A 57671-nucleotide genomic window follows, 5' to 3' on the forward strand; every position below is an offset into this window, starting at 1 on the left:
GAGCCAGGATCAAACTCTCCATTGTAAAGTTTCTATCTCTACTCTCGTAGATTATTCCTATCGGCTCTTATTTATTCTTAACTTGAAAACTATCCAAAATAGCCCTCAATCGTTTCGTCTTACATCACTTCAATGAACTTTTTTGGACTTCTTATCAATCCAAAATGTAGTCTCTCGACTCTGTATTTTTAACCCGTTCCGTTGAACAGGATTGCAAAGGTAAGAAAGTTATTTGATCAGGCAATCTTTTTAAACCGAAAAAGTTTAAAATATTTTAAAACACCTTGCAACATTTATCCCGTCCCTATTACTTTACCCCCGTTTGGGATTGCAAAAGTGCAACTTATTTCCCACTTTACAAGAACTCAATCCAAAGTTTTTTAAACATTTTTATTACTACATTGAAAATCAATGAGAAAAATTGAGAAGAATTAAATCTTAAATCATAATGCTGAAAGACTCCCTCAATTTAGAATTCAGTCTACATTGCGAGATTCTCGGATTTAAGAAAAAAAATAGCTCGAATTACTCCGAGCTATTTACTATTTATCTTAAAATGGTCTGTTTCCTATCTGGGCCAACAGAGACCATTTTGATCGGAACACCAAGTTCATCCTCTAGTAAACTAACATAATTCCTCAATTCACTAGGGAAATCATCATAAGTCGTGACATGAGCCAATGATTGATTCCAACCCTTTATGGTTTTATATACAGGCTTTGCTTCTTGATCATTTAATTCATAAGAAAGTCTGTCTACAAATGAACCATCAGGTAATTGATAATGGGTACATACTTTGATATTATCAAATATATTTAATACATCTGCTTTCATCATGAATAGTTGGGTAACCCCATTGATCATAATTGAATATTTCAAAGCTGGTAAATCAATCCAACCACATCTTCTTGGCCTCCCTGTGGTAGAACCGAATTCATTTCCTTCTTTTCTCATGTCCTCCCCATCTTGGTCAAATAACTCTGTAGGGAATGGCCCACTACCAACCCTAGTACAATAGGCTTTGAAAATACCATAAACTTCCCCTATTCTTGCTGGTGCAACTCCCAAGCCAGTACAGGCTCCAGCTGTCATCGTACTACTGCTCGTCACAAATGGATAACTCCCGAAGTCAATATCTAATAAGGAGCCCTGAGCTCCTTCTGCTAAAACTTTTTGTCCTTTCGACAAATGTTCATTCACTTGATACTCGCTATCTATTAAATTAAGAGTTTTGAAAAATTCAATGGACTCAAAGAACACTTTTTCAAGTTCCGGAAGTTCATCAAGTGGGAAGTCATAAAATGACAGAATCGTCTTATGTTTTTCAACTAAGGCATTATATTTCGCTCCAAAGTCTTCTGCCAAGATATCTCCAACTCTTAAGGCAACCCTCCCTATCTTATCTTGATATGTTGGCCCAATTCCCTTTAAAGTTGAGCCAATCTTTTTATCACCTTTGGATTTCTCATAAGCTGCATCAAGTAGCTTATGTGTAGGGATAATAATTGTTGCTTTTTTTGAAATGTATAGATTTTCATTGAAGTTAATATTGAATTTCCCAAGCCCTTGAATTTCCTTTCTTAAAACGACAGGATCTAAAACAACACCATTACCAATGATATTTACAAGTTTGGACCTGAAAATTCCTGAGGGAATCTGATGTAAAACATGCTTTATTCCATCAAACTCCAAAGTATGACCTGCATTAGGCCCACCTTGAAACCTGGCTACTACATCGTATTGGGGAGCTAGCACATCGACTACTTTTCCTTTTCCTTCATCGCCCCACTGTAGGCCCAAAAGCACATCCATTTTCATTTGATTATATTTTGACTGATCGGTTAGTATTCTTTTTGAGGCGTGAAGTTTGGAATAAGGTTAAATAATTGCAAGTAAAAGAATGTATTTATTATAAATAAGAGGCTACGCGGTCAGAAAATAAAAAAGTAAATTAGCTAAACCTGAAGAAGGCTCAAGAATCACTGACTCTGCAAAACATACTATTCTTTAATTAAAAGGAAATTCAATTAATAGATCGTATTGAAGACTTAAGGAGAATCGAGGCTGCTAAGATATTTCTTTCTTCGCGTCTTCAATTGAATCAAAAACTGTAAATATGTTATTCAACTTAGTTATAATCAAAAGCTTTTTGACATGCTCGGAAGGAGATGTCAAGTAAACTTCACCGCCAGAGTTTCTCATTTTAGTAAGCATGGTTATCAAAACACCAATACCACTAGATGAAATATACCTCACTTCCTTGAGGTCTATGACGAAGCTTTTGATTTTATCATTGACTGCATTGGTGACGATCTCGACTAGCTTTGGTCCAACATCATCTCCTATCAGATCTCCCTGAATATGTAAATACTGAATATTTCCAGCCTTTTCCAATTGATAGTTCAATTTCATATCATCTCCCTATTTTCGCATTTTTCCTTTGTACAATTACCATATAAAATCAAAGAGTGATGAAGAACTTTAAAATTCAATATTTCTCCCACTGTGTTTTGAATATTTTGAATTCTTGGATCACAAAACTCTAAAACTTGATTACAGTCTACGCAAATCAGGTGATCATGTTGCTTGTAACCATAGGACTTCTCATATTGTGCTAAGTTTTTACCAAACTGATGTTTGGTAACTAAATCACATTCCACTAAAAGGTCTAAGGTATTATAAACAGTGGCTCTGCTGACACGGTAGTTTTTATTTTTCATACTGATATATAGAGACTCCACATCAAAGTGGCCACCACGCCCATAAATCTCTTCCAAGATTGCATAACGCTCTGGGGTTTTTCTTAATTTCTTATTCTCTAGATATGCAGTGAATATTTTTTTTACCTCTTCAAAAAGGGTTTCATTCAAGGCCATTTCTTTTGTTTTTGTTTCAAATATAACTGTTCTTATTTAGAAATAATTCAAATAATTAAATAGCATAGCAATTGCTCTAGGCACGAGAAGTTATTTGTCTTTACTTTATAATTTCCATTGAGATAACTTTCCCTAATAGTCAAATCTTGTGATTTTTATTACCCCATCAACTTTTCCTAAATTCCCCATTAACTTTTCTAGGTGCTGGGTACTATGAACATATAACTTGATAGTGCCCTCAAATATTCCTGCATCGGAATCTACTGTTATCGATCTCATGTTCACCTTTAATTCATTAGAGATCACTTTGGTGACATCATTGATCAACCCAACTCTATCTGTGCCTACGATCCTGAGACCTGCTAGAAATGCAATTTCTTGTTGACTAGTCCACTTCGCTTTGATTACTCTATTGCCATGATTTGATAGTAGTTCAAGTGCGTTAGGACAGGATGTCCTATGAATCTTGATCCCTTCATTCACAGTAACGAACCCAAAAACATCATCCCCTGGTATTGGGTTGCAACATTTTGCCAAAATATAATCCACCACGTCCATGTCTTCCCCTATCAAAAGCTGGTCATGGTCAGGTCCTTTAAGACTTTTAATTTGCTTGGTGAAAGAAGACTCGTCTTTGACGATATCTAGTGTGGACTTACTTTTTTGACGTTTATCATCCTTAAAGTCTTTGAAACTCTTGATAGAAGTAGACTCAATTATACCTTTGCCTACTTTATAATAGAACTCGTTAGCTGTCTTGGTTTCGAAATACGCACGTAGCTGCTCAACCGTTTCTGAGTTAAACTCCAACTTCATTTGCTTCAATTTTCGCTGAACGATTTCTTTACCATCAAGGATGGAGGACTTTTTTTCTTCCCTTAGCGCATCCTTTATTTTAGCTTTAGCTCTTGAAGTTACGACTACATTCAGCCAATCTTCAGTAGGCTTTTGCTTATTGGAAGTGAGTATTTCTACTTGATCACCATTTTTGAGTTTATGATTGATCGAGACGAGTTTTTGATTGACCTTGGCTCCAATGCACTTCGCTCCTACTTCAGTATGTATCTCAAAGGCAAAATCAAGCGCAGTTGAGCCAAAAGGCATTACTTTTAAGTCTCCCTTAGGAGTAAACACAAATACTTCATCGTGGAACAAATTCCCCCTGAAGTCATCCATAAACTCAATAGCAGAACCATCATTGGATTCTAAAAGCGTTCTGACTTGGGTAATCCAATCGTCTAATCCAGGGGATGCTTTATTTGTTGCAGCTTCTTTATCCTTATATTTCCAATGAGCCGCATACCCTCTTTCTGCAATATCATCCATGCGCTGCGTTCTGATCTGAACTTCCACCCATTGTCCAGTATTGCTCATCACGGTGGTATGAAGAGATTCATAGCCATTAGATCTTGGCGTACTGATCCAGTCTCTTAACCTATCGGGATTAGGTCTATAAAAATCAGTCACCACAGAATACACTTGCCAGCAATCGGCCTTTTCATTATCATAGTCGGAATCCATAATAATCCTTACTGCAAAGAGGTCATAAACTTCTTCAAAAGGAATATTCTGTTTTTTCATTTTATTATAAATGGAATAAACAGATTTTGGCCTACCCTTGATAGAAAAATTGAACCCTTGGGCCTTCAATTCCTCCTCGATTGGGGCAATAAAAGTTTTGATGAACTTATTTCTAGATAATCTGGTCTCGTTTATTTTTTCTATAATGAAATTATAGGTGTCCGTATCAGTATACTTCAAATACAAGTCTTCCAATTCCGATTTAATGGTGTATAATCCCAACCTATGGGCAAGTGGAGCATAGAGATACATCGTCTCAGAGGCAATTTTCAATTGCTTGTGGCGAGGCATGCTAGATAGTGTTCGCATGTTGTTAAGTCTATCTGCTATCTTAATCAAGATTACTCTTACATCATCGGAAAGTGTGAGCAGCATTTTTCTAAAATTCTCTGCTTGCTGAGATGACCCATAGTCAAAAACACCAGAGATTTTGGTCAGACCATCTATAATTTGCATTACTTTATGGCCAAATTCTCTTTCAATATCCTCCAACTCCCACTCTGTATCCTCTACTACATCATGTAGTAGTGCCGCTACTATACTAGTAGGGCCTAAGCCTATCTCTTCCACACACACTAAAGCTACCTCCAATGGGTGGTATATGTAAGGCTCTCCAGATTTTCTTCTCATTTCCTTATGCGCATCGTTAGAGACATTAAAAGCCTTCTTAATGATCTTTGCATCTCCAGCCTTTAGCAATGGCTTTGCCAGTCTAAGCAATTTTCTATATCGCTTCAGTATTTCCTTTCTTTCTTCTTCCAGATCAACTTGTATCATATATTCGAAGGTAAAAACAATTCCAAAATTAAAGCAACGAGGACTTCAATAATTTTTTTCTACTTTTTTTAATATTTTTTCAAACCAACTTTTGCAAGTTTCGATTTCGTTATTACCTTTGCGTCCACATTAGATAAGCGGATGTGGCGAAATTGGTAGACGCACTAGACTTAGGATCTAGCGCCGTAAGGCATGGGGGTTCGAGTCCCTCTATCCGCACGTTTTCAAACCCTCAATCACGGTTCCGATTTCGAGACAGCTTCGGCTCTTCGAAAGGAGAAAAGAGATTGGGGGTTTTTAGTTAAACACAAATCAAAATCAAAATACCTTGGAAATTACATTAGACAAGCATTCAGCAAATCAGGCTTCAGTTAAAATTAAGTTAAATGAAGCAGATTATCAACCAAAGGTTGATGCTAAAGTGAAAGATTACGCAAGGAAAGCCAATATCAAAGGCTTCAGACCCGGCAAGGCACCAATCGCAATGGTTAAGAAGCTTTACGGGACTTCTGTTTTGGTGGACGAGATCAATAGTATGCTCTCAACTTCCTTGAATGACTACTTGAAATCCCAAACTTTTAGAATCCTTGGAGATCCTCTTCCTGTGGTCGAAAACGCAGATCAAATTGATTGGGCTAATCAAAAGGATTTTGATTTTGAATACAAAATCGGATTTGTGGAAGACATTAAAGTAGATTTTGACAAATCTTTGAATGTGACAAGCTATACCCTTGAGGTGGATAAAGCCACAATTGATGATGCTGTTTCAAACTTAAGAAGACAATATGGGAAAATGACAAATCCCGAAGTAAGTCAAGAAGGTGATTTCCTTTACGGTGACATAAAAGCTTTGGATGGTTCTTTCGAGAAGACTTTTTCTCTACCTTTATCCAAAGTAGATGGAAGATCTTTGAAAAAATTCATTGGTTTATCTAAAGGTGACATTGTAGAATTTGATCCTTCTAAAGCAATCAAAGAAGACCTTGCCGAGGTAGTTGGTGTAGAAGAATCTGAAGTAGAAAAGTTATCCGGTAAATTTACTTTCTTGGTTCAAAACATCAATAGAACTGAAGACGCTGAATTGAATCAAGAGTTTTTTGATAAAGTTTTTGGCCCTGACCAAGTTGACTCAGAGGAGGCATTTATGGAAAAAGTAAATGCGATCATGTCAGAGAATTATAATAAAGAGGTGAGGGTGTTTAGCGATGAAAAAATCAAAGATACATTGATTGAAAAAGCGAATATCGACCTTCCAGAAGATTTCTTAAAAGAGTGGTTGTTCAGAGCCAATGAAGGCAAAGTAACTCAAGAGCAGGTAGATCAAGAATACCCAATCTATGCAAAACAACTATCTTGGACGATCATTTCTAACGAGATTGCTAAAAATAATGAAATCAAAGGAGAACATGAAGATGTAATTGAGAAAACCAAAGAGATGATCAGAGAGCAATTCGCTTCTTCTGGCATGGGAGCTCAATTAGAATCTAGCATGGATATGTTTGTAGATAATTACCTTCAAGGCAATGAAGGACAAAATTATATGCAAATGCTTACTTCTGTACAAAACGAGAAAGTTCTCTCATTTGTCAAAGAAAAAATAGATATCACTGAGGAAGTTATCTCCATAGATAAGTTCAAGGAACTTTTGGAAAACTAATTCAGATTCAAAATCGTTTAGAAAAAGTCCTTCATTAAGTAAGGGCTTTTTTTATTTTTGTAAACGACTAAACAAAACAAATATGTTTAATAAAGACGAATTCAGAAAATACGCAGTTCACAATCATGGCATCAGCGGAAATGCCTTTGACCAATATGACACATTTATTAATGGAATGACTAGATCTGTCATTGAGGAAAGGCCTACAAATTTTCGAGAAATTGATGTTTTCTCAAGATTGATTATGGATAGAATCATCTTTTTGGGAACTCAAGTGGATGACTTTATAGCTAATATCATCACAGCTCAGTTACTTTTCTTGGAATCTACTGATCCTAAAAAAGATGTATTGCTATATATTAACAGCCCTGGAGGTTCTGTTACGGCAGGCCTAGGAATTTATGATACCATGCAATACATCAACCCAGATGTTGCTACCATATGTACTGGTATCGCTGCTTCAATGGGTGCTGTACTACTTGCTGGAGGAGCAAAAGACAAGAGATCTGCACTCCAACACTCTAGAGTAATGATTCATCAACCTTCTGGCGGGATGCAAGGTCAATCAAAAGACATGGAAATCTCATTGAAGCTAATCCTTTCGATGAAAAAAGAATTGTATGATATCCTTGCGCAACATTCAGGAAAAACGTACGAAGAAATCGAAAGGGATTCAGACCGAGATTATTGGATGAAAGCACCTGAAGCCAAAGAATATGGCTTAATTGATGAAGTATTGATTAGAAAAAGATAAAAATGGCTCAAACGACTTGCTCCTTTTGTGGTAGAAATAAAAAAGATGTAGATCTGATGGTTTCGGGTATTTCTGCCCATATCTGCAATTTCTGTATAGATCAAGCCTATCAGATCTTGGCTGAAGAGGAGAAAACAAAAAAGCCTTCGAAAAATCAGAAATTTCAACTCAAAAAGCCTAAGGAACTCAATGGGTATCTAGATCAATATGTAATCGGTCAGCAGGATGCCAAGAAGGTTCTAACTGTGGCTGTCTACAACCACTACAAAAGATTGCAGCAAAAAACTAATGACGATGAAATCAAGATTGAAAAATCAAATATCATCATGGTTGGGGAAACAGGAACAGGTAAAACCTATTTGGCTAAAACATTAGCTAAAACCTTAGAGGTCCCTTTTTGTATTGCAGATGCGACCGTTTTGACAGAAGCTGGATATGTAGGTGAGGATGTAGAAAGTATATTAACAAGACTTCTACAAGCAGCAGACTACAATGTGGAAGCTGCAGAAAGGGGTATCGTATATATAGACGAAATTGACAAGATTGCTAGAAAGTCTGATAATCCATCTATAACGAGAGATGTAAGTGGAGAAGGTGTACAACAAGCTTTGCTGAAGCTACTTGAAGGTACAGTAGTCAATGTACCACCTCAAGGCGGCAGGAAACATCCTGATCAAAAAATGATAGCTGTCAATACAGAAAATATACTCTTTGTATGTGGGGGAGCATTTGATGGTATTACTAGACATATAGCAAGACGCCTCAACACTCAACCATTGGGCTTTGCTAAAATGGAGGAAAAAGCCCATGCAGATAGGGAAAATTTGCTTCAATATGTAACTGCTCAAGATTTGAAATCCTTTGGGCTTATACCTGAATTGATTGGAAGACTCCCTGTCGTAACACACTTAGATCCCTTGGATAAAGATGCATTGAAAAGTATCTTGACAGAGCCTAAAAATGCCTTGACCAAACAGTATCAAAAACTAATGGATATGGAAGGGGTTGATTTGGTTTTTGAAGAAAGCGGAATAGATTACATTGTCGAGAAAGCTATGGAATATAACTTAGGTGCTCGAGGACTTCGCTCAATTTGCGAAGCTATAGTAACAGACGCCATGTACGAGTTACCTTCTAATGAAGCAATCAAGGAGCTAGTCATAGACGCAAAATATGCTCAAGAACAATTTGACAAATCAAAGTTCAAAAAACTTCAGGTAGCTTAAAATTAAAAAGGGGATGGCCAAAACCATCCCCTTTTTAATTTTATTTGGGTTTTATCATGTGATTAAAAATCAAGAATTAATTATTAAACTAGGTTAATAGCCTAACTTAAACTTTTTAAAATTAGAATGGCTGTTTCTTTGGATGCCTCTTGATTGCCAATCTTATCTTTGATTTCATCATATCCTTGTAGCATTTTTCCTCGATACACCGGATTGCTTAAGATTTTATTTAATTCATTGGCTAAACGATCCTTGTTGAAATCTTCTTGAATTAACTCTTTTACTATCTCTCTTTCTCCTATTAGGTTCACCAGTGAAATATACGGTACTCTTATCAGCCTTTTCGCAATAGCATAACTCAGCGTACTAGTCTTATAAACAACTACCTGCGGAACTCTAAATAACGCTGTCTCTAATGTCGCTGTCCCAGAAGTAACTATGGCTGCCGTCGAATAATGTAGTAGGTCATAGGTTTGATCAAAAATAACTTTTATACCCGTCTCTTCTGCTGATTGATAAAGTACTTTAGGCAAATTCTTTACCCCTGCTACTACAAATTGAGCATTGGGGAATTGACCAACCATATCTACCATAATACGCATCATATTCATCACCTCTTGTTTCCTACTGCCTGGAAGTAGTGCTATGATGGGTTGATAGCTTAATTCATTTTTTTGATAAAAAAACTCGTGGGGGCTAAACCCTTTTAACTCATCCAATAATGGATTCCCAACATAAGTGGCATTTACACCATATTCTTTGAAAAAATCAACTTCAAAAGGTAGAATACAATAGACCTGATCTACATATTTTTGAATTTTCAAAGCTCTTTTTTGATTCCATGCCCAAACTTTAGGAGGGATATAATAATGTACTCTAAACCCATTGAGTTTAGCAAACTTGGCAATTTTCATATTAAACCCACCAAAATCAACCAAAACAACCACATCTGGCTTCTCAGTTAGAATATCCTTTTTTACGATGGATAGATATTTAAGCACTTTTCTAAAGCCAAGAATCACTTCCAAAAAGCCCATCAATGCTATTTCCTGATAATGCACTTTAAGCTTTTGACCTGCTTTCTCAGAAAAATCACCTCCCATTCCCACAAACTCCGCTGAAGGGTCAATTTTTAAAAGAGCCTTGACGAGATTAGAAGCATGAAGGTCACCTGACCGTTCTCCAGAGATGATGTAGTATTTCATTTGAATGAAGTAAAAGAGATAGCTAATCAAATAAAAAGGAAAAGGTTGCTTTCATCAACCTTTAACAATATTAGTCTAAGAATACTACTCTCCAAAATATTCCACAAAGTTTCTCGGAGTTTCATAAAGTGTAAGCTTATAAAGACTCCCATGTGACACAATTCTGTCTACCTCAGGTTTTAGAATTTTCCAAAATTCTAGGACAAGATTTTCACAACTTGCCATTTTACCAATCATAAATTCCACATCAAGATTAAGATTTTTATGATCAACTTTGTCAATGATCAATTTCCGAATCAGCGTGCTTAGTTCCTTGAGATCGACAACAAAACCTGTGTCAGGATCAGGCAAACCCCTTACCGTAACAATTAATTCAAAATTATGACCATGCCAATTTACATTTGCGCAGGGACCAAAAACTTCCACATTCTTTTCTTCCGACCAATTTGGATTCCATAATTTATGAGCAGCATTAAAATGCTCCTTTCTGCAAACGTGTATCATTACTTTCTGATTTGGCTTGCAAATTTATGGAAAAGATCTTGAAATAAGAATTAGATTAATTTTAGTGCTATAATTTGGCAATCAAAAATAAAATACCCTTCTGAAATGGTTTTTCAGAAGGGTATTTATAAATCTAATAAATTTATTACTTACTAGAGTTAAGTTTCATGAAAAAACTAACCAAATGATCCTCCCTCGATAAGTCATATTTATTTTCTTTAATAATTTGTTTGGCTAAAGCTTTATCTTGAGGCGACAATCCTTTTGTGATACTTGATGATTTAGCTCTAACAGAATTAACATCGCCAGAATCATCAATGATATAAAATGATTGTTCAAACACAAACATCCTACCAGGCGTAGGAGTATAACTATTTTTTGGTGGAGTCACCAAATCTGAATAAAACTTCCTAACTAAAGTATACTTCTGCCCTTCTGCTAGTACATTCACAAAATCCTTTGTTGTCAAACCTTTGATATTTTCAAATCCATTTTTGAAAGTAAGTCTAGACAACAATCCTTCTTCTCTTGCTAAGACAATTGCTGGCCTTTCTAAAACAAATGAAGTTAGATAGCTTTTATCAAGTAAGATTTTATTTCCTGCTTCATTAATTACCTCTAACTCATTGTCATGAATATTTAATCTCGCCGAAATCTTCTCCTTCATTGAACCGCCTTTCATCGTCAAATCTGCATTACTCCATTCATCATATAAATAAGGAGAACCATCTATGCCAGAATAAGCCGTTACTCTTAAAGGGACTCCATTTAAATCAATATTTGCTATCTGACCATAAGATAGATTTGCAAGAAAAATTCCAAATACTATTAATAACTTTTTCATTTTAATTTTTTATAATTTTTTTACGCAAGATATAATTATTTGTCTTAATTAATAACAAATAAAGACCTTTTGGGCCAATTAATTGAAGTTCTATCTCTAAATCTTGATCTGCTTTGTATATACCTTGATTTCTAATCAATTTTCCTGTAACATCTAAAACATCAATTTCAATTTCGCCGATGTATTCATTAGATATTGCAACATTAATCATACCATTAGTAGGGTTTGGTCCTACAAAAACCCCAAATCTACTTAAATCAGGTTCTTGCTGAACAATTGCTGTGATTATTACAGGGTCAGATATTCTATTACAATTACCTCCAAATATTGCTACCTGATAAGAACCATCACCTGTTGTCTGATATGATCTTGAGGTAGCTCCTTCAATAGGAGATCCGTTAAAATACCATTGATATCTTTCTCCAGGAGATTGTGAAGTCAAAAGATCACCATTGATTACAATGTTAGGCTTAGCAAGATTTGATGTAGCAACATTGACCACTTTCTGAATTTGAGTTTCAAATTCTCCCGAAGATATTATCAAGTCAACCTCAAATAATCCTGTATTTTCAAATTGAAAAAAAAGATTCTGCCCTGAACTTACTTGTTCACCATTAATTAACCATATATAATTATCAATTTCGCCCTCACTCAAATTTATAAATTCAGTAACTCCTCCTAAACATGCATAATCTACCCTGAAGTCAGCAAACAAAACATCCTCACATCTTAGTTGTATCCAATTATTAGAGTTTACTATTTGTGAATTTTCTCCCAAATTAATTATTGCATCACCTTGTAGGTCTACATTTATAACATCGACACCTTCCAAACAGTATTTTTTATATAAGTCATGAATTATAACTCCTCGATTTTCTGAACTAATAACACTTCTATTATTTCCAGAATTTGTTGATTCTATATTCTCTTGGACAAGAATTGAATTTCTATCCCCTAATTTTAAGTCACCACCATTTCTAAATTGAAGATAATTCACTGGTAACATTTCTGAATTTTGTATAAAAATTCCTCCAGACAGAATTAACCTATCAACAGGAGACTCACTTTGAAACATCAATATTCCAGATCCAGACATAATTACCTCACGTATTGGCCTTGTTGAACTATTAACAAATTCAGAACTTTCAACACCCGTAAAATTAAATCTAAGATTTGAACTGAAAAAAGCTTCAGAAGTAATTTCAACTTTCTTTTTAAAGTCTAATTCCTGAATAGCCCCAGCTAAAGACCCCGTATTATTTATACTTAGTTTATTAATTCTTAAATGAGTTGGTGTAACAGACAAACTAGAATTAATTGTCAATTCGTCAAGAGTAGTGGACTCCAATAAACTCCATAAACCTTGATCAATAATCAATTCTACGCCGTCGAACTCCGTATTGATCAAGGAAATAAGTTGTGTATTATTCGATTCAGTAGCAAAAGTTATTTTACCATTCTTAATTAAAGTGGCATTACCTGCTATTCTTAGACCATCTCTAACTTGGATATTATTTCCATTCAGATCAATTTCTACATTTGAATCACCAAAAACATTCAAACTCGAAATTTCCACTTGATTATTTAGAGCAACTAGGCTTACTTTTCCATCAAAAACAACTCTAGTACCACTTTCAGGCAACTTATTCGATGAACTCCCCTCTCTTGAGAAAGACCAATTGTTAACATCATCCCACTGTCCATTATCAGGGCCAATCCAATATAATGTTTCAGTGCTTCCTTGTAATGAACCCGCTGTCATTACCAAAGAAAAATTTTGTCCCCCATTAACTAGGTTACCTTTATGAGAGACACTAATGGTATATTTCCTCGCTTCAGGACTAGCAATAAAAACTTGTTCGATATTATCTCTAAAATTATCCTCTGTCTGTCTAGCAGGCCCTGTGGCACCTCTTGATGGATCCAAAGACCAAGGGAAAAATTCTTTTCCTTGATCATCAAAAATTCTAAGATCTAAATCATTTACTAATTTCAAATCTGTAGGATTTAAAGAAATTGGAGATACATTTCCACTAGGGTCAGTCCAAGCAATTGTAGCTCTAATTGGAGTCACTCCATCAGAAATAAATTCAAACTCATAGGTACTGCCATTACTGAGAACTTCTTCTCTAATAAGATTAGAACTCCCATCTTCATTAAGAATAATCTCAGCTGCTGCTTTGGCGTCTAATAAACCCCATCCGAAAACATAATCAGGGCCATCATGTTGACCAGCTTCTTTTGTAGTGTTCAAGATAAGGGCTTTAAGCGTTGCTGCTAACATAAAATCATTATTATTCCTTTCTTTATATAACTGTTGTAAAAGAACTAAGGAACCAGCAACATTAGGCGATGCCATTGATGTACCTGAAAGTGAACCATAACTATCAGTAGTCCCACCATTAGCAATCGTAGTACTAAAAACATTAACACCAACACCTACTAAGTCAGGCTTAATCCTACCATCATCCGTAGGCCCCCAAGAAGAAAAAGAACTCATGGCCACTGAAGTTGGTCCAGTGTAAGAAGAAACTGAATTTACAGCTCCTACTGTAATCACATTTTTAGCTACACCTTCTGGACCGATTGTATCCTCTGGACCATCCGGCGGTCTGGTTCCATCGCCTACATCATTCCTATCATTACCAGCAGCCCATACTATGGTATAGTAGGGTTTTGCAAATGCCAAGTCATCTAAGCCCTTACTTTTTGTGGAATAAAAGCCAAACCTATAATCTTCTTCTGGACTAACAGAAGGATTACCAGACCACACCCAAGCACCACTAGAATTTCTATACCAACCCGTAACTATTCCATAAGAATGATTTGAAACAATATGACCATTGTTTTTTTCTACAGGATCATAAGCATTGGCGTTCATTTTTGACAAATCAGAATCCCAATTGAAAGCCCAGCCTGTAGCTTCATATGCCATTCCTCTTGCTCCTGAATTTACGCCAGAAGCCAGAACTGTACCCGTCACATGGGTTGCATGATTGCTTAAATTCTCAGACGAACCATCTATTTGAGTTAAACGATTTCCAAATTCCACATGATCAGGCTTTGGTCTAGTTTGATCGTAAATACCCACAGTAATTCCATTGCCAGTAAGATTCAACCCTAAATCACCACCAGGCCTTAATGCAGTAGCTCCAACAGAATTGGCTGCTCCCACATTTTTAGTAGAATAATAAATTGGGAAATTAGATTCATCAAAATACTGGAGAGTTGCGGTTACATTATTTTCTAGTTCTAGAAAAATTGGAATATTTCTCTTTTGAGCTATTGATTTGATTTCTTCCTTAGGTAAAAGTAAATCTTTATAGGTTTTATTGAAATTTACAATAATGTCATACCTAGCTGTCTTTATATTTTCTTTGACATCCTTATTTGCATTTTCTTGTGAATATGAAATTTGAAAAATTGCCAATGAAAATATTAGTGTTATAATACTCTTAATCATAGGTTACTTTTTATTGTAAATAACTCATAATTTAAGCGTAAGTTCAAAAAAAAAGAGGGTAAAACCCTCTTTTTTATAAGAATTAATTATTTCAATTATTAATCTTCAACTAATGTCAACACGACTGTACCGCCATCACCCCAAGTATTACTCCAAGTAATGGTAATAGTATCGTCAGAGTTTACAACTCCTTCAATTGTAAAAGGATCTCCATAACGATCAACATTAGTAGAAGCACCATCTATAACGTCACAAGTATCAGAAAACCTTCCCACAGGTCTAGAATCACTATAGATACCTGGGTACATTCCAAATGACATATCATTTACTTGATATACACCTGTTGCTACTTGTGTTACAGTCACCTCATTTGCAGCATTAATTACAAAATTAGTGGCTGTCTGTGCTGCTCCACCAGAACCATCTCCAGTTTGTAATCTTTCCCAGAAAACGGTATATGTTCCAGCAAGATCCGATGGACAAATAACTCTAATTCTAAAATCAAGCGTTTTGTAATTTTCAGCTATGGTTGCGCCAGTAGCCGTAGTCATCGTCAACAACAAATCAGGCGTTTCAGAAGGATCAATATTTCCAGTCAAAACTCTGATTGGGAAATTAACAACATTCTGTCCAGCTGGAATCGTAATTGTGGAGGAAGGTAACTCGTAATGAACACCTTCTATCGCAGTAGAAGCAGGGTCTGCAGCTACTGTAATCGTGATCGGAGATGATTGCGCTGCAGCAACAAGGTTTACTTGAAATTCTGTTACATCAACTTGAGTTGAACTGGTTCTAACAAAGTTTCTTGTCACCCCATTGGGTAGATTAGCATTTTGCCACTCTACTTGTACACCATCCCATAAGATGGTAGTGCCAGGCTCATCGAAACATGCAGTTGTCGCAAACATGGTTAGCAAAACTGCCATTAGGCTATATAATTTATTCAATTTCATGATTTTCTTAATTTTAGTTATAACCTGGGTTATCTACCAACAATTCGTTCAACTGAAGTTGAGCAAGAGGGAGTGGAGCAAGAAGTCTATAGTCATTGTAAGGAAGATCTTCAAATCTACCGCCTTTAGTGATTGGCATACCATTTCTTTTCAGATCAAAGAATCTATGACCTTCTAATACCAATTCAATTCTTCTCTCGTCCATGATCTTGTTGAATAAAGCATTGCCAGAAAGATCAGCCGCCACAGGCCCCAGACCTCTACGACTTCTCAAAGCATTAATATCAGCTCTTGCTCCTGCGTTATCTCCAGTTTTCTGTCTAGCCTCAGCTCTTGTAAGATAAAGTTCAGAAGCTCTCATGATAGGAAGGTTTTCCAAGAAATCTCCTTTATGACCGAGCCACTTGGCACTTCTAAATACTACTTCTGGTGAACCAGTTCTAGTGGTCTGAATCCAAGTATTTCTTCTCACATCCCCCTCTTCATATTTATCTAATAAATCTTGAGTTGCAGTTAAAATAAACTGTGCAGAAGGGAAAACATTCGCTACCAAAGAACAAACAGAGTTATTCACACCGTCCACTCCTGACCAATCGACAGCTCTAATTTCAACTTCGAAAATAGACTCTGGATTAGGTGCTGTAGAAAATGCAGAAACATAATTCGCAGGAGTCAAAAGACCTGAACCATCATTTCCAAGACCGAATGTAGTCATCGCTTGAGAAGCCATAGCAGCTGCTTCAGCATTTTTACCACCATAAAGGTAAATTCTTGCCAGTAAGGCCTCGGCAGCACCCTTAGAAATTCTATACACTCCTGAAGATCCAACTGCAGCAGTTGGCAACAACGGAATGGCTGCTAATAAATCAGCCTCCATTTGTGCATATAATTCCGTATTGGTAACTCTAGCTCTAAAATCCGCATTAGAGAAACCTAAAGTAGGTGTTGTTCTGAGAATAGTAGTCAAGTTCCATCCATTCACTTCTCTACCGGGCTCGTAACCATATACCTTAGCGTGATTATGATAAAGGAGCGCTCTAATAGCTAAGGCCTCTCCTTTTACCCTATTTTTCAATGCTTGAGAACCTGGCAAATCAGGATCATCAATGGCATCTATGATAATATTAGTATCATTAATCGTAGAGAAATATCCTGTACCCCAGAGACCTATATGAGCTCTGTCTGCATTTTGTTCTTGACCAATATAACGTCCAGTATTTGCAATAATTCTCAAGTTATCTGCCATCACATCTGGCGCAACAATCAAAGTTTGACCGTAAACACCAAATCCTCTTAAACCACCATATGCTGAAAACAAAAGAGATTGATAACCTTCTGCATCTGCAAATGCTATTTGGGTAGTTAAACTTTGCCTTGGCTCAGTATCTAATAGGTCAGAACAAGAACTGCTAGCCACAGTTAAAGCACTACCTAAAGCCAAAATTTTAAATATATTTTTCATATCTGATTTCTAATTAGAAGTTAAGACTTACACCAGCAGTGAATTGCTTAGAGTTTGGAAAGGCTCCAAAAGTACTTCCAAGAGAGTTTGCCTCTGGATCTATACCATTATACTTTGTAAAAGTCAACATGTTGATTCCTTGAACAAACAAATTAGCTTGTCTCATACCAAGTTTTGAAGCCAAAGCGTTAGGCATTGCATAGTTCAGAGTCACCTGCTTCAATCTGATATAGCTACCATCACTTAGAAGTCTAGTAGAAGCTTGGTTCACATTAGATGTACCCGGCTCCTGACCCCCTTCAAAAGGCCTTGCTGTATTGGTGATATCACCTGGCTGTCTCCAATAATCATTCATTGCTCTTAACTGGTTGCCTGGACCAGTACCCATACTTGCTAGATTATATAAATCTTGGTTGAATGCTAGGTTACCAAACTGGTACTGGAAGAATACTTCCATAGAGAATGGGCCATAAGAGAAGTTGTTTGAAAGACCACCATAAGAGCTAGGTAGTGCACTACCTATGTATCTAACAGAACCAGTACCCGTAATGTAAGTATAGTTACCTGCTCCATCATCAAACATCTGACGACCATTGGCTGGATTAACACCAAGAAACTCGTTCATATAATAGAAAGAGATAGGCTTGCCTACTATCAAGTCATTCCCAATTCTATCCAAATTATCATACAAAGAGATCAACTCATTTTGCAAGAAAGTCACATTGAACGCTGTAGTCCATCTGAATTTACCAGCTACAATATTTGTAGTCTGCAAATCAAAATCTATACCTTGGTTTCTAACTTGTCCAGTATTTCTGGTAATAGAACCAAAACCTGAATCAGCAGGGAGGGGAGTACCAAAAAGAAGCTCATTTGAATTCTTTCTCCAGAAATCAACTGTACCAATGATTCTACCATTGAATAAAGTCCAATCAAGACCTATATTGTAGGTTTCAGCTTCTTCCCAAGTAAGGAGATCATTACCTAATTGAGATAGTGCCAAACCTCCTTGTCCAAGATATTGACCAGCATTTCCTACAAGCGTTCTAGAAGCAAAGTTAGGAATGCTTGAGTTACCGGTCACACCATAAGATGCTCTCATTCTCAAGTTATCCAACCATGTTACATCTTGAAGGAATGATTCAGATGACATTCTCCAACCTGCAGACACTGCACCGAAAGTACCCCATCTGTTTTGCTCACCAAATCTTGAGTGACCATCTCTTCTCAAAGTAAAGTCAGCAGTGTATCTATCGTCATATTCGTATTTAGCTTGACTGAATACACCTGACCTTTTGAATTCGGTGAAGTTACCACCAATGGCAAAAGGAACAGCTGCATTTTGTAAATATCTCAATGCTGGATTAGCAAAACCTCTACCTGTAGCAGTTTGAAGCTCAGATTGAGAACCCACATATTCAAATCCTAAGATACCAGATACAGTGTGAACATCGTTGAACTTCTTGTTGAAGTTGAAGTTATGGTTGGTATTGATGTTATTATTTCTTCTGTCTGTATATGAAGCAGATCCACCATAAGAAGAGAACGCTGGGATTGTAGCAGGTCTATGGTTTTCATCTCTGTTATCAGAAAAATCTATACCGAAATAAGAGGTAAAGCTCAACCATGGAGCAAATTGATAGTTCAACTGCAAATTAGAAACAGATTGAACAGTAGTACCTCTTCTCAACTCTTCGTTGACACCTTGTACAATGTTGTATCCAAAGAGGTGAGCTGATGGATATGGAGCAAATGATCCATCTTCATTGTAAATTGGAACATTTGGTCTCGCAGAAAATCCGGCAACAAAAGGGCCATTCACAAAATTACCTCTATCAATCGTACCATTGGTTCTTTGATAAGCCAAAGACAAATTAGCTGATACCGTCAATCTCTTATTAGGCCTGTGCGTTAAGTTCAATCTAGCAGTAGATCTTTGATAATCTGACATGATGATTTGAGCTTCTTGGTTAGTATGTGATCCAGATAAGAAAAACTGTGTTTTCTCATCACCACCAGAAACTGAAAGATCATAAATACCCAATTGACCAGTTCTATAAAGTGCTCCTAGCCAATCAGTAGATTGAAGATTTGGATCCTCTGGATTACCAAATATATTAGCAGCATTTGCAGGGTTCAATCCAGCATTGATGTAAGCCTCTCTTTTGATTGAGGCAAATTCTCTTGCATCCATTACATCATAAAGATTCAAAGGTTGAACTATACCTCTCTGTACTGAGAGCCTAACTTTAGTATCACCTTTAGCACCTCTTTTTGTAGTAATCAAAACTACTCCATTAGCCGCTTGAGCTCCGTAGATCGCAGCAGCAGCAGCATCCTTCAAAACCTCAATTGATTCAATGTCATTTGGGTTGATAGATGCTAAGGCATTTTGAGAACCTTGACCTGAAAGACCACCACTTGACACCTGAACTCCATCCACAATATATAGTGGATCATTACCAGCATTAATGGAACCGACACCTCGAATTCGAACCGTAAGTGTACCACCTGGTTGACCAGTAGTAGAAGTAACTTGAACACCAGCAATACGTCCTTGCATCGCTCTATCAAACGACTGCATTGGCAAATCTTGGAAGACTTCACCTTTCACAGAAGCAATCGCACCAGTAATTTCTCTTTTTGATTGATCACCATATGATGTTACTACGAATTCAGATAGTGATTGAACATCAGGTTCCATAGTTACATCAACTACTGATCTTCTTCCGATGTTAACTTCCTGCGCTCTCAATCCAATGAAAGTGAAGGTTAATACATTGTTTGATTCTGGTACATTAATAGAATACTTACCATCAAGATCAGTAGCTGTCCCGATAGTAGTTCCTTTGACCAGAACTGTAACACCTGGAACCGGTTGATTATCTTCACTAGAAATCACCGTCCCAGTTACAACACGACTTTGAGCAAATGCCGAAGCACCTACAAAAAGAAGCGCGAGTCCTAGAAGTAAAACTTTCCTCATATTTGTTTTTTTTGGTTTAACGATAGCTCAATTTTATTCATTAACTCGATATAATCCAACTATTATCAAAAAATTTAAAAGTGATCTCTGGTCAATTCACAAATATTGAAATAGGTTTTTGAATCAATTAAAGAATATAATTCTACTAGTGACCGCTAATAAAGAAACAAAACCAAAATAAGACTGATATATTTAATGTTAATCAAAATATAATTTTTTTTTAACCTTTATTAACGACTCATTTATACTAAAAACTAAATTGATAACTAGGTAATTTCTTTAGTTATTTACATAAAAATTTAAAAAAATAAACTTTAAAAATCAAAAACATATAAAATATAATTATTTTTATTTTTTTTATACTTTTTATATGTAGTTTTTGAATAAATAAAAATGAATCTTATATTTAAAATAATATGATTGAGCCCCAACAAAAGATTCATTTTGCGCAAAAAATTTCTCTACAATATTAAAATAGTTTAATTTATAAATAGACAACATTATGGCACTACAAAATTTAATAACACCATATTATTTGTCAAACATCACAATATACTCACCGTGATTCTTCTGTTTAAAGCTCGATTGCTCGCTGTGTCATTAGACACTAATGGAACCTGAGAACCTTTCCCCGAAATCTGTAACCTTTCATCAGAAATTTCATTTTCAACTAGATATTTCTTGACACTGGCAGCTCTTCTCAAACTCAGCTCTTGATTATAGGATTCGCTACCTACATTATCTGTATGGCCGACTATCATAATCTGAACATTAGGATTCTCTTGCAAAAATGAAATCAGTCGCTTTAGTGAAGTAGTAGAAGCAGGTTTTAGATCGGTCTTATCAAAATCAAAAAAGATATTCTCGAAAACAAACTCCTCCCCTGATGCCACTGGAATCAACTCCACATCTAAATTCTTCTGATTGGCCAAACTATCTCTATCTACATTGTAAATCTTTGGCAGAAAGCCCTTTTTCTCCACATAAAGCCCTGAAGCAGGTCGATTGGGATAAAGCATGGTAAAGTCCCCAGTTCTCCCATCGGACTTAAATTCATACATAGTGCTATCAGAAGCTAGATCAACAAGAGACAACTTAGCTTCCACAGGTTCACCTGTACTCTTATTAAATACGCGACCTTGGGTCACCATCAGTTTTTCTCCTAAATAAATTTCTTCAGGGAATTTGAACCTATAAATAAAAGAGCGCTCTTGCTTTCCTTCATTAAAAACGGTCTCAGTATAATATGCATAATCGCGCTGAGCTGTGATAAAAAGTGCCAACTGATCCTGATGATCATTGATCGGGTAGCCTAGATTCTCTGGTGTAGAAAATACGCCTTTCTCCACACGAGACATGAATAAATCTAATCCACCGAATCCAAGATGTCCTTCAGAAGCGAAGAAAAGAATCTCATTATTAAAGTAGATAAAAGGAGATACTTCATCCTTAGCTGTATTGATCTCTGATCCTAGATTCTTGGCTTCAGACCAAGACCCATCCGGCATTCTCAAAGTGTACCAGATATCTTTCCCCCCAAAGCCACCCCTTCTGTTGGAAGAGAAAAACAAAATACTACCATCTGCAGAAAGTGAAGGCTGAGAGTCCCAAACTCTTGAGTTGACATTCTTCCCCATATTCACTGGTCTTTGCCATACTTCATTGACTTTGTAAGAAATATACAAATCGCAATCCCCAAAGGAGTCTGGCATCTGACAAGAAGTAAAAATCAAAATTTTCCCATCAGCAGAAATGGTACATGTCCCTTCATTGTAAGCTGTATTGATACTATTAGCAATACTTTTTGGATCAGACCACAAACCTTCCTCTTCGTCAAAATAGGCCACAAAGATATCCTCATGCTCATTATTAGCCAATCCATCTCTTTTGGTAAAGAGAAGCTTCTTGCTATCAGCTGTGAGCACCGGGAAATACTGTAAGACAAATTGATTCAGGGGATCTTCTAGCTTTTCTTTCTTGATCACAAACGGATTTTCTAAGTGACTTCGGATAAAACTGATTTGATCCTTCATTTCCTTAAATGGACGTTGGTTTTGGAAGGTAGGATTGAGCAACAGTTCACTTTGGTCAAAAGCAGCTATAGCCTGGTCAAATTCTCCCAACTTTAAAAAACAATGGACCTTCAACCAAGCAAATTCCCCGAGAAGCTGATTAGGCGCCTTGATATTCCGCTTCAACCCCCTTTCGGCGATTTCAATAGCCTGGTCAGGAAAACCCTGTGTTAACAGTATCCTAGCCCATTTTAGATAGGATTCCAAAAAGTTCGCTTCCCTGTTGATTGAAGCCTTAAATTTGGCAATGGCATCATCATATTGCCGCTTTTGAATCAATTCATCTCCTTCTTCATGAAGTCTAATCGCTCTGTTATCTATAATGGTATAGGTCTGACCACTGACTGTCAAAAATGTCAAAACCAGCAAAATAGATAAAAGGGCCTGCTTCATAGATCTAAGGGATATCCATAAATTTATGGGTTTGTAGGGATATTTTCCAATTTGGGTGAAATTTTACGTAATCTATAATCTTTGAAGTGAAAGTAGCAGCCTTGCTCCATTCTGGCTGAAGTAGCAATTGACAGTCATTTTGAACCAAAGCAGCATGTTTTTCAGCAAAATCAAAATCTGACACATGATAAATGACCACTTTTAGTTCATTTGCATGCTCATAGATACTTGGATGTGGCGCTTTGAACTTCTTTGGAGAAAAACATACCCAATCGAAGTCTCCTGAAAATGGATGTGCTCCTGAGGTCTCCATGTGGGTAGAAAACCCTTCCGACTTCAATAAAGCAGTTAGTGGTCCAAGATTATACATCAAAGGTTCTCCTCCAGTGATCACTACTTTTCGTCCTGTGTATTGCTTTGCCTCTGCCACGATGTCCTCAATGGATAAAACAGGCCATTTAGCAGCCTCCCAAGAATCCTTGACATCACACCATACACAACCCACGTCACATCCTCCCAATCTAATGAAATATGCAGGATGACCAGAAAAAGTACCCTCTCCTTGTATCGTATAAAAAGCTTCCATGACAGGAAGCATTAGCCCTGCTGCTACTACGTCTCTTTTTTCCATGATAATTTTTGATAAAGCGGGTGATCGAACCGCTAAGTTTTATGTAAATCCGATTTTCGGATTGCAAAGGTATGATTAATTTGATGATAAGAAAAATGAACTCAAATATTGGCTCAAAGTACTTTCTCCATCACAACCCTGTATTCTTCAATCCTCCCTTTTTTAATCAAATCCACAATCATAAAACCTCTATTCAGTCCAAAATGAATCATCTTGGTCAGTTTATTTCTAGTTTTGAAGTACACTTTGAAGTATCCATGGTTCCTCGCCCACAGCTCCTGAGCATCTGCCAATTTTGTTGCCACTCCTTTTCTTCTATGTGACGCAACTACTCCACCCATCCAAGAATAAAATGCCTGAGGAGAATCCCTTTGATACCCTACTTTGAACCCAACAGGGTCTCCATCAACTTCTGCTATCAAAATTAAATATGGAACCGACTTCAATCGCTCTTCATAGATCTTTTCAGAATACGGTTGGTAAAATTCACTCACCTGTTGACTCAAAACCACCACTTCACCTATGGTACCCTGCCTAATTTTGATCATGTCCTTCATAAATTAAATCCCATCTATATTTACAACAAAAATATTTATTGCATTCAAGAGTCATTTCAGAGAAATTCACCTCTATGTAGACAGCAAGAGCAAGTATTAGTGTGACATTGCTATCGAGCTATTTTGAGAACCCTAAAACAGACTGCTTACCCACTTTATCCTTATTTTCCAAGTCAAGAAGTTCGGATTTTCTCCAGATACCGCCAGCATAACCTGTAAGTTGGCCATGTTTGCCAACTATACGATGACAAGGAAGCATAACCAAAATGGGATTAGCTCCAATCGCCGTACCTACTGCTCTAACGGCATTAGGCTTCCCAAGACCAAAAGCAATTTGCTCATAGGTTTTGGTCTGACCAAAAGGCACCTTATTGACTTCTAGCCAAACCTGACGCTGAAAATCAGTCCCGCCAAGCGCTACCGGCACATCAAAGGTTTTTTGCTTTCCCTGAAAATAAAGCCCTAATTGAATTCTCACATCCATCAGTACACCATCCAAAAAAGTGTCGGTGACTGGCTCTTCAGTAAACTTCAATGAAATCAAATATCCATCAAAAGCTTCTGCTTTTACATTGCCCAAGGGCGTCTCCATTACTGCAATCTCTCTCATCTCTTCTTTGTTTTAAGGTAAAAACACTCCACACTCAATGATCACTGTGTACGCGCACGCCAATAGAATAGTAACGAAAGTTAGGGATAATTGTCTTGGAATACCTGCTTTATTTTCCAGAGCTATGATAAATTCTTCCAAAAACCTTGATTTGAAACCCCAAAAATCACCTTATGAAGGTATTTTGTAAGTCTATATTCTAAAATAAGCCAATTAGTCTAAATAAAACATCCTCAATAAATCACCAATCTAAACCGCCACACTTCTCTCAAATCGGAGATAGCAACATAAAAAGGTTTGTATAGAGGATTGCTAGAACAAAGCAAAAGTCGCTCTTTTTCCTTGACCTGATTGTAAGCGATCTTGAATGTCACCCCATCCTGCTCTGTGACGATGACGTACTTGTCCCCATCCTTGATGCTAGTCCAGTCATCCACATACTCACAGACAATCCATGCACCATCTGGCAAGGGTAGCATGGAGTCTCCATCAATTTGAAAAACCCTATGCTTCTTATCCTCAGGCAAAAAAGGTAAAGAAAACCTCGGCAACTCTTCGATAAAGTCTGGATCTGAAAATCCCGCCAAATAGGAAGCCTTTGCTCGCTGAGACACTACCTCAATCAATTCTCTCCCCTTTACATCCACCGTGGTAGTCAATATCCTGAGATTGCGACCTTTTAGGTATTGGTCAGTCTCCAATGTCTGTCTGAGCTTATACTCCGACAGTGATGCTAGGTCTCTGCGCAACAACAAATCTACCGATACACCGAAATAATCAGAAATCATCAAAATAGCTTCTAATGGCGGATTGATGTTCAACTCGTAGCCCGCTAGCTTGGATCTACTGATCCCTACACTTTGTGCCATCGTCTCTTGCGTCAGCCCCTTTTGCTTACGGAGGAATTTGATATTAGAATGAATATACATGACAGATTATCAGATTTTTATAAATGAATCAAGCCCACTGTGTCACTACTTGTCAGATTAAATACTGAAGTCCTTACATTTTTTATGGATTCGTATTTCAAATCTAATCATTAAAGCCTAAATTATAAACAATAAAATGTCAAAATAATAAACAAAAAATTTATGTCCTCTCAAAGCCGACACATCCTACACATGGACTTAGATTCCTTTTTTGTCTCGGTAGAGCGACTCTACGACGACAGACTCAAAAATAAACCCATTCTCATTGGTGGATCGGGAGACCGAGGCGTAGTGGCAGCATGTAGCTATGAAGCAAGAAAATTTGGTGTACACTCGGCTATGCCTATGCGTACGGCTAGACAACTTTGCCCCGAAGCAATCTTGGTTCGGGGAGATTTTGAAAAATACAGTCAAAAGTCCCATGAAGTTACAGAAATCATTCGGGAAGATGTTCCTCTCTTCGAAAAGTCATCTATTGACGAGTTCTACATCGACTACACAGGAATGGATCGCTTCTTTGGCTGCTTCAAAATGGCTCAAGAGCTGCGCAAAAAAATCTCAAAAGAAACTGGACTGCCTATCTCTATGGGTCTTTCACAAAACAAGACTGTATCCAAAGTCGCGACCGGAGAAGCCAAACCCGATAACGAAAAGCAAATCCAAAAAGGGGAAGAGAAGCCATTTTTGGCTCCTCTGTCTGTACGCAAAATCCCCATGATCGGAGAAAAAACCTCTCACACACTCTACAATATGGGTGTCAAGAAGGTACAAACGTTACAAAACATGCCCGCTGAACTCTTGGAAGCCACCTTCGGAAAAAATGGCCGTCTCATCTGGGAAAAAGCCAATGGCATAGACCATTCTCTAGTTACTCCTTATTCCGAAGCCAAATCCATCTCTTCCGAAAACACCTTCGAACAAGACACCATTGACATCAAAATGCTTGAAGCACACCTGGTCGCCATGACCGAGCAGCTAGCATCCAAGCTCCGACAAAAACAGCAACTCACAGCATGTGTCAGTGTGAAAATCCGCTATTCGGATTTTGATACGCATACCATACAGCAGCGGGTTCCTTATACCTCCACAGACCATACGCTGATCACTGTGGTAAAAGGTCTTTTCAAAAAACTTTATAATCGCCGCATGCTGATTCGTCTGATTGGCGTGCGATTCAGCAGCTTGGTGCATGGTAACTATCAGATCAATCTATTCGAAGATTCCGAAGAACAAATCAGACTCTACCAGGCTCTTGATCGACTAAACATCAAATATGGAGACAAAACCGTCTGCCGCGCCATCGGTATGCAGGTCGGCAGACGGAGATTCAATCCTTTTAATGGAGTGGGGATCTAGTCTAATTTATACAGTCAAAAAATCCATATAATTGTCTGGAGACACTTGATGAAAAACAGTATTGGGATAAGCCTCTTCAAACCCGGAAGGAAATGAAGACCTCCTCTTCGGGTTCCATTTTGCTTCGAAAGCATGGATTGCTCCTCCCTTTTCTTCAAGCCAATCCAACTCCATTCCTGTCGTCGTCCTCCAGAAATAAACATTGGTTTTTATTCTGTTGTAATGCAAAAACTTCATTCGTTCACTGATGATGAAATTCTCCCAAAGCGCTCCTACATCATTCCGCAAAGACAGCGCATTGAAATTGTTGATAATGGCATTTCGAACGCCATTGTCCCAAAAATAGATTTTCTTGCCCTTCTTGATTTCCCTTCGCATATTCCGACTGAAGGAATTCATCTTAAAGATCACATAGCTTTTCTCCAAAAGATCTATGTATTTTTCGGCGGTTTCCTTATCTATTCCTATCGTATTTCCCAGCTCATTGAAAGTCACTTCAGAACCTACTTGTAAAGCCAAGGCGAGCAATAATTTCTGCAAAATAACAGGCTTCCTCACTTGGTCTAAAGTGAGAATATCTTTGTAGAGATAGCTACTCGTCAGTTCTTCAAGAATCTCCTCTGCTTCACTTGGTTTATTGACAACTTCAGGGTAAAAACCATAAATCAGCCTCGTATCAAGCATCCTTCTCTCCTCCCTCTGAGAGCTATGAGCTATCATTTCTCCTGTAGAAATCGGGTAAAGACTCAATTCCCTCTTCCTTCCTGTAAGAGGCTCTTTGATTTCATTTGCAAGTTCCAAAGCTGAAGAACCAGACGCAATCACTTGCACACCGGGCATGCCATCTGCGATCAACTTCAAGGTCAAACCAATGTTTTTGACCCGCTGAGCTTCATCGATCACCACCAGCGTATGCGAACCTATGAGTGACTTTAGTCTAGTAATCGTCACGTCCTCTAAATCATCTCTATCGTCAGGATTGTCACAATTGAGCCACAATACATCCAGCTTCTCACGCTCTATCAGCTGCCTCAACAAAGTAGTCTTACCTACCTGCCTTGGACCCAATACCAACAAAACCTTTCCTTGATTGAGTCTGATTTTAATTTCGCTTTCTATTACCCTAGTAATCATTTCTAGATCATTTGAAGCAAAAATATGTAATTCTTCGATCATAACCGAAAATAAACATGTAATTCTTCGATTACGATCGAAAATAAGCATGTATTTCTTCGATTAGAGAAATTAGAAAGGAGTTGAAAAAATAAAATCAAGGACTTAAGGGGTCCTTGATTTTAAAATACACTTTCTTTATAAAAGATAGACTTACAAATCAGTTACTGAAAAACATAAGACCTGAACTATCATCTTTTTTGAGATTGATTTCATTTGCTTTTCTTGGGAGTGTCAATTTAGATTCAATAATATTACCGGAAACTCTTCCTAAGAATTGTGACACATCAGCTTTACTCTGATTCAAATGAATCTCTAAATTGGGAATACTTTCTACAGACAAATGAGCTCCAGCATCTCCTCGCAAATCTAAAAACGATATACCATGTTCCCTTCTAAGCTTAAAAGAAGAATTGGAGGCTATTACTTTTAAGCTATCATAATTAAGCGCATTTTGGGTCCCTAACTCAGTGACATCATTTAAAATCAGAGTTTTAATATTCTGCCCAATATAAAGTGTTAACGATCCGTTTTCCTTCATTCTAGCATCCCTGACAAATAAAGTATCTTCCTTAACCTGAATAAAATATGGACTAGAACTATTAGAGGCATTTTCATCACTCTCCTTATAGGAGAATTGTCTATACTCAATTCGGCTCACATCCTCCTTCTTAAACATCAAAATCCCCGAATTTTGAATTGATACTACCGAAAATTCGCCTTCAATAGGCATTGTGTCAACTGAAGTTTCCTCTAATAGAAAAGTCTCTCTTAACAGTAAATCTTCTTTTTCCGAATAATGAACAGAAGCAAACACTGCCCCAACCACGGACACCCACGCAAATCCCAAAAAAGAGAATAAAATTTTATTACTTGTTTTCATTTTGATTTTCATTAAGTTGATCTAAAAGCATTTTAAAGTCAGCAGGAACCATTTTCAAGACTTTTGCTTGATGCACCAGCTTGGGGAGTTCTTTTTGAAGAAAAAGTTTTTTCTCATCCTGAATCAAACGCTCTCTAGCATGATCAGAGACAAAAAAACCTATTCCACGTTTGTTATCCACTATCCCTTCATTTTCCATCAAAGCATAGCTTCGCATGACCGTGTTTCTATTGACTTCTAAGTCCACTGCCAATTCTCTAACAGAAGGAATCTTATCTCCCGGAAGTAATTTTCCTGTGAGAATCTGATCGACCAGTCTGTCCCTAATTTGGATAAATATGGTTTTACCATCGCTAAATTCCATATTAAACCTCCCTTTCTTTTAGCTTGTAATATGAAATAATGTAACTTAGCACAGCACCCGTATAAAATAAAACTAGCAAGACATAAATCATCAGTGGTGCTTCATTTCCAAAAACTTTAATGTTCCAACTGCTATCAAGAAAATAACCAAGAGTCTTATTTCCATCATTAAATAAATTAGATATTATAAATGGAGACAAAGCCGTTGCCACGCTGAATACAATTATAAAAAGAGGAACCATCACAATATTCCACTTTCCAAAATATTGACTTCCAGTGAATATCGCTGAAGGGATAAATAATATTAAACTCAAAATAAAGATATAATATAGCCAGTCTGCACTTTGTTTAATTGGTATCAAAACATCAAAATCTATAATATCTATATTAGTTATCCCTCCTGTCCATTGTATCAAAAACTCTAGAGCTATCCATCTGGCAAGGATGGCACTTAAAGCAAAAATTGTAGGCATAACCAAAAAAGCCAATGTGAATTTCACTATAAACTGAGAGAATAGCTTCTCCAATGGTAAAGCTGGTAAAAGGAGATATCGCTCTGCGGAGACTTTTGACCTTAGATCCATAAAACTTTGTCCTACAACAAAAAGTAAAATTGCTATTACATAAAAAAAGTACGCTCCGTTATAAAAATTATTTTTTTCTCCATACTGTGTCATATCTATCCTTTGATATGATAAGTATTGAGTAAGATACAATGTAACAAGCAAAAATGCCCCAAAAATAAGCAAAAGGTAATACTTCTTATGAAGCAAAAATTCAAACTTGATCAGCTTCAAAATTCTGGATAAGGATAAATTATTCATGTGTTACTTGATTTTGAGTTGATAAAAATTCACCGGTCAATTTGCCCGCGATCACCGCATTAAATAATAATTCTAAGTCAGGGCTGCCACCAGAAATACGTTCTCCTTCAGGCTGTCTCGCTATATATTGAGCTCCAAGAAGGTGTGATTCTACAAAAATAGCTTGCTCAGGAGCTTGCGGTCCTTGGGAGAAGACAAATTGATTTTCTAAGGCTTCCAGATCTGCATGAAGCTTCACTTTCCCTTCATCTAAGACAATGATCTGATCTACCAAGTTCTCAATATCCTTGACCTGATGCGTGGAGATAACCATGGTCTGATCTTCTTGCAGGCTACCGGAAAGCACTCTCCTGAATGTACTTTTTGAAGGAATATCCAAGCTATTTGTCGGTTCATCGAATAGCAGCAACTTCGCCCCAGTGCTCAATCCAATCGCAATCTGTAACTTCTTTTGCTGACCAAATGATAGGTTGGAAATTCTCTGATTCCCGATAATCTGAAACTCTGAGAGTAACTTTTCAAATCGATCAGAATCAAATCCTGTATAAAAATCTTTATAGATACTTACATATTCATTCACTTTCAAAAACTCTGGTACAGAAACTTTCTCAGGAACAAAAATCATTTGATTCAAAAATGAGACTGCTCTGTCAAATGTAGAAACCTCGTGAAACTTCACTTCACCTGAAACTGGCTTGAGCAATCCTGCCATCAGGCGCATCAAGGTGGATTTGCCTGCTCCATTCATCCCTAAGAGTCCTATAATTTTACCCTCTCCCAATTCCAGATCCATTTCCTCACAAAGCCTGGGCTTTTTTGGATAGGAAAAACTCAACTTTTTTATTGAAATCATATCTTAATGTTTTACTGTCATAGTATATTATGACACTAACATAGGTGATTAAATTTATAAGTCAAAAATTATTTTTAAAAAATTTTAAAAATCCTTTGAAAATCAGAGTCTTTAATTGAACAATCTCATCTATTTGAAAAGCATATTGAACAATAAAGGAAAGTATCAAGTTCTAAATGTTATACTCACTCTTTAATCAATTAGAAACCCTCAAAATAAGCAAGGTTTTGAGAGATTTCTGAAAATAAATCATGCCCAAGTTATCTTCTGAAGAAAAGTTTGTGGATGTCTCCGATTATGGAAGACCGCTGGCGAGAGCTTTTGTGAATCAAGTGCAACATACCCGCATTACTCCAGTACAGGTTACTTACCTATTTGGTATCAGTGGTCTAATTGCCATCTTTTGTATCCTCCACGGATTATATTTGGCTGCTGGTTTTTTCTTGATCCTCAAATCCATCTTGGATGCTGCAGACGGTGAACTTGCTAGAACAAAAAATCGCCCCTCTTACACAGGCAGGTATTTGGATTCTATTTTCGACATTTTTCTAAATTTCCTTTTCTTGGGGGCAATTTGGTATGTAACAAACTCTTCTATTTGGGCCACATTACTGGCTTTTTTGAGTATCCAAGTTCAAGGCACTTTGTACAATTATTACTATGTAATACTCAGACACAATACAGAGGGTGGGGAAAGAACGAGCAAAATCATAGAAAATAAGCGACCAAAGGCATTTCCGATTGAAAGTCAAAGTACCGTTGATTTTCTTTATGACACATACAACATTTTGTACGGCACTTTTGATAAACTAATCTATCGTTTGGACAAAAGCGCAAGTGATGCACCACCATTTCCAAAGTGGTTTATGTCCATGATTTCTATATATGGTCTTGGCTTCCAACTTCTTATTATTTCAGCTCTTCTGTCAGTTGGACTAATTGAATTTATCATCCCGTTTTTTATTGGCTACAATGTATTCTTGATAGTGTTTATAGGTTTGAGAAAGATTTTTTTGACATAAAAAAAGACAACAAAAATTTTGCTGTCTTTTCCATAATTTAACAATTAACCTAAACACTATTCTATGATTCTCGCTCTTACTCTCATAGAGACAATTTCCTGACCATTATCAAGCGTCACTAAAAACATGAAAGCTAATTCATCACCTGCTCCAACAGAAGTAACTTCACCTTCACTGTTTGTTCTTACTTTTTCTTCAAACTCAGTGATCGATGTTGTGAAAACTGCGCTTGTTGCTCCAACTTGTATCGGGGCATCCAAATAACTTTCATTTGAATTCAACTGCCCCACATTGATATCGGACGCACCACCTATAGCCTTCGTGATTTCTGCAATAGTTCGTCCTGAGGCTTCTGGAATCTGCATTTCATATCTAATCTCCCCACTGCCCGAAACTGACACTTCTATAAATGGATCAAATCCGAAAGTAGTCGCATTTGGGAAAGTCAATGGAACCTCAGCAACATTGTCACTATTAAGCTCACCGAAATCTTGTTCACAAGATGTTGCAAACCATGCGAACACCATCAACACAATATAATTTTTTATCTTTTTCATAATCTTTAGCTTATTCATTCCACCAAACAGGGATATTAGAGAAAATATTATTAGGGAAATTTGGGTTTCTTGCTACTTCTTGAGAGACATATTGTGCTCTCAGAGGGCGCTGATTCGGGTCAATGCCACCTGCATTCTGATGAGGTGCTAATGTTGGGTAGCCCGTTCTTCTCCAATCTGTCCATTGCTCTATCCCATTTCCAGTCCAAGCGATGTATTTTTGAGTGAGAATTTTTTCCAAATCTGACTCAACATTACCGGTTAGATTTACTTCATCCGAATTATCAGCAAAATATTGGTCGATTTGCGCCGCAGTCAATCCTGCCAAAGACATAGAGGCCCTTATTCCTTCTTGATAAAATGCATTGGCATCTCCAGCAATTCCCAATCTAACTACAGACTCCGCCATGATAAATGCCCTCTGGAAGTTGGTGAGAAGTCTAACTGGTCCTGCACCATTACCTGTTACATAAGTGTTGAACCTAGACCAAGAAGTTTGTGGAAGGGGTCTCTGGCCTGCAAAACCATTATCTATAGTAATAAACTCTCCAGTTGGCGCTGTGACAAATATTGGTAATCTTGGATCATTTTTGCTTTGTAGCAAATTCACGAAACGCGTACTTATAATCAAATCCGCCGCAAATGTGGATATATTGGTCCACTCGTGAACTGGCGCATAACTCCCTTGAGAAGTCCCGAAATTGATATTCAAATCTTCATCGTTACTCAATATCAAGTCATTCTGCAATACCTCATTAATTATTGAAGTAGCCAAGGCTGGCTCCTTAACAGAAATTGTATTTGCCATTTTCAACATCAAAGTATATCCAGCTTTTTTCCAACTTAGCAAATCACCTCCATAGGCCACATCATCTTGACCTGGGACTGCGGTAGATTCAGCATCTAGATCTGCAATACCCTCTCTTACTAAATCAAAAAGACTCTGTATTTGATCTGTTCCTTTATAAATATCCTCTTGGCTATCTAATACTGGCTGCGTGTTTTCAAGCCCTAATAAAGCTTGAGAATAAGGAATATCACCCCAAGTATCTGTAGCCAAAGCAAAAGCATAAGCTTTCATGATTTTCCCAATTCCAGAATAAGCACTAGCCCCAATCGCATCGGCAGATTTGATCATTTCTTCAAAAGAAATCAGTGCACCACCATATAATTCAAATCTCCACTGATTTCCAAAATCATCACCATCGATATCATAGATATCATAAGCCGCTGGCGAACCACCTGCACCAGCTGTTACAGAGATCACTGTAGAACCGAATCTGTTAAGCTCATTGTTATTGGCAAAAGCTGTTCCGGTCAATCCTGTCGGTAAAAGCAAATCAGGAGTAACTGACTCAGGGTTATTTGGATTCTCATTGACATCCAAAAATTCCTGACAAGAAGTTGCAGTAAAGACTACTGCTACCACTAATAAAATTCTATTTAATGTTTTCATCTTCGTCATATTAAAGCGTGAATCTTATATTGACACCATAGTTTCTGGTATTAGGCACACCGTTGAGGTCGAGACCTTGGATATTACCTGCCCCTTGCGTGTTCAGTTCTGGGTCACCCGGGAATCCAGGAGCAAAGAACCAAAGATTTCTACCACTGAAGCCAATACTTGCCTCTCCAAACGGAGTCCTTTCCAAAAATCTTCTGGGAAGATTATAAGACAAACTCACTTCTCTTAATCTATAAACAGTAGCATCATAAACACCGCTTTCAGATATTAGACCTCCTAGTCCAGACCAGTACGTTTGAGCAGGTACTTGAATATTATTTGGCACATATTGTCCATCTCCAACTTCGATCACTCCGGGCAGTACTCTAGGTAAATCTCTGTCTACTCCAGTCATTGCCAGTGTACCACCATTTCTCTGATCTACCATACCGAAAGAATAGATGTCACCGCCTTGGCGAGTATCTACCAAGACACTCATCATCCAGTTTTTATATCTAAATGTATTCATCAGGCCAGCTAACCAATCAGGCTGAGAGTTAGCGATTACTTGTCCCGCTATTCCAGGTAGATAGCCACCAGTAAGTGGGTTAATTAATAATTCACCCGCTGCATTTCTTTGCATGGCATTACCCACGATCACACCATAAGGTTGACCTACTACAATAGATGGCGTCAATCCAATGAATCCATTACCTGGGATACCTGACTGGTCGACTCCTGGTGCAATTTCCCTGACTTCATTTCTGATACGCGTAAAATTTAACCCCATATCCCAAGAAAAGCTTCCTGACTCTAGAATGGTCCCATTCAATTCCAATTCAATACCCTGGTTGACCATCTCTCCGACGTTTGTAGTTTGTACATCAAATCCAGAAGCATTGGAAACGGCTACATTGAAAATTTGATTGGTAGACCTCGTGAAAAAATATGCTGCATCAATAGAAAGCCTATTGTTGAATAAGCCAATATTACCACCTACTTCATAACTTGTCACAAATTCAGGTGTCAACTGATCAGAACCCAATCGTGCACCTGGTAAGAAACCTGGAATATTTGCTCCGCCAACCCCAATTGGAAATTGAACAGAAGCTACATTGTTACCGAAACCAGCAGTACCAAAGAATGTATTCAATAGGTATGGGTCAGCATCCCTACCAACTGTGGCGGCACTAGCTCGCAATTTGGCATATGAAAGTACATCGGATTCAATGTTGAACGCATCTGTCAACACAAAACTAGTGGCAATAGATGGATAGAAATATGCATTGTTACCAGCTGGCAAAGTAGAGGACTGATCGACTCTTCCAGAAAGTTCTAGAAATAAATAATTATTATAATCCAAAGAAAGCTGTGCGTAATATCCCAAGAGCCTTCTAACATTGGAAAATTCACCTGACCCTGTAAACACAGATGCATTACTTACATTGTCAAAAAATGGCACATTCAAAGCTGAGCCCAATACACCTATGGTTTGAAGATTCCTTTGATTGATATTTTGACCGAGTAATAATGAAGCACTAAAGCCTTCTGTAAAGATATTAGACTTTGAGGCCGTGATTAATAAGTCCCCGTTCAATTCAGATCTATAAATCATATCATCAGCGATGCTTCCTGCTGGAGTTCTAGCAGATCCAATTCTTGAAACTGCCTTACGTCTGTCCGTATATGTATCAGCCGTCACCCTATAAGTGATATTCAACCAATCAGATATGTCATATCCCACCTTGAAATTACCAAAAACTCTATCAACGGTACTTTCAAGGAATTCATTTTGAGTACTCCAAAGTGGATGATTTTGAGCTGGGTTATAGAATAAACTATTACCCAACTCGTCTTGGAATGGCTCTCCAACCAAATCAAAGGATCTTGGGATTCTGGTAATCTGACCAAAAGCAGAACCTCCATTACCTGTAATAGTATTTCTGGACTCAGATTTCACATAAGTAACATTACCACTTACCTTGACTCCATTATTGAGCTTTTTATTCCCTCCTACTTGAACATTATTTCTATTGAAAAATGATTCGGGGATAATCCCATCCTGTAAGGATGAATTGACTGAAACAATAAAGTTATCATCTCTATTGCCTGAAGCTATACTCACACCATTTTGAACGATTCTTCCTGTTTGATAAAAATCTCTAACGTTATTAGGAAATGCCTGATAAGGCACCGTAGTTCCAAAACTTGTTTCTACAGTTTCGAATCCAGGTGTTCCAAAAGCAGGACCCCAAGAAGCAGTAGAGATGTTATTAAAATCATTTTGTGTGCCTTGACCAAATTGATTTTGAAAACTTGGTAAACCATACACACTCTGAAAATTAACAGATGAATTCACTGTAATCTCCGTCTTATCGTTCATGTTTGCCCCACTTTTAGTAGTGATGACGATCGCACCTGCGGAAGCTCTAGAGCCATACAGTACAGATGCAGCCGGACCTTTCAGTACATTGATCGACTCGATGGACTCTGGAGCTATATCATTCAACCTGTTGGCTGGCTGAGACCCAAAAAGTGTGTTTTGGGTATTGTCAGTATCGTTATTGAAAATAATTCCATCTACCACAATCAATGGTTGATTAGACCCAGTGAAAGAAGTAATACCTCTAATGTTGATATTGGTAGAAGCACCTGGGGCTCCAGAAGCACCTACTATATTTACGCCAGTCAACTTACCTTGTAGGGAATTAAGTAAATTTGGCTCCGATTTTTGACTTACCATATCTCCCTTAATGGATTGCACTGCATAACCAAGTGATCGCTCATCCCGCTCAATTCCTTGAGCAGTAACAATAAATTCACTCAAATCTTCAAGGTCAGATGCCAAGTTCACATTAATTTCTGACCTTGATCCTACGCGCTCTTCATGGGTTTTGTATCCAATAAAACTAAATACAAGAACTGCCTGATCTGAGGGCACTTCTATAGTATACCTTCCGTCCAAGTCTGTGGTAGTACCCGAACTGCTTCCTTTAATTAGAATATTCACTCCTGGAATACCCTCTGGCTCCTCCGTTGAGGTCACCCTTCCCGTTACTGCTTTACTCTGCGCCCATATTTCATTGGTAGCAAATACAAGCAACAGAAGCGACAATAAAACTCTCTTCATGTTATAATATTTGGTTTAACGATAAATATTAAATACTAATATTAATTGTTTTTGTTATATAATAAAAATTTAATGATTTTTTTAAACAATATTTAAACCAGTTATTTATTCTAAAAAAATAAAGTTTTATAAAAGATATATTAAATCATTAATAATTTATATTTTAATAAAAAACAGAATATTTATTCACATTTACTGTTTTTATTTAAAAAATAAAATGATGTTCTAGCTAAATCAAAACAAATAACCCTTCAACCTTCAAAATTAATCTACAGCACATTTCAAAAGAATCTATTTTATATGTATATACATGTAAAATTATCTAAGGGTTTAAAAAATTTTAACTTTTTTTATCCATAAACAGATTTTATGAAATAATTACTATTATACATGTGATTTAAACCTGAAATTACCAGAAGAAAAAAATATAAAATTTTTACGGTCTCCTACCCTCAAGAATTATGGATGTGGTCGGGTAGACAATCCTAACACTACTTTCAGCCTTAAATTGATCAATAATACTTTCTGTGATCAAATGTTCAAAAAATCTCCTTTTCCTGGGATTACACAAATAGCGCAATGAAAGTTGTATTCCTCTTTCGTGAATCTTAGCATATACTGTGGGAGTATATTGGGTGAAAGAAATGAAATGCTCCTTCTGTGCTTTCTTAAGGGCTATTTGGATACTTCGATATTCTTTCTTGAATATCTCTTCAAGCATTTCAGTTAAAATCAACTTGGCTCTCTTATAATCGGAATCCAAACTGATGTTAATATGCTGCTCATTCCATATATAATCAAAACCCTGACTGTAATTGGCCTGCGGTGCCGAAAAAACCATCCCATTTGGGACGTGAATAATCCTACCTGTACTCTGCTCAGCATCCACCCAGTTACCCACTTCAAGGATACTAAACTGAAACACCCTCGTATCTACCACATCACCTTTAAACTCCCCTATCTGTACCCTGTCCCCTATATCAAAGGGCTTGCGCCAAAGAATAAACAGCCAACCAGCAATGTTGATAAAAATATCTTTTAAGGCAATCGCTATACCCGCTGATAATAATCCAAGGAAAGTCGTGATGGATTGGAAGTTACTGATCCAAATATTCCCGATTAGTAAAAATCCAATAAATACAATGATATACTGAACAGTCTTCCTCCAATGATAAAACTTTTTAAGCTCTGTCTCTTCTCTTTTTGCACCGATAATCCTGAAAGCGAGCTTTTTAATCACCCATAAGACCACTATGATCATGATGGTCTTGTAGATGTCCCATCTCAACTCATAGGCCACTACAGTATTCAAATAATCAATCCACTGTTCCATATTTTCAATAGTATCAAGCTCCACTTACAATTTTATTCTTTTTATCGACAGTCCAAAAACTTTTCTTGACAATTCTCTTCTCAAAATTGGAAAGACGATTTTTTAATGACTAAATTATAAACATTAAAATGTTAATTTTATTAACATTTATAAAATATACCAAGATATATCGCTTCGCTTATATCACGCAGTATCTATCCAATTATTTCCCCGACCAAGGGGAGGCATATTTCACCAAGTATATGTTTATCAATTGCCACTCTTACTACAGCTTCAAATACGGCACGCTCTCGATCGAAGAACTGGTCTCCGAGGCCAAAAGCAAAAAACTGGATGCGCTGGCCTTGACAGACATCAATTCAGTGGCCGGGGTGTTCCCGTTTATCCGTGAAGCACAGAAGAATGGCATACATCCTGTAATTGGGATTGACTTCCGCAATGGGGTAAAGCAGCAGTATATAGGACTGGCCAAAAATCAGGAAGGCTTCTACGAACTCAACCGCCACCTGTCCCATAGACGGACCAAAGGGCTGGAATTTGACACTCAAGCTCCTGCTTTTCAACATAGCTTTGTCGTGTATCCATTTAGGGAAAATGTATTCTCCCTAAGGGAAAATGAATTTATAGGCATCCACCCTTATCAACTCAATCGCTTGGTCAAGTCTCCTTGGTGCCGCTACAAGGATAAGCTGGTGCTACTGCAACCCGTCAGCTTCTCTTCTAAGCTAGAGTTCAACGCACACCGCCTGCTCCGTGCGGTAGACAAAAACACCTTGCTCAGCAAACTTGAACCCGAAGAACAAGGGGATATCAGCGACCAATTTTACTCTTATGCCGATATGGTAGCCCGCTGCGAAGGTCATAGCTATCTCTTGTACAATTCACAGCGCTTGCTGGAAGCTTGCCAGTTTTCCTTCTACTTCCAGGCAGTCAAAAACAAGCGGGACATCTTAGGCTCAGACTCGGAGGATTTTGATTACCTGAGACAGGAGACTTTCAAAGGTGCCATCAATCGCTATCCAGATCTCACGCAGAAAATCAGCACACGGCTGGAAAAGGAACTGGAGCTTATCCAGCAAAAGGGCTTTGTCTCCTACTTTCTGATCAATTATGATATCGTCAGCTTTGCCCAGCAACGGAATTACTACCATGTAGGCCGTGGCAGTGGTGCCAATAGCATCGTGGCTTACTGCCTGGGCATCACAGACGTGGACCCCATTGAGCTGGATTTGTATTTTGAGCGCTTTATCAACCTGTATCGGGAAAATCCTCCAGACTTCGATATCGACTTCAGCTGGACAGACCGGGATGAAGTAACGAAGTACATTTTTGAAAAATACAACAAGGAAGGGCAAGAGCATGTGGCCCTGCTAGGCTCTTACAGTACCTTCCAGGCCAATTCTATGTTGCGGGAACTGGGAAAAGTATTTGGCTTACCCAAAACTGAGATCGAATCGCTGATCTACCATGCCGACAAGCCTAATCATATTCCCGACCAATACGGGAAGCTGATTCTGAAGTACAGCCAGGTACTGCACGGGATGCCCTCACACCTGACCATTCATGCCTGTGGGATATTGATTTCGCATAAGCCCATACATTACTACACTGCAACTGAAATGCCCCCGAAGGGATTTCCACTAGCACATATTGATATGCATACGGCGGAGGATATCGGGCTACATAAGTTTGACATCTTATCCCAGCGTGGACTTGGACACATCAAAAGTAGTCTGGAGATTATCTATCAAAACCAAGGTGTAGAGGTGGATATACGGGAAGTGAAAAAATTCAAAAAAGACCCAAAAATCAAAGAACTACTAAGGACAGGGCACACCATCGGGGCATTTTATGTAGAATCTCCGGCCATGCGTATGCTACTGGCCAAGATGAAGGCTAGTGAGTATCTTGAGCTTGTTGCTGCCAGCTCGATCATCCGTCCTGGCGTGGCTCGATCAGGAATGATGCGGGAATACATCCTGAGGCATGTGAATAAAGAGCGTCGCAAGCAGGCCCATCCTGTGATGATGGAGATCATGCCCGAGACCTATGGCATCATGGTCTATCAGGAGGACGTGATCAAGGTGGCGCATTACTTTGCCCAACTCAGCCTATCGGAAGCGGATATTCTGCGACGGGGCATGAGCGGGAAGTCAAGGTCAAAGGATGAATTCCAGCGGGTAAAAGATCAGTTTTTTCTGAATTGTGAAAAATTGGGAAGAGACCCGAAAATCACCAAAGAAGTCTGGCATCAGATTGAGAGTTTTGCGGGCTATTCTTTTGCCAAGGGACATTCTGCATCCTTTGCAGTGGAGAGTTATCAGAGTCTGTACCTGAAAGCCTATTTTCCGCTGGAGTTTATGGTGGGGGTGATCAATAACTTCGGGGGATTTTACCATACGGAATTCTACATCCACGAACTCCGCATGAACGGAGCAGATATACAGGCTCCGCACATTAACGAGAGCGATCATCTGACCAATATCAAGTGGAAGACTGTATACCTTGGTTTTATCCACTTGAAGTATTTGGAAAAAGCCAGCATTGAAAAAATACTCAGCGAGAGGAGAGCTAATGGTTTGTTTGTAGGCTTGTCAGACTTTATCGCTAGGGTAGACATCAGCTTGGAGCAAGTCCTGATTCTGATCCGTATTGGTTGTTTTCGCTTTACGGGCAAGAGCAAGCAGGAATTGCTTTGGGAGGCACACTTTATCCTGAACAAGCGTAAGACGGTGACTACGGGCAGTGAGCTCTTTCGGCAGACTGGGTTCCGGGAATTGCAGGTACCTAAGCTTGAGGCGGCTGATCTGAGGCAAGAGATCGTAGATCAGATCGATATCCTGGAGTTTCCTTTGGACTCTCCTTTTCATCTGGTCAAGGATCAGACGGCACCTAGCATCAAGGCAAGAGATTTGAAGCAGTACTTGGGCAAACAAGTACAGATTATCGGTTATCTCGTCACGATCAAATACACCCGTACGGTGAAGGGTGATGTGATGAACTTCGGCACATTTGTCGACCGGGAGGGGGACTGGATAGACACCGTACATTTTCCTCCTGTGGTCAAAAAACACCCCTTTAAGGGTCGTGGTATCTACCTGATCCGAGGCAAGGTCACGCAGGAATTTGATTTCTATAGTATCGAAGTAACGAGCTGCGAACGAATGGCATATTGGAATGCGGGTGATTGAAGCGTGATGGATATGGTTCCATTCGCAGCTTAGTCTTGAACCACTTGGGGTTATTTTGTTTTTTTGATATTGGAAGGATCTCTGCTGGTATGAAAAATATCAAGCACATATACAGCTTCGGATGCAACTTCATAAATAATTTTATAACTCCAGACCACCTTATATCTAAAATCGCCCTCTACACTTAAAAGGTTTTGCTCCTTTTCAAATTTCTCCGGAAAATCAACAATTTTTTTAGTCTGAAAAATTAATTCATCTCTTACTTTTATCGCTACATCTATGGATTCTTTGTGCTTTAATATAGTTATAAATCTGTTTCAAAGCTTCTTTGGCTTCATCACCCCAAATAACTTTCAACTTTCTTTTCACCATTTTTCGATTTCCTTTTCAAGATCCTCTTGTGAGGTGAGATGTCCTGATTGGATACTTTTCTTAGCGGTAGTAATTCTTCTTTTTAACTGCCCTTCACTCAGAGGTTCTCCTGCTAGGGTAAAATCCTCTCGGACATACTCTTTTGCAACAGCATAAAGTAAGCTCAAAAGTCTATCATCACTTTATTCTATAAGTTGGAAAAGTTCCTCTTTGATTTTTGGTGTACCCATGGTTACAATTTTTATCTAAAATAACGATTATCCAACAAAATCGAACATGATACTTATTGATTTTTAAATTGCCAGATATGCAGTAAGTATAAATACAACTTTTATTTGAGCATTATATTATTGACATTAGAAGTAGGGACTGAGAATTAGAGTCTTTTATTTCTGTTTCAAAACAAGTAAATTTACTCCATGGGAAAGGATGATTTAAAAAGCCGAGTAGAAGAGCCACCATCATTATATGGCCACTACACCTATGCGGATTACCTGACTTGGAAGATGGATGAGATGGTCGAGTTGATCAAAGGTAAGATTTTCAAACAGGCGGCAGCTCCAAGGGTAAATCACCAAAGGTTATCCCTAAAAATATCCACTGAGCTTTACAGTATTTTAAAGGGCAAAAAATGTGAGGTTTTTGCAGCTCCTTTCGATGTAAGGCTCCCTGTGAAGTCAAAAAAACACGAGGACATTGATACGGTTGTTCAGCCAGATATCTGCGTGGTATGTGATCCAGATAAATTAGATGAACTTGGGTGTGTGGGGGCACCGGATTTGATTGTAGAAATCCTATCTCCAGGAAATAACCGAAAAGAATTGCAAAATAAGTATGAAGTCTATGAAGAGTCGGGTGTGAAAGAGTATTGGGTGATTCACCCCAATGAATGTACGCTCTTGATTTACAATTTGATCAATGGTAAATATCAAGCTTCAAAGCTTTTTACCCATGGAGATGTGGTGAAATCTGACGCAGTTGAAGGATTTCAGCTAGATTTATCTGAAATTTTTGAAAATATCCAATGACATCCTGTCCCTTATTGGTAGGATAGAATTTGCAAAAATTTTGTTTACTCCACCAAATTTTTATAAATCTTCCCATCCTTCATAATCACCACAAACTTTTCGGCAGGATTGGCAATCAATGAAAGGTCAGCCAAAGGATCACCATCCACCAAAATCAAATCTGCTAAGGCTCCTTCTTCCACCACGCCCAATCTCCCAGGATAGGGGCTTCTCAGCCCCGAAAGCTGCAACAACTCTGCATTGTCAGCTGTGACCATCTTGAGAATCTCGGCATTACTGAACCACTGCTGAAGGCGTAGGATATAGGAGTTCTGCTGTTCGTTCAGCTCTGGTTCGAACAAAAAATCTGTTCCCCAAGCGATCTTCAACTTCATCTTTTTGGCCATAGGCCAAAGTTGCGCTTGTCCTTCAATCACAGGCTTACGCTTTTCTACTCTTTGTGGATCCATATCAGGAGTGCTCTCCACAAGGTTTTGTGTACTCAACCAGACACCTTTCCTTTTCATTAGGCGAAGCGTCTTTTGATCGAGCATTTGCCCATGTTCTACACACTTTACTCCCGCCTTGATGGCTCGCTGTACGGCTCTTGGGGTATACGCATGCACCATCACATAAGTACCCCAGTCGTCTGCAGCTTCCACTGCTGCCTGCATTTCATCAAAAGTATATTGGGTCACATCCACAGGATCGTAGGCAGATGAAGTTCCTCCACCTGCCATTAATTTGATCTGACTGGCACCAAAGCGCAAGTTTTCTCTTACAGCAGTCAATACCTCGTCTCTCCCATCAGCAATAAAAGTAGCATTAAACCTTTCAGCTCGAGAAGGTTCTCCAAAAAATCTTCTTGACTTTTCATCTGGTGCTCTAAAATCTCCATGACCTGCAGTTTGGGAAATTGTAGCTCCGGATGGCCAAATTCTAGGACCTTTTAATTTACCTGCATCTATCCCCATTTTCAAAGGAAAGATAGGACCGCCCGCATCCCTTACAGAGGTAAAGCCCCGCATCAGCATCCTTTCCGCATTACCACCTACCTTTTCCATAATCACTCCCTCAGAAAGCATGGGCGACATCATTTCCCGCATGGTCAGTGCTCCAAAAGTCAAGTGTACATGGACATCAATGAGTCCAGGTATTAGCGTTTTCCCAGTTCCATTTATTCTAAGAGCACCATCTGAAGTCATGGAAATTTGGCCTATAGATTTGATTTTACCCCCCTCTACCAAAACTGTTCTTGGTTCTGTCAAGGACATAGTTTTTGCATCAAATATCCTTACATTTTCAAAGATCACGCTATTATTATCAAAAGCCTGAGCAAAGGCAAATGCTGGTATCAACAATGCTTGAAAGAGAAATAAACAAAAGTATTTTGACATGTTCTGTTTGTTTTACTTGTACAAAAACTAAATATAAGATTTTTGAATAATAGCTGCATTCACTTTTGAATAAATCTCAATCTAAAAAATTTTGGTAGGTAGATGGGCTATTTTCTATATTTCACCCAAACGGGTGAAAGCTAAACATCCAACTATTCTCAAATTTATACAGAACCAAATCCTTAAACATTATGAGAAATTTAAATTTAAAGTCTAGCATTGGGACATTATTGCTTACTATGTCCATCATCCTAATGACAAACTGCACTATGGAAGGCATAGAGCCATATGACAACAAACTCCCTGAAATCGAAGAATTAAGCTCCACCGTCACTGGACAAGAGAACCTGAGGAGATCAGATCAAAATCAACTCCTAGCAGAAATGCGCCGACTTACCGCAAAATATCAAAGACTTGAAGTCGCAGAAGCTGCCGGCTATACTTTAGATAGAGAACACTGTGTATCTCATCCTGAGTTAGGAGGAATGGGACATCATGCCCCAAATTTTGGACTAGTAGATGGTGAGTATGATATTTTCACACCTGAAGTGATGGTGTATGAGCCCATGGATAATGGAAAAATGAAACTAGTAGCTATAGAGTATGTCATCATGGCTGATTTTTGGGAGGGTGAAACTCCTCCTATGTTTGGAGAAGTAGAATTTGATTTTGTGCCTGCCAATCCTATGGGTTTACCCTTTGATAACTTCCAGCTGCATGTTTGGATTTGGAAACATAACCCAAGTGGAATGTATGCTCCCTTCAATCCAACCGTCAATTGTCAATAAAATTATTAATGGAGACTCGGCATGCTGCCGCGTCTCCTTATTCTTTGAATAATTAAAGATGCTTTTATTCCTTTACATAAGATAAACTATTTATTATCAACTCTATAAATACAAAAACTTAAATAAAAATTTTCATTTTCATCTACCTTTTAATCAATTTTAAATACATACAAACGCTTCTCATTCTTTTTATTCATATTTTTCAGTATTTAATTTTGTTATTCATCATTTAATTTATAATTTTCAACACTTTCGAGTAAGATTTGCCAACAATAAGTAATAAAATAATGCTAAAATCTAACTCGAGCTTAGAGGCAAAATATCACCCGCTGAAAACCCAAAAAGTTATGAATTTAGGAATTATAGGAGGAACTAAACTGGCATGTACATTAGGTAATAAATACCTATCGACAGGAGCCAAGGTGGTCTTCGGGGTCCGACAAGGATTCGAGGCCAAGGATGTGGAATGGAAAATCCTAAATATGTACTTAGACAAGGTCTTTGGATACAAAGAAGCTATTGTGCAGTCAGATATTATTTTGATTTGTTGTGACAATGAAAATCTAGTAAGTGTTTGTGAAGTTTTGAAAAAAACGGATCTTAAAGATAAAATCCTGATAGATTGCACCAATAGTGCCTATAACAAATACTTTTACTGCAATACGGCTTTCATACAAGAAAGTATAGGTGACCAACCTCCTATTTTCAAAGCATTCAATAATCTAGGTTTAGACTATCCTAAATCAGACCCAATGGGAATGATTAAAGAAACCTATTACTGTGGAGAAGAAGGAATTGATAAATGTAAAGTTAAAAAGCTAATTGAATTAATAGGCTATAGAGCTATAGATGCAGGAAAAACAGAAAGCGCGCTCCTCCTAGAAGCATTCTATCACCTCAGAAAAGAAATTGCCTTCAACAAAAGAGAACAAACCGACTACCATTTCAAACTTATATCAGTTTAGATTTAGGATTTAAAATTTATTTAAAGGCCGAAGCAAGATTGTTTCGGCCTTTTTATTAGTTAAGTTTTCTATTCTCCATGATTCTAAAAAAAAGAATATGAGCCATTCGCTCTGCGTGAACTTTTGCATACTCCGCCGCCTCCCCTTCAAAATATTCCTCCACAGTTTCAAACCAAAGACCCAACCAGCTTAAAAAGTGTTGCTCTTCTAGCTGATGATTGACTTGTCTGTCCACTTCTTTATGCACTGGAACAGGGCTGAATTTACCCGCACCTGGACCAGTCTGCAACAAGATCATTTCCCAAAAATCAGTGAGTCGTTCTAAGTGCTCCTCCCAATCTTCCACAACCCCATTGAAAATAGGACCTAAGTCTGCGTGGTACCTAACTTTCGAATAAAAATTTCTAACCAATACGGAAACTTCCTCCCTACTCTTAATCTCTTTCTTTTCACTTATCATCTTTCAGTATTTTTTGTAAAACATCTAGACTCCCATCGATCCCATCAGGAATAGACAACCCCAAAATTGCTGCTACTAAAGGATAAACATGAATATTCTGAAATGGCTCGATTACCAAACCTGTTTTGATCCTTGGACCACGAGCATAGAAAATAGCTCCCATTTCTTTGTATTCGGGACTGAAGCCATGCTCCCCAAATACATCCGTCTTCAGAAGCCCCGATCTATTTTGATATTTGACCATGTCAGGCGTGGTGGCAAGATAGAATCCCAAATCTGGCATGATCAGGATATCTCCAAGACGGTCTGCATATGTGCTGATATTTTTGTAGTACTTTTTATCCTGAACTAGCGCCAACTGAAAAGGACCATCTCTTTGAGATAGCTTGATCATCACTTCTTTCCTTTCAAGGGGATTTTCTAGGTAAACATGAGCCATAGCACCATTATTGACTACCATTGCCGCGATACCTTCTGTGATCAAGTCCAAATTAATGAGATTTTGCTTTGGCACATTGACCATACCATGATCTGAAACGATAAACACATTGATATCCAAATCAAAACTTTTTAAACCCTCAAAAAGTGCCCCAAGTTCTCTATCTAATTTTTCTATTTTCTGAGCAAGTTGCTGATCATTGTCAGGCCCATAGGCATGGCCAACATCATCCATATCTGAAAAGTACAAGGTTATCATCCTTGGTCGGTCTTCTTCTGGCAATTCGAGCCATTCAAATACCTTCGTGACTCTAGTCAAGTTAGTGACTGCTGCATCATAATTGTGATAGTAGCTTGGTCTGATTCCTTGGACATCAGCCTCAGAGCCTACAAAAAAATAACTAGCAGCTTTCATTCCATGCTGCTCGGCCAAAACCCACAAAGGTGTACCGCTATACCAGTAGCCGTCCTCTACTATGCTTCTATCCCTAATATTGTAGACTTTATCTTTTTTGGAATCATAGAAGGCATTATTGACCAACCCATGATTTTCAGGCTTCATCCCAGTTGCAATACTATAGTGATTAGGAAAAGTCTTTGTAGGAAATGAAGGAATCATCGCTTCTGCAGCTGTCCCTTCTTTGATAAATCTCAAAAGATTCTCTGGCTTAAATCTCTCTGTGTAATCATATCTGTAACCATCTAAAGAAATCAAGATCACATATTGCTCACGCTCTTGTCCTAAGGAAATCGAGTGGACAAAAAGCCATAAAAAGAGACACCAAACACACCTTAATTTTATCATGATTGACATTTTTCTTTAATGGATCAAAGGTACAGGATGATAATGGGCTTCCCAATCCTTTTATATAAAAACCGAATTCAACCTCTCAAAACATCCATTGATTAGGTGTTTAAAATTCTTTTATCTTTGTGATTATAACCCAAATGTCTACTTGTGTGAAATCAAGCATAACCGAAGCAATCAGACATAACCTGTTAGCTGATGCTACAACTTATAATGCAAAACTCCACACCCTTTACTAACTGGTAGAGATGACTTCAATAAATTTATAAACAGATGAAAAAAACAATCCTTGCGCTTGCAGCTTCGGCCACATTACTTTATTCCTGTGGTTCTTCAGACGAAAATACAACAACTATGAATCCATTCTTTGAGGCTTACAATACGCCATTTGAAGTTCCTCCATTTGATAAGATCAAAAATGAACACTTTGCTCCTGCATTGAGAGAAGGTATCAAACAGCATCAGGCTGAGATCGATGCTATCGTCAATAATGATGATGCCCCAACTTTCGAAAATACCATCGAGGCAATGGAGTATGCTGGTGAACTGCTTGGAAAGGTGTCTAGGGTTTTCGGAAACCTAAATTCAGCCAACACCAATGATGAACTACAGGCGATTGCTAAGGAGATGGCTCCAGAGCTTTCTGCCCACAGTGACAATATTTCTTTGAATGAAAAATTATTCGAAAGAGTAAAAGCTGTATGGGGTAGCAAAGAAGAGCTAGATCTCAATGCAGAACAACAAATGCTCTTAGAAAAAACCTATAAATCATTTGTAAGAAATGGTGCCAACCTCGATGAAGCAGACAAAGCTAAACTCAGAGAAATCAACAGTAAGCTGTCTTCACTCACACTGCAGTTTGGCCAGAACCTATTAGCTGAAACTAATGCATACATGCTAGTCATAGAAAACGAAGCTGACCTTGCTGGTTTACCTCAGGCTTTGATAGATGGAGCGGCTGATGATGCAAAGGCAGCAGGACACGAGGGCAAATGGGTATTTACCTTGCAAAACCCTAGCATCATGCCTTTTCTTCAATATGCTGAAAACAGAGAACTGAGAAAGCAAATCTGGGAAGCTTACAAAAACAGAGCAGATCAAGGTAATGAATATGACAACAAAGCAGGCTTGATAGAAACTGCGAACTTGAGAAGACAAAAAGCACAACTTCTCGGATACAATACACATGCAGATTATGTCTTAGAAGAATCTATGGCCAAGAATGCTGAAAATGTATACAACCTTCTAAACCAACTTTGGACTCCAGCATTGGCAAAAGCTAAAGTTGAGAGAGATGAAATGCAGGCATTAGTAAAAGCTGAAGGACATGACTTTAGCATAGAACCATGGGATTGGAGATACTATGAAGAAAAACTCCGTCAACAAAAGTTCGATCTTGACGAGCAAGAAATCAAGCCTTACTTCTCTTTACCTAAAGTCCAAGAGGGCGTATTTATGGTGGTAAAAAATCTATGGGGCTTGACCTTTGAAGAAATTCAAGACATCCCTGTCTACCATCCTGACGCCAAAGCTTATGAAGTCAAAGAGGCAGATGGAAGTCACGTAGGTGTAATTTATATGGATTTCCACCCAAGAGCCTCAAAAAGAGGTGGGGCTTGGATGACTTCATACCGATCTCAAAAAACCGAAAATGGTGAGAGAAAGGCTCCTGTTATCTCCATTGTATGTAACTTCTCAAGGCCTACTGCCAATGCTCCTGCCTTACTAACGTTTGACGAGGTGACTACCTTCTTCCACGAGTTTGGTCATGCCCTTCATGGCTTGCTATCCAATGTACAGTATCAAAGCTTAGCTGGAACATCTGTCCCAAGAGACTTTGTAGAATTACCTTCTCAAATCATGGAAAATTGGGCTACAGAACCTAGTGTAATGAAACAATATGCTTTCCATTACGAAACTGGAGAAGTCATCCCTGACGATTTGATCGCAAAATTGACTAACAGTGGTACTTTCGGCCAAGGTTTTGGAACTACTGAATACTTAGCAGCTTCCCTGATGGATTTGGATTACCATACCCAAGCGCAGGACATCAGTATGGATGCCACAGCATTTGAAAAAGCTTCTATGGCTAAAATTGGCTTAATCGACGAAATCATTCCAAGATATAGAAGTCCATATTTCCAGCACATCTTCGCTGGTGGATACTCTTCAGGTTATTATAGCTATATTTGGTCAGGTGTATTGGACACAGATGCTTTCCAAGCTTTCAAAGAAACTGATCTATTCAATCAAGAAAAGGCTAAAGCTTTTAGAAAGGAAATCCTCGAAAGAGGCGGTACAGATGAACCGATGAATATGTATGTCAACTTCCGCGGAGCAGAACCTAAGATCGATGCATTACTCAAGAAGAGAGGCCTAGATCAAGTTGCTGTAGAAAGGACAAAATAAATATCCTGAAATAAAGTCAAAAAGCCCGAAGGGAAATTCTCTTCGGGCTTTTTGACTTTATTTCAGGATATTTACAATTCGACGCATATCAATACATAAGATTGAATTATATGTTTCTTTTGTGTCTCAAATTTAAAACTAATAGCATGAGAGTCCTTATTGTTGAAGATGACGAAATTATCAGATTTATATTATCACATCACTTCAATACAGCAGGATTTGAAGTTATACTTGCAGAAGATGGCCAGCATGGCTTGGAACATCTTATTACTTCCAATTTTGAAATCGACTTAATCATTACAGACTTAATGATGCCTAAATTAGATGGGTATGGCTTAGCGAAAAAAGTCAGATTTGAGCATGGTAAATACGACCTACCTATCATTGCTATTACTGCTGGTGTTATCATACAGGAAGAAAAAAAACGTGCCCTCTTCAATTTTATGCTCCAGAAACCTTTGGACATTAAAGGTCTGATCACCTTATCAAATTGCCTGATTTCAGGTAGCGAAAAGTTGCAAAATCACCCAGTTGCAATCTAACGCTAATGACCCTACTCTTTGAGTAGGGTCAACTCTGCACAAAATACTTTCTGCTGGTCTACAGTAATGCTTAGACAAGCCTGATTTTTTTTAGCATACTCTAAGGAAAGGTATAATCCAAGACCTAAACCTTGTTGTTCAAAATATTTCCTATTGATTTGTGAGAAGGGTTGTATTTCTATTATTTGAGGTACATCAAAGATCACCTGCTGATTGAAAACTTTAATTTTTCGATCTTTCAGCTCTACTACGATATACTCCCCTGAATTGAACTTAAAAGCATTAGTGATTAATTCTCCCACTATAAATTCGAATTGTTTATAGTCAAACCAACATCCAAAATCAGAGCCTGATATTCTGTAGTGCTGCTTTTGATCAGCACTTTCTAGTAATTTTAGCAGATAGTTTTTTACAGAGGGCAACCAAATCCGCTCTGTCCTGATGACATCCACTCCTTGGTAACGTGCCAAATTCAATAAACTTGAATTTAACCTATCACCAGATGAAATAGCCTTATTCAATAATTCTATCAAGTGCTCTTCACTCAACACCCCTAAAGAATCCTTGATTATATGAAGAAGTGAGTTTAGCCCAAATAGCGGTGTTCTCAATTCATGATATTTAACCTTCCTTTCTTCAGCCAATACTTCCTCCACTTTGTGCTGCAGCCACATGTCCCTATTCCACTTCTTGTTCAAAGAAGCGTTGATTGCATTCACAAGGTCTTTAGCTTGAATGGGCTTGGTTAGATAATCTTCTGCACCTGTTTCCATACCTCTACGCACATCATCTTTATCAACTTTTGCTGTAAGGAAGAGAAAAGGCAAATTGATATGTTTGCCATTTTTTCGAACTGTCTCCAGAAATTCATAGCCATCCATCACTGGCATCATCACATCTGATACAACAATATCTGGATTATATTCTTCAAGCATTTCTACCCCCATTTGACCATGGTCGGCTTCAGCTAATTCAAAGTCATGTATCTCGAGGATGTCCTTGATATTCTCTCTTAATTCTAGCTCATCTTCGACAAGCAATATCTTAATCTTCATGGGGTAAACTTAATGTAAACGCCGATCCTTTTCCTTCCTGACTGCTAAAGCTTACCTCACCGCCTAGCTTGGTGATAAATTCTTTGACAATATTCAGTCCTAGTCCAGTGCCTTTTATGTTGGAGACATTCTTGGCTCTAAAAAAAGAACCAAATATATATTTGTGGTCTGCTTTTGGAATACCAATTCCAAAATCTTTAACCGTGATAAATACATTTTTCTTAAATTTTGTCACACTCACCCTAGGATTATCAGTTGCATTGATAGAATACTTTACAGCATTATCGATTAAGTTATTGAGGATATGAGAAAGCCAGGTAGGATCTGTATTGATGATAATTTCCTCATCTGACAATTCAAGATCAATCCTACTCCCCATGTCATGAAGGTGATTATCCACGACAGATTTGACAAATTGATTGATAGCTACCTCTTGTTGAGTAATAACCACCTTGTCTTGTGCATTACGTTCCAAAATCAATAAATCAGATATAACAGTTGTTAACCTTTTGATTTGAGCATTGATCCTTCCAATATGGGTTTTGGACTTCTCTTTGAGCATGCCATCATCTACCCTATCCAAGACCATCCCAAGCAACTCTGTACTACTCATGATAGTCGCTAGAGGTGTGCGAAACTCGTGCGAAGTCATTGAAATAAATCTGGACTTGAGCTGATTGAGTTCTTTTTCGCGCATCAAAGACTCCTTAAGCTCTTCTAGCATTTTTTCACGCTCTGTCACATCCCTAGAAGTAGCTAATAGAGAATGGACAACACCATGCTCATCCCTCAGTGGCTTCATCAAAATCTCCAAATAAACGGTAGATTCATTGTACTTATGCTGATGTGGAACTACCAGCTTAATCTGATCATCCAAATCACTGGCAACTAAATCTCCAGGGACTCCAAAAGCCTGTGCAGGTGTTCTACCTATTAGCTCCTCAGGACTGTAACCAAGCACTTTCTCAATAGAAGGTGATATATATTTGAAAGTCAAATCAACATCATGAAGTGCTATAATATCACCTGTATTCTGAGATACTAGTTTGTAGTTTTCATCTGCTTTTTGTCTTAAGAGATCTGACTCTTTCTTTTGTCTATTAATCCTAATTGCTTTGATCAAATTCGCATAGCCAGAGATTAAGGGTTGTAGAAACTCCACATCCTCCATTGTGTAGTCTGTCTCCTTATTAGCAAATCCCATCAATCCTAGAAAGTCTTCCCCCTTGTAAACAGGTATGCCTACATATCTAAAAAGTGGTGGGTGTCCTTGAGGTGTACCTCCTGCTCTAGGATCTTGTGCCACATCATTAGAAATCACTAACTGACCTGTCTTTAAACTCTCACCAAATAATGTGTTGAGGTTTCTAAACTCAATTCCAACTCGGAAATTTTGCTCGTAAAATTCATTAGTCTCCTTTGACCAAGCAATGTTGGAAATTGTATGACTTTTGAGATATGGAGCCCCATCAGGATCATAGAGAACCTCTCCAATAAAGCCAAACTTACTCCCAGTGATATTGAGAATTTTAATCAAAAGCGTATCTAAAGGACTCTGAAAATCTTCCTCAAGATAAAAGCTGAGTTGAGTATCATTGACAGCCTGAAGCAATTCATTTAACCTCTGGAGATCAGACTCTTTTTCTTGAAGTGCTGCTTGAATTGATTTTTCTTGGTTGATATTGACCAAAGTTCCAGACAAGGAAACTGGAGTGCCATTCTGGCCAAGAATGATACGAGCTTGTGCTTTGATCCAAACCAAAGCACCTGATTTAGTAACTAGCTGAAATTCGGTCTTTGCCTCTTCCAATGCACCATTAACCAACTCCTGGAACAGACTATGCATTTTTTCATGAAAAGATAGTTCTAAATAACTGAACGCATTTTTTCCGATACTTTCTTCTATAGTGAAACCCGATATAGACTCCCAAGCTTGATTCAAAAAAGTCCAGTTACCTTCGATATCAATCTTGAATATGACATCCTTGACCCCGTGAACCAAGTTGAGGTAGCTCTTTCTGCTTTTAACCAAGTTCTTTTTTTGCTTCTTGGAGAGAATTGTTGTTCCTAAAGTGGAGGCTAGGGCGTGAAGTGCTAATTCCTGCTGTTTTGTAAATAATATCTCTTCTTGACAATTATCAAATCCGATATAACCCCAAAAATCACCCCCAGAAAATATTGGAACAAAGAGATAGGATAGGATCCCTTGCTCAACCATAGCGTCATAAAAATCTCCATTTTGAGTGTTTTTAACCAATTCATTGATGACCTTATTTTGCCTAAGTACTGATTCTATTTCTGGAAAAATAGACCAAGGAAGTCCCTGAAGATACTCAAAGTCAATTTGAGGACTAACTCCAGGCGCATTCCACTCGAAGCTATAAGTCATACAAAACTCTCCTGCTTCATTGAAATGATTCTTAAAAACATAAACTCGATCTACCCCTGTAGCCTGACCAAGATGCTGCAGTATAAGTGGGATTGACTTTTTTAAACTTGCGTGACTTTGTAATGTAAAGTATGATTTACCTATCGCCTCTAAGATGATTGAACTTCTTTCCATGCCTTATTTTTCAGATTGTAAAGTAAATGCTTAAAAATTTGTTAGCGATTCACTTTATTTACAATAAAATACCGATTATATTAAAAATACATTTTTTGAACTTTCTTGCGGTAAAATTGAAACAAAATGCAGAAAATACTAATAGTTGAAGACGAATACGAACTAGCCTTGAACATCCAAGAAATCTTGATCAATCTTGACTATGAAGTGGTCGGTATCTTCAATAATGCCATTGATGTATTGGACTTTTTTATAGATGGCACTGCCGATCTAATTCTTATGGATATTTTGATTAACGGAGATTTGGATGGCATAGATCTCTGCTACAAGCTCAAGGATAAACTCAACATTCCGATAGTTTTTTTGACGGCATACTCAGATCAAGGAATTTTAGATCGAATCTCGAAGGTTATTTATGATGGCTATTTATTAAAACCATTTACAGTAGAAAGCCTCAAGTCTTCAATCTACCTCGCTTTGGAAAAACCACAAGGAAAATCCACTTCAAAACCAGCCTCTGCAACTAAAAACACCCTCAAGATTAGGGATAAAGGGTTCCTTGTACCAGTACCAGTCTACGACATTCTGTTTCTTAAAGCAGATGGGTTATATACCAAAGTTTTCACCAAAACCAAAACCTATGTAATCAGGGATATCCTGAAAGATGTGCTCGGAGACCTCCCAACGAGCTCTTTCGTAAGAGTTCACAAATCTTATTTGGTCAATATTAAGCATATTAGTTCTTTTAATTCTAAAGAACTAATCATTGAAGAACATACCATTCCTATTAGAAGAGGATTTTATAAAGAGCTCCATGAGTTGACAGAAATAAAATAATTCTCCTAGAAAAACATTTGGTAAAGCCTCCCCAACCTACTTTGAAGCTCTCCAATAGTTACAAGTCCATTGGATCTAAAAAATTCTTTCCCTTCAAAATAAACCATGATTCCAGGTACAGAGAGCATTCTCAGCTGTGCTGCAAGTGTCCTGTTTTGCTCAGCCTCTAAGACTAAGATCTCCATTTTGGGAAACTCCTGCTCAAGCAAATTTTTGATCTTAGGAAAAAGGATTTTGCAAACCCCACACTTATTTTGATAAAAGTAAACCAGTGTAGCGGGATGATTTTCAAGCAAAGCTTCAAAATCCTCGGTTGTTATCTTTTTTGTTATTTCCATTGTAAAGTATAGTTTGCGATCAAGTTGATGTGGATCAAATCTACCTTATTATAAATCCATGTGAGTTGAAGACTATCTCTATTTAAAGCGGATTTTGTCAATATAATTCCATGAAAATCTAATCCTTTACCCCACTTTGAGGGTGAATATTTCACCCCTAGGTTGGCTTGGTGGTAAGAGGGGAATGCATATTTATTGATTGCGAATGTATCAGGTTTGGGCAGGAAGTGAATCCCAGTGAAAGCATAAACTTGTAGACCTCTTTCCACAAACCTTCTCTCAAAATAGCCAGTCAATGCAGTCACTTCACTGAACCCTTCATTCCTTTCTCGCGGAATGAAAGTGAAAAATGGATCCCTACCCCATTCTCTTGGGCTAAGGTATCTCCCTTGTCCACCTATATAGGTGAAGTTGAGGTGCCATGTAGTTAATTTATCTTTCGCACCAATTCTTGCGCTGACAATCCAATTTTGATCATAAGGATCCTTGTAGCGTAAGTTAGGGTCATCATTCCCACCATTTTTGATACCATGCTGAAACATAACCTGAAGCCCAGTAAGCAACTTCTTTGAAGGATTCAATTTCCAATCTCTTTCGAATTGTGTCAGAAAAGTGCTAGATACATTTTGAACGTAAGTATGGTTAAATTCAAATGAAAAGGCCTCTTCCTCCACAATATGCTTCCAATCAAAAACTGTTACGAAATCGCTATCTACATTCCCTTTGTAAGCAGAGGGATTACCTTGTAAATCCAATCCAATCGGGTACAATCCAAAAGTATCACCAATTCCAAACCATGCAGCAGTAGATCTTGGAGAAATCCTACTTATATAATTTAATGTTGCAGTATTGGCCCTATCTGGTGTGAAATTGAAAAACAATCCTTCTACAAAAGTCGGAGAAAGTCTTCCATCTTGGGGGTTGATAAGAGCAGTATTGATAGGCATTTTTCCTGCTGCAAAGGAAAAGAGCGCTGCTTCATATTTGACTTGAAACTCCTCCAGTCTGCCGAAATATTGGTTATCTAGGTCTGTCACATCTAGTAAGCCTACCTCATACCTATTTCTTCCTCCAGTGATCGGATCTCTCGCTGCTAAATCTGAACTGACAATATTTCCAATAACCGCATACCTACTAGCAAAGGAAAACCCTTTGAATTTTGGTGTTTGCACTTTTGCATATGCTGATTGAGCCCATGCAAAGTCATCTTTGAAATTATCATAATAGGAAGTGGACATGAAAAAGCTCCTTGTTCCTAATGTCCATTTGGCTTTCTCTTTGGTAGAAACACTATCAGAGTGGCTTCTTGCCCACAGAGACTGCGACCAAAGAATTCCTATGACCAGGAGCAAATTTCTCATTGATTTTTAGCCATCGCTTGGGCTTCCAGTATTGGTTTAAATGGTCCAAACTTATGCTGCTCCTCGGTGAATTGATCAGTAAAAGGACCAAAAGGATGATCTACTGGTTTCTTACTGATATCTGGCCAGTCATTAGAAATATCTTTTGCAGGTCTAGCCATAGAATTGACATAGGCTGCTACATCCCAAGCCTGTTCATCTGTCAGCATGGGTCTTTCATAAGTTGCTCCTAGTGGCATATTGGCCTTGACATAGCCCGCAAATCTGGACATTCTATAAAGCCCTGCTCCATCGTTATAACTATGATCGCCCCATAATGGTGGATAGGTATATCCCAACCCATCGAATCGCAGTACGCCTTGACCATCTTCCATATGACAAGAAGCACATTGATTATCATATACACGCTTCCCAGCTACTGGATTGGCGGGTCTTTCTAAAAAAGCAACTGCATAAATACCCGCTCCCTTGGGAGTTTCTCCCTTGGGCACGTCTTTACCAAGCCATTCCATGTAGGCTACCATCGCTTGCATTTCTTTACTTTCTATTGGTAAGCCTTCTCCATTCAGACTACGCTCAAAGCAATCATTGATTCGTTTTGGGATATCCTCAGATTGACCAGATCTTGCTCTTACCTTTGGATAGGTTGAAAACACAGCTGCATAATTATTACCCAAGGGAGCTGTCCCTGCATTGAGGTGGCAGTTTTGGCAATTCATCCC

At 38.0% G+C, this 57671-nt stretch carries 47 protein-coding genes and 1 tRNA gene (1 of these 48 running past the window's edge); 13 read left to right on the top strand and 35 right to left on the bottom strand.

Annotated elements, in window-relative coordinates; translation table 11 throughout:
- Positions 1 to 546: 546 nt before the first annotated feature.
- From CHB66_RS09190 to CHB66_RS09205, 4 genes are all read right to left on the bottom strand, one after another.
- Positions 547 to 1818: an adenylosuccinate synthase gene (locus tag CHB66_RS09190; RefSeq protein ID WP_089240230.1), complete on the bottom strand. Its 1272-nt coding sequence runs from the start codon at positions 1816 to 1818 to the stop codon at positions 547 to 549.
- Between the two features lie 249 nt (positions 1819 to 2067).
- Positions 2068 to 2412, bottom strand: coding sequence for an STAS domain-containing protein (locus CHB66_RS09195; RefSeq protein WP_089240232.1), 345 nt, complete (start codon positions 2410 to 2412; stop codon positions 2068 to 2070).
- Positions 2409 to 2876, bottom strand: coding sequence for a Fur family transcriptional regulator (locus CHB66_RS09200; RefSeq protein ID WP_089240234.1), 468 nt, complete (start codon positions 2874 to 2876; stop codon positions 2409 to 2411). The genes CHB66_RS09195 and CHB66_RS09200 overlap by 4 nt, the downstream gene beginning before the upstream one ends.
- Positions 2877 to 3008: 132 nt before the next feature.
- The gene (locus tag CHB66_RS09205; protein ID WP_089240236.1) at positions 3009 to 5234 is read right to left on the bottom strand and encodes a RelA/SpoT family protein; all 2226 of its coding nucleotides are present in this window, start codon (positions 5232 to 5234) and stop codon (positions 3009 to 3011) included.
- Positions 5235 to 5371: 137 nt separating this feature from the next.
- Between CHB66_RS09205 and CHB66_RS09210 the strand changes: the two genes are divergently transcribed.
- The 4 genes from CHB66_RS09210 to clpX all read left to right on the top strand — a co-directional run bounded on the left by CHB66_RS09210 (position 5372) and on the right by clpX (position 8871).
- A tRNA-Leu gene (locus CHB66_RS09210) sits at positions 5372 to 5453 on the top strand.
- A 109-nt stretch (positions 5454 to 5562) separates the two neighbouring features.
- Complete coding sequence (tig, locus tag CHB66_RS09215; protein ID WP_089240238.1) at positions 5563 to 6891, top strand: trigger factor; 1329 nt, start codon at positions 5563 to 5565, stop codon at positions 6889 to 6891.
- An 82-nt stretch (positions 6892 to 6973) separates the two neighbouring features.
- Positions 6974 to 7645 (top strand): ClpP family protease, encoded by a 672-nt coding sequence (locus CHB66_RS09220; protein WP_089240240.1) that lies wholly within the window; start codon positions 6974 to 6976, stop codon positions 7643 to 7645.
- A gap of 2 nt (positions 7646 to 7647) precedes the next feature.
- Positions 7648 to 8871, top strand: coding sequence for an ATP-dependent Clp protease ATP-binding subunit ClpX (gene clpX, locus CHB66_RS09225; protein WP_089240242.1), 1224 nt, complete (start codon positions 7648 to 7650; stop codon positions 8869 to 8871).
- Positions 8872 to 8972: 101 nt separating this feature from the next.
- Here the strand turns inward: clpX and lpxB are convergent, their stop codons facing one another.
- The 12 genes from lpxB to CHB66_RS09285 all read right to left on the bottom strand — a co-directional run bounded on the left by lpxB (position 8973) and on the right by CHB66_RS09285 (position 25480).
- Entirely contained in the window at positions 8973 to 10076 is a 1104-nt protein-coding gene (gene lpxB / locus CHB66_RS09230; RefSeq protein WP_089240244.1) for a lipid-A-disaccharide synthase, read from the bottom strand.
- An 84-nt stretch (positions 10077 to 10160) separates the two neighbouring features.
- Entirely contained in the window at positions 10161 to 10580 is a 420-nt protein-coding gene (locus CHB66_RS09235; RefSeq protein ID WP_089240246.1) for a 6-pyruvoyl trahydropterin synthase family protein, read from the bottom strand.
- A 145-nt stretch (positions 10581 to 10725) separates the two neighbouring features.
- On the bottom strand, positions 10726 to 11424 hold the full coding sequence (locus CHB66_RS09240) for a hypothetical protein (RefSeq protein WP_089240248.1): 699 nt from the start codon (positions 11422 to 11424) through the stop codon (positions 10726 to 10728).
- 1 nt (position 11425) lies between these two features.
- Entirely contained in the window at positions 11426 to 14887 is a 3462-nt protein-coding gene (locus CHB66_RS09245) for a S8 family serine peptidase (RefSeq protein WP_089240250.1), read from the bottom strand.
- A gap of 98 nt (positions 14888 to 14985) precedes the next feature.
- Positions 14986 to 15840 carry a hypothetical protein gene (locus CHB66_RS09250; RefSeq protein ID WP_141107383.1) on the bottom strand — a complete coding sequence of 285 codons (855 nt, stop codon included), beginning with the start codon at positions 15838 to 15840 and terminating at the stop codon, positions 14986 to 14988.
- A 13-nt stretch (positions 15841 to 15853) separates the two neighbouring features.
- Positions 15854 to 17302 (bottom strand): RagB/SusD family nutrient uptake outer membrane protein, encoded by a 1449-nt coding sequence (locus CHB66_RS09255; protein WP_089240254.1) that lies wholly within the window; start codon positions 17300 to 17302, stop codon positions 15854 to 15856.
- 13 nt (positions 17303 to 17315) lie between these two features.
- Positions 17316 to 20288 (bottom strand): SusC/RagA family TonB-linked outer membrane protein, encoded by a 2973-nt coding sequence (locus CHB66_RS09260; RefSeq protein ID WP_089240256.1) that lies wholly within the window; start codon positions 20286 to 20288, stop codon positions 17316 to 17318.
- A gap of 545 nt (positions 20289 to 20833) precedes the next feature.
- Complete coding sequence (locus tag CHB66_RS09265) at positions 20834 to 22753, bottom strand: OmpA family protein (RefSeq protein WP_089240258.1); 1920 nt, start codon at positions 22751 to 22753, stop codon at positions 20834 to 20836.
- Between the two features lie 4 nt (positions 22754 to 22757).
- Positions 22758 to 23384, bottom strand: a complete 627-nt coding sequence (locus CHB66_RS09270) for a 7-carboxy-7-deazaguanine synthase QueE (protein WP_089240260.1) — start codon at positions 23382 to 23384, stop codon at positions 22758 to 22760.
- Between the two features lie 113 nt (positions 23385 to 23497).
- Positions 23498 to 23932 carry a GNAT family N-acetyltransferase gene (locus tag CHB66_RS09275; RefSeq protein ID WP_245812697.1) on the bottom strand — a complete coding sequence of 145 codons (435 nt, stop codon included), beginning with the start codon at positions 23930 to 23932 and terminating at the stop codon, positions 23498 to 23500.
- Between the two features lie 127 nt (positions 23933 to 24059).
- On the bottom strand, positions 24060 to 24551 hold the full coding sequence (locus tag CHB66_RS09280) for a methylated-DNA--[protein]-cysteine S-methyltransferase (protein WP_089240264.1): 492 nt from the start codon (positions 24549 to 24551) through the stop codon (positions 24060 to 24062).
- Between the two features lie 233 nt (positions 24552 to 24784).
- The gene (locus tag CHB66_RS09285; RefSeq protein WP_089240266.1) at positions 24785 to 25480 is read right to left on the bottom strand and encodes an XRE family transcriptional regulator; all 696 of its coding nucleotides are present in this window, start codon (positions 25478 to 25480) and stop codon (positions 24785 to 24787) included.
- A gap of 162 nt (positions 25481 to 25642) precedes the next feature.
- Between CHB66_RS09285 and dinB the strand changes: the two genes are divergently transcribed.
- Positions 25643 to 26836 (top strand): DNA polymerase IV, encoded by a 1194-nt coding sequence (dinB, locus tag CHB66_RS09290; protein ID WP_089240268.1) that lies wholly within the window; start codon positions 25643 to 25645, stop codon positions 26834 to 26836.
- Positions 26837 to 26842: 6 nt separating this feature from the next.
- Here dinB and CHB66_RS09295 read toward each other — a convergent pair whose 3' ends face one another.
- From CHB66_RS09295 to CHB66_RS09315, 5 genes are all read right to left on the bottom strand, one after another.
- Complete coding sequence (locus CHB66_RS09295; protein WP_245812698.1) at positions 26843 to 28012, bottom strand: ATP-binding protein; 1170 nt, start codon at positions 28010 to 28012, stop codon at positions 26843 to 26845.
- Between the two features lie 157 nt (positions 28013 to 28169).
- Positions 28170 to 28904, bottom strand: coding sequence for a hypothetical protein (locus tag CHB66_RS09300; RefSeq protein ID WP_089240270.1), 735 nt, complete (start codon positions 28902 to 28904; stop codon positions 28170 to 28172).
- Positions 28879 to 29256 carry a GntR family transcriptional regulator gene (locus CHB66_RS09305; protein ID WP_089240272.1) on the bottom strand — a complete coding sequence of 126 codons (378 nt, stop codon included), beginning with the start codon at positions 29254 to 29256 and terminating at the stop codon, positions 28879 to 28881. Before CHB66_RS09305 ends, CHB66_RS09300 begins: the two co-directional genes overlap by 26 nt.
- A gap of 1 nt (position 29257) precedes the next feature.
- Complete coding sequence (locus tag CHB66_RS09310; RefSeq protein ID WP_089240274.1) at positions 29258 to 30079, bottom strand: hypothetical protein; 822 nt, start codon at positions 30077 to 30079, stop codon at positions 29258 to 29260.
- Entirely contained in the window at positions 30072 to 30932 is an 861-nt protein-coding gene (locus CHB66_RS09315; protein ID WP_089240276.1) for an ABC transporter ATP-binding protein, read from the bottom strand. Before CHB66_RS09315 ends, CHB66_RS09310 begins: the two co-directional genes overlap by 8 nt.
- Before the next feature lie 251 nt (positions 30933 to 31183).
- On the opposite strand from CHB66_RS09315, the gene CHB66_RS09320 reads away from it, so the two are divergent.
- Complete coding sequence (locus tag CHB66_RS09320; protein ID WP_089240278.1) at positions 31184 to 31954, top strand: CDP-alcohol phosphatidyltransferase family protein; 771 nt, start codon at positions 31184 to 31186, stop codon at positions 31952 to 31954.
- A gap of 56 nt (positions 31955 to 32010) precedes the next feature.
- Here CHB66_RS09320 and CHB66_RS09325 read toward each other — a convergent pair whose 3' ends face one another.
- The 4 genes from CHB66_RS09325 to CHB66_RS09340 all read right to left on the bottom strand — a co-directional run bounded on the left by CHB66_RS09325 (position 32011) and on the right by CHB66_RS09340 (position 38418).
- Entirely contained in the window at positions 32011 to 32511 is a 501-nt protein-coding gene (locus CHB66_RS09325; RefSeq protein WP_141107384.1) for a hypothetical protein, read from the bottom strand.
- Between the two features lie 10 nt (positions 32512 to 32521).
- Entirely contained in the window at positions 32522 to 33967 is a 1446-nt protein-coding gene (locus CHB66_RS09330) for a SusD/RagB family nutrient-binding outer membrane lipoprotein (RefSeq protein WP_089240523.1), read from the bottom strand.
- Between the two features lie 10 nt (positions 33968 to 33977).
- Positions 33978 to 37085 (bottom strand): SusC/RagA family TonB-linked outer membrane protein, encoded by a 3108-nt coding sequence (locus CHB66_RS09335; RefSeq protein ID WP_089240282.1) that lies wholly within the window; start codon positions 37083 to 37085, stop codon positions 33978 to 33980.
- A 436-nt stretch (positions 37086 to 37521) separates the two neighbouring features.
- On the bottom strand, positions 37522 to 38418 hold the full coding sequence (locus CHB66_RS09340) for a mechanosensitive ion channel family protein (RefSeq protein ID WP_089240525.1): 897 nt from the start codon (positions 38416 to 38418) through the stop codon (positions 37522 to 37524).
- Between the two features lie 242 nt (positions 38419 to 38660).
- Between CHB66_RS09340 and CHB66_RS09345 the strand changes: the two genes are divergently transcribed.
- A complete protein-coding gene (locus CHB66_RS09345) occupies positions 38661 to 41609 on the top strand; it encodes a DNA polymerase III subunit alpha (RefSeq protein WP_089240284.1) in 2949 nt (982 codons plus the stop codon).
- 50 nt (positions 41610 to 41659) lie between these two features.
- On the opposite strand, the gene CHB66_RS17285 is transcribed toward CHB66_RS09345, so the two are convergent.
- Positions 41660 to 41917 (bottom strand): type II toxin-antitoxin system RelE/ParE family toxin, encoded by a 258-nt coding sequence (locus CHB66_RS17285; RefSeq protein ID WP_141107388.1) that lies wholly within the window; start codon positions 41915 to 41917, stop codon positions 41660 to 41662.
- Positions 41918 to 41974: 57 nt separating this feature from the next.
- A complete protein-coding gene (locus CHB66_RS16975) occupies positions 41975 to 42148 on the bottom strand; it encodes a hypothetical protein (protein ID WP_170932462.1) in 174 nt (57 codons plus the stop codon).
- Between the two features lie 252 nt (positions 42149 to 42400).
- Between CHB66_RS16975 and CHB66_RS09350 the strand changes: the two genes are divergently transcribed.
- Positions 42401 to 43009: a Uma2 family endonuclease gene (locus CHB66_RS09350; protein WP_089240286.1), complete on the top strand. Its 609-nt coding sequence runs from the start codon at positions 42401 to 42403 to the stop codon at positions 43007 to 43009.
- A gap of 44 nt (positions 43010 to 43053) precedes the next feature.
- On the opposite strand, the gene CHB66_RS09355 is transcribed toward CHB66_RS09350, so the two are convergent.
- On the bottom strand, positions 43054 to 44385 hold the full coding sequence (locus CHB66_RS09355; protein ID WP_089240288.1) for a metal-dependent hydrolase family protein: 1332 nt from the start codon (positions 44383 to 44385) through the stop codon (positions 43054 to 43056).
- A 191-nt stretch (positions 44386 to 44576) separates the two neighbouring features.
- Here CHB66_RS09355 and CHB66_RS09360 point away from each other — a divergent pair, with 191 nt between their 5' ends.
- Positions 44577 to 45173 carry a hypothetical protein gene (locus tag CHB66_RS09360; RefSeq protein WP_141107385.1) on the top strand — a complete coding sequence of 199 codons (597 nt, stop codon included), beginning with the start codon at positions 44577 to 44579 and terminating at the stop codon, positions 45171 to 45173.
- Positions 45174 to 45520: 347 nt separating this feature from the next.
- A complete protein-coding gene (locus CHB66_RS09365; protein ID WP_089240527.1) occupies positions 45521 to 46138 on the top strand; it encodes an NADPH-dependent F420 reductase in 618 nt (205 codons plus the stop codon).
- Between the two features lie 55 nt (positions 46139 to 46193).
- Here CHB66_RS09365 and CHB66_RS09370 read toward each other — a convergent pair whose 3' ends face one another.
- Together CHB66_RS09370 and CHB66_RS09375 are read right to left on the bottom strand one after the other, a co-directional pair.
- Positions 46194 to 46598, bottom strand: a complete 405-nt coding sequence (locus tag CHB66_RS09370; protein WP_089240292.1) for a group III truncated hemoglobin — start codon at positions 46596 to 46598, stop codon at positions 46194 to 46196.
- Positions 46588 to 47841 carry an alkaline phosphatase family protein gene (locus tag CHB66_RS09375; RefSeq protein WP_089240529.1) on the bottom strand — a complete coding sequence of 418 codons (1254 nt, stop codon included), beginning with the start codon at positions 47839 to 47841 and terminating at the stop codon, positions 46588 to 46590. Before CHB66_RS09375 ends, CHB66_RS09370 begins: the two co-directional genes overlap by 11 nt.
- Positions 47842 to 48117: 276 nt before the next feature.
- Here CHB66_RS09375 and CHB66_RS09380 point away from each other — a divergent pair, with 276 nt between their 5' ends.
- Positions 48118 to 50253, top strand: a complete 2136-nt coding sequence (locus CHB66_RS09380; protein ID WP_089240294.1) for a M3 family metallopeptidase — start codon at positions 48118 to 48120, stop codon at positions 50251 to 50253.
- A gap of 146 nt (positions 50254 to 50399) precedes the next feature.
- Entirely contained in the window at positions 50400 to 50795 is a 396-nt protein-coding gene (locus tag CHB66_RS09385; RefSeq protein ID WP_170932463.1) for a response regulator, read from the top strand.
- Between the two features lie 11 nt (positions 50796 to 50806).
- Here the strand turns inward: CHB66_RS09385 and CHB66_RS09390 are convergent, their stop codons facing one another.
- Positions 50807 to 51850, bottom strand: coding sequence for an ATP-binding response regulator (locus tag CHB66_RS09390; RefSeq protein WP_089240298.1), 1044 nt, complete (start codon positions 51848 to 51850; stop codon positions 50807 to 50809).
- The gene (locus tag CHB66_RS09395) at positions 51840 to 54413 is read right to left on the bottom strand and encodes a PAS domain S-box protein (RefSeq protein ID WP_089240300.1); all 2574 of its coding nucleotides are present in this window, start codon (positions 54411 to 54413) and stop codon (positions 51840 to 51842) included. Before CHB66_RS09395 ends, CHB66_RS09390 begins: the two co-directional genes overlap by 11 nt.
- A gap of 126 nt (positions 54414 to 54539) precedes the next feature.
- On the opposite strand from CHB66_RS09395, the gene CHB66_RS09400 reads away from it, so the two are divergent.
- Positions 54540 to 55250 carry a LytR/AlgR family response regulator transcription factor gene (locus tag CHB66_RS09400; protein WP_089240302.1) on the top strand — a complete coding sequence of 237 codons (711 nt, stop codon included), beginning with the start codon at positions 54540 to 54542 and terminating at the stop codon, positions 55248 to 55250.
- A gap of 5 nt (positions 55251 to 55255) precedes the next feature.
- On the opposite strand, the gene CHB66_RS09405 is transcribed toward CHB66_RS09400, so the two are convergent.
- The 3 genes in view from CHB66_RS09405 to CHB66_RS09415 are tightly spaced (each overlapping or abutting the next) and all read right to left on the bottom strand, a layout consistent with a single transcriptional unit that may run on beyond the window.
- Entirely contained in the window at positions 55256 to 55588 is a 333-nt protein-coding gene (locus CHB66_RS09405) for a thioredoxin family protein (RefSeq protein WP_089240304.1), read from the bottom strand.
- Entirely contained in the window at positions 55579 to 56949 is a 1371-nt protein-coding gene (locus tag CHB66_RS09410; protein WP_089240306.1) for a hypothetical protein, read from the bottom strand. Before CHB66_RS09410 ends, CHB66_RS09405 begins: the two co-directional genes overlap by 10 nt.
- On the bottom strand, positions 56946 to 57671 hold the 3' portion of the coding sequence (locus CHB66_RS09415) for a c-type cytochrome (protein ID WP_089240308.1). Its footprint extends 342 nt past the window's final position; the window shows 726 of its 1068 coding nt (coding positions 343–1068); its start codon lies off the right edge, out of view; the stop codon is at positions 56946 to 56948. The genes CHB66_RS09410 and CHB66_RS09415 overlap by 4 nt, the downstream gene beginning before the upstream one ends.

Source organism: Belliella buryatensis, from assembly GCF_900188245.1.
In the GTDB taxonomy this organism is placed as follows: Bacteria; Bacteroidota; Bacteroidia; order Cytophagales; family Cyclobacteriaceae; genus Belliella; species Belliella buryatensis.

Excerpts from the sequence above, each read along its gene's own strand:
- lpxB (WP_089240244.1), bottom strand. The coding sequence starts at position 10,076 with ATGAAATACTACATCATCTCTGGAGAACGGTCAGGTGACCTTCATGCT.
- CHB66_RS09195 (WP_089240232.1), bottom strand. The coding sequence starts at position 2,412 with ATGAAATTGAACTATCAATTGGAAAAGGCTGGAAATATTCAGTATTTA.
- CHB66_RS09260 (WP_089240256.1), bottom strand. The coding sequence starts at position 20,288 with ATGAGGAAAGTTTTACTTCTAGGACTCGCGCTTCTTTTTGTAGGTGCT.
- CHB66_RS09295 (WP_245812698.1), bottom strand. The coding sequence starts at position 28,012 with ATGATCGAAGAATTACATATTTTTGCTTCAAATGATCTAGAAATGATT.
- CHB66_RS09320 (WP_089240278.1), top strand. The coding sequence starts at position 31,184 with ATGCCCAAGTTATCTTCTGAAGAAAAGTTTGTGGATGTCTCCGATTAT.
- CHB66_RS09235 (WP_089240246.1), bottom strand. The coding sequence starts at position 10,580 with ATGATACACGTTTGCAGAAAGGAGCATTTTAATGCTGCTCATAAATTA.
- clpX (WP_089240242.1), top strand. The coding sequence starts at position 7,648 with ATGGCTCAAACGACTTGCTCCTTTTGTGGTAGAAATAAAAAAGATGTA.
- CHB66_RS09190 (WP_089240230.1), bottom strand. The coding sequence starts at position 1,818 with ATGAAAATGGATGTGCTTTTGGGCCTACAGTGGGGCGATGAAGGAAAA.
- CHB66_RS09405 (WP_089240304.1), bottom strand. The coding sequence starts at position 55,588 with ATGGAAATAACAAAAAAGATAACAACCGAGGATTTTGAAGCTTTGCTT.
- CHB66_RS09250 (WP_141107383.1), bottom strand. The coding sequence starts at position 15,840 with ATGAAATTGAATAAATTATATAGCCTAATGGCAGTTTTGCTAACCATG.
- CHB66_RS09205 (WP_089240236.1), bottom strand. The coding sequence starts at position 5,234 with ATGATACAAGTTGATCTGGAAGAAGAAAGAAAGGAAATACTGAAGCGA.
- CHB66_RS09365 (WP_089240527.1), top strand. The coding sequence starts at position 45,521 with ATGAATTTAGGAATTATAGGAGGAACTAAACTGGCATGTACATTAGGT.
- CHB66_RS09355 (WP_089240288.1), bottom strand. The coding sequence starts at position 44,385 with ATGTCAAAATACTTTTGTTTATTTCTCTTTCAAGCATTGTTGATACCA.
- CHB66_RS09325 (WP_141107384.1), bottom strand. The coding sequence starts at position 32,511 with ATGAAAAAGATAAAAAATTATATTGTGTTGATGGTGTTCGCATGGTTT.
- CHB66_RS09270 (WP_089240260.1), bottom strand. The coding sequence starts at position 23,384 with ATGGAAAAAAGAGACGTAGTAGCAGCAGGGCTAATGCTTCCTGTCATG.
- CHB66_RS09245 (WP_089240250.1), bottom strand. The coding sequence starts at position 14,887 with ATGATTAAGAGTATTATAACACTAATATTTTCATTGGCAATTTTTCAA.
- CHB66_RS09310 (WP_089240274.1), bottom strand. The coding sequence starts at position 30,079 with ATGAATAATTTATCCTTATCCAGAATTTTGAAGCTGATCAAGTTTGAA.
- CHB66_RS09330 (WP_089240523.1), bottom strand. The coding sequence starts at position 33,967 with ATGAAAACATTAAATAGAATTTTATTAGTGGTAGCAGTAGTCTTTACT.
- CHB66_RS09350 (WP_089240286.1), top strand. The coding sequence starts at position 42,401 with ATGGGAAAGGATGATTTAAAAAGCCGAGTAGAAGAGCCACCATCATTA.
- CHB66_RS09300 (WP_089240270.1), bottom strand. The coding sequence starts at position 28,904 with ATGAAAATCAAAATGAAAACAAGTAATAAAATTTTATTCTCTTTTTTG.
- CHB66_RS09255 (WP_089240254.1), bottom strand. The coding sequence starts at position 17,302 with ATGAAAAATATATTTAAAATTTTGGCTTTAGGTAGTGCTTTAACTGTG.
- CHB66_RS09370 (WP_089240292.1), bottom strand. The coding sequence starts at position 46,598 with ATGATAAGTGAAAAGAAAGAGATTAAGAGTAGGGAGGAAGTTTCCGTA.
- dinB (WP_089240268.1), top strand. The coding sequence starts at position 25,643 with ATGTCCTCTCAAAGCCGACACATCCTACACATGGACTTAGATTCCTTT.
- CHB66_RS09275 (WP_245812697.1), bottom strand. The coding sequence starts at position 23,932 with ATGATCAAAATTAGGCAGGGTACCATAGGTGAAGTGGTGGTTTTGAGT.
- CHB66_RS09240 (WP_089240248.1), bottom strand. The coding sequence starts at position 11,424 with ATGAAAAAGTTATTAATAGTATTTGGAATTTTTCTTGCAAATCTATCT.
- CHB66_RS09340 (WP_089240525.1), bottom strand. The coding sequence starts at position 38,418 with ATGGAACAGTGGATTGATTATTTGAATACTGTAGTGGCCTATGAGTTG.
- CHB66_RS09395 (WP_089240300.1), bottom strand. The coding sequence starts at position 54,413 with ATGGAAAGAAGTTCAATCATCTTAGAGGCGATAGGTAAATCATACTTT.
- CHB66_RS09390 (WP_089240298.1), bottom strand. The coding sequence starts at position 51,850 with ATGAAGATTAAGATATTGCTTGTCGAAGATGAGCTAGAATTAAGAGAG.
- CHB66_RS09200 (WP_089240234.1), bottom strand. The coding sequence starts at position 2,876 with ATGGCCTTGAATGAAACCCTTTTTGAAGAGGTAAAAAAAATATTCACT.
- CHB66_RS09345 (WP_089240284.1), top strand. The coding sequence starts at position 38,661 with ATGTTTATCAATTGCCACTCTTACTACAGCTTCAAATACGGCACGCTC.
- CHB66_RS09305 (WP_089240272.1), bottom strand. The coding sequence starts at position 29,256 with ATGGAATTTAGCGATGGTAAAACCATATTTATCCAAATTAGGGACAGA.
- CHB66_RS09380 (WP_089240294.1), top strand. The coding sequence starts at position 48,118 with ATGAAAAAAACAATCCTTGCGCTTGCAGCTTCGGCCACATTACTTTAT.
- CHB66_RS09335 (WP_089240282.1), bottom strand. The coding sequence starts at position 37,085 with ATGAAGAGAGTTTTATTGTCGCTTCTGTTGCTTGTATTTGCTACCAAT.
- CHB66_RS09280 (WP_089240264.1), bottom strand. The coding sequence starts at position 24,551 with ATGAGAGAGATTGCAGTAATGGAGACGCCCTTGGGCAATGTAAAAGCA.
- CHB66_RS09400 (WP_089240302.1), top strand. The coding sequence starts at position 54,540 with ATGCAGAAAATACTAATAGTTGAAGACGAATACGAACTAGCCTTGAAC.
- CHB66_RS09375 (WP_089240529.1), bottom strand. The coding sequence starts at position 47,841 with ATGATAAAATTAAGGTGTGTTTGGTGTCTCTTTTTATGGCTTTTTGTC.
- CHB66_RS09285 (WP_089240266.1), bottom strand. The coding sequence starts at position 25,480 with ATGTATATTCATTCTAATATCAAATTCCTCCGTAAGCAAAAGGGGCTG.
- CHB66_RS09220 (WP_089240240.1), top strand. The coding sequence starts at position 6,974 with ATGTTTAATAAAGACGAATTCAGAAAATACGCAGTTCACAATCATGGC.
- CHB66_RS09265 (WP_089240258.1), bottom strand. The coding sequence starts at position 22,753 with ATGAAGCAGGCCCTTTTATCTATTTTGCTGGTTTTGACATTTTTGACA.
- CHB66_RS09410 (WP_089240306.1), bottom strand. The coding sequence starts at position 56,949 with ATGAGAAATTTGCTCCTGGTCATAGGAATTCTTTGGTCGCAGTCTCTG.
- CHB66_RS09385 (WP_170932463.1), top strand. The coding sequence starts at position 50,400 with ATGAGAGTCCTTATTGTTGAAGATGACGAAATTATCAGATTTATATTA.
- CHB66_RS09360 (WP_141107385.1), top strand. The coding sequence starts at position 44,577 with ATGAGAAATTTAAATTTAAAGTCTAGCATTGGGACATTATTGCTTACT.
- CHB66_RS09315 (WP_089240276.1), bottom strand. The coding sequence starts at position 30,932 with ATGATTTCAATAAAAAAGTTGAGTTTTTCCTATCCAAAAAAGCCCAGG.